This is a genomic window from Streptomyces sp. NPDC050534 (assembly GCF_044457745.1).
Taxonomy (GTDB): Bacteria; Actinomycetota; Actinomycetes; order Streptomycetales; family Streptomycetaceae; genus Streptomyces.
Map to the genome: position 1 here is coordinate 1 of NZ_JBITHF010000009.1, position 56,139 is coordinate 56,139.

At 68.4% G+C, this 56,139-nt stretch carries 50 protein-coding genes and 8 pseudogenes; 22 read left to right on the forward strand and 36 right to left on the reverse strand.

The features are described 5' to 3' along the window. Together ACIBN2_RS27780 and ACIBN2_RS27785 are read left to right on the forward strand one after the other, a co-directional pair. Window positions 1-868: pentapeptide repeat-containing protein (locus tag ACIBN2_RS27780; protein ID WP_399138249.1), on the forward strand; the 868-nt coding region annotated here is incomplete at its 5' end. 836 nt (window positions 869-1,704) lie between these two features. Further along, window positions 1,705-1,953 carry a hypothetical protein gene (locus ACIBN2_RS27785; protein ID WP_399138251.1) on the forward strand — a complete coding sequence of 83 codons (249 nt, stop codon included), beginning with the start codon at window positions 1,705-1,707 and terminating at the stop codon, window positions 1,951-1,953. Between the two features lie 99 nt (window positions 1,954-2,052). On the opposite strand, the gene ACIBN2_RS27790 is transcribed toward ACIBN2_RS27785, so the two are convergent. The 3 genes from ACIBN2_RS27790 to ACIBN2_RS27800 form a co-directional block, all read right to left on the reverse strand. Further along, window positions 2,053-2,229 carry a hypothetical protein gene (locus ACIBN2_RS27790; RefSeq protein WP_399138253.1) on the reverse strand — a complete coding sequence of 59 codons (177 nt, stop codon included), beginning with the start codon at window positions 2,227-2,229 and terminating at the stop codon, window positions 2,053-2,055. Between the two features lie 344 nt (window positions 2,230-2,573). Beyond that, complete coding sequence (locus ACIBN2_RS27795; protein ID WP_399138255.1) at window positions 2,574-3,311, reverse strand: hypothetical protein; 738 nt, start codon at window positions 3,309-3,311, stop codon at window positions 2,574-2,576. A 439-nt stretch (window positions 3,312-3,750) separates the two neighbouring features. Further along, window positions 3,751-3,804, reverse strand: coding sequence for a hypothetical protein (locus ACIBN2_RS27800; RefSeq protein ID WP_399138963.1), 54 nt, complete (start codon window positions 3,802-3,804; stop codon window positions 3,751-3,753). Between the two features lie 273 nt (window positions 3,805-4,077). Here ACIBN2_RS27800 and ACIBN2_RS27805 point away from each other — a divergent pair, with 273 nt between their 5' ends. After that, window positions 4,078-4,218, forward strand: a complete 141-nt coding sequence (locus ACIBN2_RS27805; protein ID WP_399138257.1) for a hypothetical protein — start codon at window positions 4,078-4,080, stop codon at window positions 4,216-4,218. Window positions 4,219-4,377: 159 nt separating this feature from the next. Here the strand turns inward: ACIBN2_RS27805 and ACIBN2_RS27810 are convergent. The 5 genes and pseudogenes from ACIBN2_RS27810 to ACIBN2_RS27830 all read right to left on the reverse strand — a co-directional run bounded on the left by ACIBN2_RS27810 (window position 4,378) and on the right by ACIBN2_RS27830 (window position 11,961). Beyond that, window positions 4,378-4,858, reverse strand: a pseudogene (locus ACIBN2_RS27810) (transposase). A 47-nt stretch (window positions 4,859-4,905) separates the two neighbouring features. Further along, window positions 4,906-5,505 carry a winged helix-turn-helix domain-containing protein gene (locus tag ACIBN2_RS27815; RefSeq protein ID WP_399138259.1) on the reverse strand — a complete coding sequence of 200 codons (600 nt, stop codon included), beginning with the start codon at window positions 5,503-5,505 and terminating at the stop codon, window positions 4,906-4,908. Window positions 5,506-5,614: 109 nt separating this feature from the next. Further along, the gene (locus tag ACIBN2_RS27820) at window positions 5,615-6,112 is read right to left on the reverse strand and encodes a hypothetical protein (RefSeq protein WP_399138261.1); all 498 of its coding nucleotides are present in this window, start codon (window positions 6,110-6,112) and stop codon (window positions 5,615-5,617) included. Window positions 6,113-6,225: 113 nt separating this feature from the next. Next, window positions 6,226-10,452 carry a CHAT domain-containing protein gene (locus ACIBN2_RS27825; RefSeq protein WP_399138263.1) on the reverse strand — a complete coding sequence of 1,409 codons (4,227 nt, stop codon included), beginning with the start codon at window positions 10,450-10,452 and terminating at the stop codon, window positions 6,226-6,228. A 1,107-nt stretch (window positions 10,453-11,559) separates the two neighbouring features. Next, a complete protein-coding gene (locus tag ACIBN2_RS27830) occupies window positions 11,560-11,961 on the reverse strand; it encodes a hypothetical protein (protein ID WP_399138265.1) in 402 nt (133 codons plus the stop codon). Window positions 11,962-12,209: 248 nt separating this feature from the next. Here ACIBN2_RS27830 and ACIBN2_RS27835 point away from each other — a divergent pair. Then, a pseudogene (locus tag ACIBN2_RS27835) lies at window positions 12,210-13,255 on the forward strand (transposase). Window positions 13,256-13,456: 201 nt separating this feature from the next. Here ACIBN2_RS27835 and ACIBN2_RS27840 read toward each other — a convergent pair. From ACIBN2_RS27840 to ACIBN2_RS27850, 3 genes are read right to left on the reverse strand one after another with little or no spacing between them, the layout of a single operon-like run. Further along, entirely contained in the window at window positions 13,457-14,488 is a 1,032-nt protein-coding gene (locus ACIBN2_RS27840) for an NAD(P)/FAD-dependent oxidoreductase (RefSeq protein ID WP_399138267.1), read from the reverse strand. Continuing rightward, window positions 14,473-15,021, reverse strand: a complete 549-nt coding sequence (locus ACIBN2_RS27845; protein WP_399138269.1) for an isoprenylcysteine carboxyl methyltransferase family protein — start codon at window positions 15,019-15,021, stop codon at window positions 14,473-14,475. The genes ACIBN2_RS27840 and ACIBN2_RS27845 overlap by 16 nt, the downstream gene beginning before the upstream one ends. A gap of 7 nt (window positions 15,022-15,028) precedes the next feature. Next, a complete protein-coding gene (locus tag ACIBN2_RS27850; RefSeq protein WP_399138271.1) occupies window positions 15,029-16,105 on the reverse strand; it encodes a type III polyketide synthase in 1,077 nt (358 codons plus the stop codon). A 110-nt stretch (window positions 16,106-16,215) separates the two neighbouring features. Here ACIBN2_RS27850 and ACIBN2_RS27855 point away from each other — a divergent pair, with 110 nt between their 5' ends. Next, entirely contained in the window at window positions 16,216-17,094 is an 879-nt protein-coding gene (locus ACIBN2_RS27855) for a UbiA family prenyltransferase (RefSeq protein WP_399138273.1), read from the forward strand. A gap of 7 nt (window positions 17,095-17,101) precedes the next feature. Here ACIBN2_RS27855 and ACIBN2_RS27860 read toward each other — a convergent pair whose 3' ends face one another. Then, complete coding sequence (locus ACIBN2_RS27860; RefSeq protein WP_399138275.1) at window positions 17,102-17,611, reverse strand: hypothetical protein; 510 nt, start codon at window positions 17,609-17,611, stop codon at window positions 17,102-17,104. A 96-nt stretch (window positions 17,612-17,707) separates the two neighbouring features. Then, on the reverse strand, window positions 17,708-18,379 hold the full coding sequence (locus tag ACIBN2_RS27865) for an anti-sigma factor family protein (protein ID WP_399138277.1): 672 nt from the start codon (window positions 18,377-18,379) through the stop codon (window positions 17,708-17,710). A gap of 520 nt (window positions 18,380-18,899) precedes the next feature. Here ACIBN2_RS27865 and ACIBN2_RS27870 point away from each other — a divergent pair. The 3 genes and pseudogenes from ACIBN2_RS27870 to ACIBN2_RS27880 all read left to right on the forward strand — a co-directional run. After that, window positions 18,900-19,445 carry a TerD family protein gene (locus tag ACIBN2_RS27870; RefSeq protein WP_399138965.1) on the forward strand — a complete coding sequence of 182 codons (546 nt, stop codon included), beginning with the start codon at window positions 18,900-18,902 and terminating at the stop codon, window positions 19,443-19,445. A gap of 258 nt (window positions 19,446-19,703) precedes the next feature. Then, window positions 19,704-20,018: a hypothetical protein gene (locus ACIBN2_RS27875; RefSeq protein WP_399138278.1), complete on the forward strand. Its 315-nt coding sequence runs from the start codon at window positions 19,704-19,706 to the stop codon at window positions 20,016-20,018. Window positions 20,019-20,051: 33 nt separating this feature from the next. Next, window positions 20,052-20,288, forward strand: a pseudogene (locus ACIBN2_RS27880) (DUF6193 family natural product biosynthesis protein); the annotation flags it as partial. Window positions 20,289-20,925: 637 nt separating this feature from the next. On the opposite strand, the gene ACIBN2_RS27885 reads toward ACIBN2_RS27880, so the two are convergent. Both ACIBN2_RS27885 and ACIBN2_RS27890 read right to left on the reverse strand, forming a co-directional pair. Then, window positions 20,926-21,936 (reverse strand): aldo/keto reductase, encoded by a 1,011-nt coding sequence (locus ACIBN2_RS27885; RefSeq protein ID WP_399138280.1) that lies wholly within the window; start codon window positions 21,934-21,936, stop codon window positions 20,926-20,928. A gap of 13 nt (window positions 21,937-21,949) precedes the next feature. Continuing rightward, window positions 21,950-23,437 (reverse strand): hypothetical protein, encoded by a 1,488-nt coding sequence (locus ACIBN2_RS27890; protein ID WP_399138281.1) that lies wholly within the window; start codon window positions 23,435-23,437, stop codon window positions 21,950-21,952. A gap of 72 nt (window positions 23,438-23,509) precedes the next feature. Here ACIBN2_RS27890 and ACIBN2_RS27895 point away from each other — a divergent pair, with 72 nt between their 5' ends. Further along, complete coding sequence (locus ACIBN2_RS27895; RefSeq protein WP_399138283.1) at window positions 23,510-24,256, forward strand: TetR/AcrR family transcriptional regulator; 747 nt, start codon at window positions 23,510-23,512, stop codon at window positions 24,254-24,256. A 295-nt stretch (window positions 24,257-24,551) separates the two neighbouring features. Here ACIBN2_RS27895 and ACIBN2_RS27900 read toward each other — a convergent pair whose 3' ends face one another. The 5 genes and pseudogenes from ACIBN2_RS27900 to ACIBN2_RS27920 form a co-directional block, all read right to left on the reverse strand. Further along, window positions 24,552-25,058, reverse strand: coding sequence for a hypothetical protein (locus ACIBN2_RS27900; RefSeq protein ID WP_399138285.1), 507 nt, complete (start codon window positions 25,056-25,058; stop codon window positions 24,552-24,554). A gap of 53 nt (window positions 25,059-25,111) precedes the next feature. Next, window positions 25,112-25,735 carry an ATP-binding protein gene (locus ACIBN2_RS27905; protein ID WP_399138287.1) on the reverse strand — a complete coding sequence of 208 codons (624 nt, stop codon included), beginning with the start codon at window positions 25,733-25,735 and terminating at the stop codon, window positions 25,112-25,114. Beyond that, window positions 25,732-27,336: pseudogene (gene istA, locus ACIBN2_RS27910) on the reverse strand (IS21 family transposase). Before istA ends, ACIBN2_RS27905 begins: the two are co-directional and overlap by 4 nt. A 235-nt stretch (window positions 27,337-27,571) precedes the next feature. Beyond that, on the reverse strand, window positions 27,572-28,015 hold the full coding sequence (locus tag ACIBN2_RS27915; protein ID WP_399138289.1) for a hypothetical protein: 444 nt from the start codon (window positions 28,013-28,015) through the stop codon (window positions 27,572-27,574). 235 nt (window positions 28,016-28,250) lie between these two features. After that, window positions 28,251-28,471: pseudogene (locus tag ACIBN2_RS27920) on the reverse strand (LysR family transcriptional regulator); the annotation flags it as partial. 136 nt (window positions 28,472-28,607) lie between these two features. Here ACIBN2_RS27920 and ACIBN2_RS27925 point away from each other — a divergent pair. The 7 genes and pseudogenes from ACIBN2_RS27925 to ACIBN2_RS27955 all read left to right on the forward strand — a co-directional run. Next, window positions 28,608-29,426 carry a 3'(2'),5'-bisphosphate nucleotidase CysQ gene (locus ACIBN2_RS27925; protein ID WP_399138291.1) on the forward strand — a complete coding sequence of 273 codons (819 nt, stop codon included), beginning with the start codon at window positions 28,608-28,610 and terminating at the stop codon, window positions 29,424-29,426. Between the two features lie 42 nt (window positions 29,427-29,468). After that, window positions 29,469-30,065: an NADPH-dependent F420 reductase gene (locus ACIBN2_RS27930; RefSeq protein WP_399138293.1), complete on the forward strand. Its 597-nt coding sequence runs from the start codon at window positions 29,469-29,471 to the stop codon at window positions 30,063-30,065. A 247-nt stretch (window positions 30,066-30,312) separates the two neighbouring features. Further along, a complete protein-coding gene (locus tag ACIBN2_RS27935; RefSeq protein ID WP_399138295.1) occupies window positions 30,313-30,711 on the forward strand; it encodes a hypothetical protein in 399 nt (132 codons plus the stop codon). An 83-nt stretch (window positions 30,712-30,794) separates the two neighbouring features. Next, window positions 30,795-31,271 (forward strand): hypothetical protein, encoded by a 477-nt coding sequence (locus ACIBN2_RS27940; protein WP_399138297.1) that lies wholly within the window; start codon window positions 30,795-30,797, stop codon window positions 31,269-31,271. A gap of 539 nt (window positions 31,272-31,810) precedes the next feature. After that, window positions 31,811-33,016 carry a cytochrome P450 gene (locus ACIBN2_RS27945; protein ID WP_399138299.1) on the forward strand — a complete coding sequence of 402 codons (1,206 nt, stop codon included), beginning with the start codon at window positions 31,811-31,813 and terminating at the stop codon, window positions 33,014-33,016. Window positions 33,017-33,199: 183 nt separating this feature from the next. Continuing rightward, window positions 33,200-33,856, forward strand: a complete 657-nt coding sequence (locus tag ACIBN2_RS27950; protein ID WP_399138300.1) for a TetR/AcrR family transcriptional regulator — start codon at window positions 33,200-33,202, stop codon at window positions 33,854-33,856. A 578-nt stretch (window positions 33,857-34,434) separates the two neighbouring features. Then, window positions 34,435-34,527: pseudogene (locus tag ACIBN2_RS27955) on the forward strand (carbonic anhydrase); the annotation flags it as partial. Window positions 34,528-34,632: 105 nt separating this feature from the next. Here ACIBN2_RS27955 and ACIBN2_RS27960 read toward each other — a convergent pair. Both ACIBN2_RS27960 and ACIBN2_RS27965 read right to left on the reverse strand, forming a co-directional pair. Further along, on the reverse strand, window positions 34,633-35,607 hold the full coding sequence (locus ACIBN2_RS27960; protein WP_399138302.1) for an L-threonylcarbamoyladenylate synthase: 975 nt from the start codon (window positions 35,605-35,607) through the stop codon (window positions 34,633-34,635). A 656-nt stretch (window positions 35,608-36,263) separates the two neighbouring features. Then, window positions 36,264-37,271, reverse strand: coding sequence for a sigma-70 family RNA polymerase sigma factor (locus ACIBN2_RS27965; protein ID WP_399138304.1), 1,008 nt, complete (start codon window positions 37,269-37,271; stop codon window positions 36,264-36,266). A gap of 154 nt (window positions 37,272-37,425) precedes the next feature. Between ACIBN2_RS27965 and ACIBN2_RS27970 the strand changes: the two genes are divergently transcribed. Both ACIBN2_RS27970 and ACIBN2_RS27975 read left to right on the forward strand, forming a co-directional pair. Next, window positions 37,426-37,995, forward strand: coding sequence for a dihydrofolate reductase family protein (locus ACIBN2_RS27970; protein ID WP_399138306.1), 570 nt, complete (start codon window positions 37,426-37,428; stop codon window positions 37,993-37,995). A 1,149-nt stretch (window positions 37,996-39,144) separates the two neighbouring features. Further along, window positions 39,145-39,798, forward strand: coding sequence for a hypothetical protein (locus ACIBN2_RS27975; RefSeq protein ID WP_399138307.1), 654 nt, complete (start codon window positions 39,145-39,147; stop codon window positions 39,796-39,798). Between the two features lie 347 nt (window positions 39,799-40,145). On the opposite strand, the gene ACIBN2_RS27980 is transcribed toward ACIBN2_RS27975, so the two are convergent. Beyond that, window positions 40,146-40,679 (reverse strand): hypothetical protein, encoded by a 534-nt coding sequence (locus ACIBN2_RS27980; RefSeq protein WP_399138309.1) that lies wholly within the window; start codon window positions 40,677-40,679, stop codon window positions 40,146-40,148. A 648-nt stretch (window positions 40,680-41,327) separates the two neighbouring features. Between ACIBN2_RS27980 and ACIBN2_RS27985 the strand changes: the two genes are divergently transcribed. Next, window positions 41,328-41,879, forward strand: a complete 552-nt coding sequence (locus tag ACIBN2_RS27985; protein WP_399138310.1) for an ATP-binding protein — start codon at window positions 41,328-41,330, stop codon at window positions 41,877-41,879. A 166-nt stretch (window positions 41,880-42,045) separates the two neighbouring features. Here ACIBN2_RS27985 and ACIBN2_RS27990 read toward each other — a convergent pair whose 3' ends face one another. Continuing rightward, on the reverse strand, window positions 42,046-42,300 hold the full coding sequence (locus ACIBN2_RS27990; protein WP_399138312.1) for a hypothetical protein: 255 nt from the start codon (window positions 42,298-42,300) through the stop codon (window positions 42,046-42,048). A gap of 646 nt (window positions 42,301-42,946) precedes the next feature. On the opposite strand from ACIBN2_RS27990, the gene ACIBN2_RS27995 reads away from it, so the two are divergent. Further along, a complete protein-coding gene (locus ACIBN2_RS27995) occupies window positions 42,947-43,645 on the forward strand; it encodes a GAF and ANTAR domain-containing protein (protein ID WP_399138313.1) in 699 nt (232 codons plus the stop codon). A gap of 346 nt (window positions 43,646-43,991) precedes the next feature. Here ACIBN2_RS27995 and ACIBN2_RS28000 read toward each other — a convergent pair whose 3' ends face one another. The 6 genes and pseudogenes from ACIBN2_RS28000 to ACIBN2_RS28025 all read right to left on the reverse strand — a co-directional run bounded on the left by ACIBN2_RS28000 (window position 43,992) and on the right by ACIBN2_RS28025 (window position 48,493). Continuing rightward, window positions 43,992-44,189, reverse strand: a complete 198-nt coding sequence (locus ACIBN2_RS28000) for a hypothetical protein (RefSeq protein ID WP_399138314.1) — start codon at window positions 44,187-44,189, stop codon at window positions 43,992-43,994. Between the two features lie 859 nt (window positions 44,190-45,048). Beyond that, window positions 45,049-45,918: an ANTAR domain-containing protein gene (locus tag ACIBN2_RS28005; protein WP_399138316.1), complete on the reverse strand. Its 870-nt coding sequence runs from the start codon at window positions 45,916-45,918 to the stop codon at window positions 45,049-45,051. A 346-nt stretch (window positions 45,919-46,264) separates the two neighbouring features. Beyond that, window positions 46,265-46,606, reverse strand: a pseudogene (locus ACIBN2_RS28010) (transposase); the annotation flags it as partial. Between the two features lie 280 nt (window positions 46,607-46,886). Then, complete coding sequence (locus tag ACIBN2_RS28015) at window positions 46,887-47,132, reverse strand: hypothetical protein (protein WP_399138318.1); 246 nt, start codon at window positions 47,130-47,132, stop codon at window positions 46,887-46,889. Window positions 47,133-47,343: 211 nt separating this feature from the next. After that, window positions 47,344-47,484: a hypothetical protein gene (locus tag ACIBN2_RS28020; protein ID WP_399138319.1), complete on the reverse strand. Its 141-nt coding sequence runs from the start codon at window positions 47,482-47,484 to the stop codon at window positions 47,344-47,346. Window positions 47,485-47,911: 427 nt separating this feature from the next. After that, window positions 47,912-48,493, reverse strand: coding sequence for a transposase (locus tag ACIBN2_RS28025; RefSeq protein ID WP_399138321.1), 582 nt, complete (start codon window positions 48,491-48,493; stop codon window positions 47,912-47,914). 421 nt (window positions 48,494-48,914) lie between these two features. On the opposite strand from ACIBN2_RS28025, the gene ACIBN2_RS28030 reads away from it, so the two are divergent. Further along, entirely contained in the window at window positions 48,915-49,097 is a 183-nt protein-coding gene (locus ACIBN2_RS28030) for a hypothetical protein (protein WP_399138322.1), read from the forward strand. 206 nt (window positions 49,098-49,303) lie between these two features. Next, window positions 49,304-51,169, forward strand: coding sequence for an alpha/beta fold hydrolase (locus ACIBN2_RS28035; protein WP_399138324.1), 1,866 nt, complete (start codon window positions 49,304-49,306; stop codon window positions 51,167-51,169). 727 nt (window positions 51,170-51,896) lie between these two features. Here the strand turns inward: ACIBN2_RS28035 and ACIBN2_RS28040 are convergent. The 6 genes and pseudogenes from ACIBN2_RS28040 to ACIBN2_RS28065 all read right to left on the reverse strand — a co-directional run bounded on the left by ACIBN2_RS28040 (window position 51,897) and on the right by ACIBN2_RS28065 (window position 55,268). Continuing rightward, window positions 51,897-52,211 carry a hypothetical protein gene (locus tag ACIBN2_RS28040; RefSeq protein WP_399138326.1) on the reverse strand — a complete coding sequence of 105 codons (315 nt, stop codon included), beginning with the start codon at window positions 52,209-52,211 and terminating at the stop codon, window positions 51,897-51,899. A 108-nt stretch (window positions 52,212-52,319) separates the two neighbouring features. Further along, window positions 52,320-52,778: an SMI1/KNR4 family protein gene (locus ACIBN2_RS28045; RefSeq protein ID WP_399138327.1), complete on the reverse strand. Its 459-nt coding sequence runs from the start codon at window positions 52,776-52,778 to the stop codon at window positions 52,320-52,322. Window positions 52,779-52,877: 99 nt separating this feature from the next. Beyond that, window positions 52,878-53,030 (reverse strand): annotated as a pseudogene (locus ACIBN2_RS28050) (IS3 family transposase); the annotation flags it as partial. Between the two features lie 50 nt (window positions 53,031-53,080). Then, on the reverse strand, window positions 53,081-53,722 hold the full coding sequence (locus ACIBN2_RS28055; protein WP_399138329.1) for an NADPH-dependent F420 reductase: 642 nt from the start codon (window positions 53,720-53,722) through the stop codon (window positions 53,081-53,083). Between the two features lie 286 nt (window positions 53,723-54,008). Continuing rightward, window positions 54,009-54,821, reverse strand: a complete 813-nt coding sequence (locus tag ACIBN2_RS28060) for a hypothetical protein (RefSeq protein ID WP_399138331.1) — start codon at window positions 54,819-54,821, stop codon at window positions 54,009-54,011. Between the two features lie 204 nt (window positions 54,822-55,025). After that, window positions 55,026-55,268, reverse strand: a complete 243-nt coding sequence (locus ACIBN2_RS28065; RefSeq protein WP_399138333.1) for a DUF5302 domain-containing protein — start codon at window positions 55,266-55,268, stop codon at window positions 55,026-55,028. Window positions 55,269-56,139 lie beyond the last annotated feature (871 nt).

Here is a 56,139-nt window from a genome sequence, read left to right on the forward strand (position 1 = left end):
TGGCCGGCGCGCAGCAGGCGGCTGGGGCTGGTGGCGGCCACCCGCAGCGAACGGCGCACCGGTGCGGTGCGGGGGCTGCCGTCCCAGTGGCAGCCCCCTCTGGGCGATCCTCCTCGTGGGACTCGGCGGCGGCCTGCTCGGCGGCACAGGTGCCTACTTCGGCGCGCGGCGCTCCGCACGCTCGCTCCGCCAAAGCGCCGAAGAGGCCCTGAAGCACGAACGGACCCGCCTGCTCAACGAACGCTTTAGCACCGCAGCCGAACTCCTCGGCCACGGTGAAGCAGCCTGTCGCCTCGCCGGCGTCCACGCCATGGCCGGACTCGCCGACGACTGGACCGAACGCCGACAAACCTGCATCGGTGTCCTCTGCGCCTACCTCCGCATGCCTTACCCACCCAAACCCGACGAGACTGCACCATCCGAACAGCACCTCGCCTGGCAAGCCAACCGCGAAATCCGCCACACCGTCATCCGAACCATCCGAGACCACCTCACATCGTCCCTCACCCCGCCCGAAGCATCCTGGAACAAATACCACCTCGACCTCACTGGCACCGTCTTCGATGGCGGGGACTTCACCGGCGCTAAGTTCAGTGGTGGCACCTTGAGCTTCGCCCGCGCGCAGTTCGCGGGTGGCGAGGTGAAATTCCGCGACGCCGAGTTCTCCGGCGGCGAGGTGAAATTCCGCGACGCCGAGTTCTCCGGCGGCGAGGTGAACTTCGACGCGGCCAAGTTCTCCGGCGGCGAGGTGAACTTCCGTGGTGCCCACTGGACAACGCCCCCGACCTTCGACAATGGCGTGTTGGCAGCACCACCGGCCGGTCTCCTCCCACCCCGGCCGCAGGGCGATCCGGACACGACTGCATGACCCCAGCCGCGCGAGCAACCCGCCTCCGAATAACGTTGTGGTCGCCAAGTCAGCCGACCAGAAGCAGCCTCGCCGCCCCCGGTATCGACCCGTTGAACCCCACTGATCTGCCACCCTCCGTCACTCGCATCAGATGCGAGAAAACCGCATCCAATGCGAGTCGCCGGAAGGGCGCAGGCCAGCCCCCTGGACCGGTGCTGTCCACGCGTTGCCAGCCGCTATCGTGAGCACCAGCGCAGTAGCCCAATTCCCCGGTCAGACCGGGTGATTGACGCCCTGGACGGCGACGATGCGCATACCGTCGCGAGTTCGCATCAGATGCAATTGGCGGCGCTTGGAACATCGGAACGAAAACCGGCGCTTGCACTCTCCGTGACGGTCACCACAGATGATGGCCCGTTATCCGTGGGACGACTTCAGACGGGCCCGGTCGGCGATGTTCCTCAACCCCCTCGTCACGTGCCTTCCCACGAAATTGGCCTGGTGTGACGCCAAGTCGACATGCGTACGCGGGACTCTCGCCGAAGCTGGCACAGCGGCAACGGGCTTGGCGGGCTGCGGACTTACACGCGAGTTACCAAAAATTCATGCCGCCAGGGGAGACGACGAAGACAACCGCAGCCCGCTCGCGGAGGAGGTGGCGGCACGCGGCGACGACCAAGAACTGCAGTGTGTATGACCCCATTTCTGCACTCGATTACGCAGAGTAATGAAGCCAATCACGCGACAGCTCACTAGTGTCCGTGACGAACAGCAAGAGGCCCGCTCACCGAGGACTTTACCGGAACGCGGCGAGCGGGCTCCCTCACAGGGCCTGGATTAGGAGGTCCCAACCCATGGTGACCCTGTTGACTCTCATTGTCGTAGCCGCCCTCGCCGGTTGCGCAATCTACCTGGCACAGAAGGACGAGAAACTTGGCACGGCGATCCTGGTCGGCGTCGGCGTCGCGGCGCTGCTGATACAGCTCTTGGGGGTGAACCCAGCCCGCGTCGAGCAGGGCACCCCCGGGCAGGCCCCGGCCACTACCCAGACGAGCCCGCCTCCGCCCGTGAGCCCGTCCGTATCCGTGGCCAGCGGGCGGTGAGCGTGCGGCCGCCGGTCAGCCGCGTGCTGGTCCCTGACGGGCTCCTCGTCGACGTCGGCCGACCGGTGCCGGCCCAGGAACTGTCGAGCCGTATTTCCGTCAGAACAGCGGGAGCGTCTCGACGGCGGCCGCGGTGGTCGCGTCCTCGGGAAGTTCTTCCTGTACGGCGACGGCGGCGGCGGGCACGTGAGCCATGGAGCTGGGGCACAGCACCAGGGCCCGGGGCGTGCGCTTGTGGTCGTGCACGCTGAGCATGCCGATCGTTCTGGTGGGCACGGCCGCCACGGTGTCGTCACACGCGGGGCACTGCACGAGCGGGTATCTCGCCATGCCTCCAGTGTCGTACGGACCACTGACACCCCGTAGGCCGATCACTCGTGGCCCTCTCGGCGGCGGGCCCGCTTCTCGGCGCAGATCGCCCGGGAGAACCCGGAGCTGCTGGCCTACTCGCAGACAGCCTGACCTGCGACGAGCCGCCGCCGTAGGTGTACGCGGCGGCTCAGGGCTGCAACTTGAATCCCTGACTCTGTAAGTGCGGGAGTACCGGGCTCTGGCATCCTGCTGAGGGGCGTACCACTGCCAGTCCGCCCGGATTCGCTCTGCATCCGGGCCCGCATCGCCTACGGCCAGATCGCCCGCTCCGGCTGGGCGGCGGGGACTGCCGCAGTCTGCGTGGGCTCCTGTACGGGAGCGGGCTTGTGCTCCTGCTCGTAGAGGACGCCGGAAACGATGAGCAGCAATTCGACCAGCAAGAAGAAGGCGCCGGCGCGATACCACCAACCACAGAAATCCAGGTGGCGACCGTTCTGATCCTTTGCTGCTGTGTTCATGCCTCTGATCGCGGCTGCCTTGATGTTGAGCGTCCCGTGGCCCTGCGTGCAGCAGTCGAGCATCTCTACTGCCGGGGCCCCGTGCATCCAGTTGACGGGGGTCGGCTGGAGGACGCGCCAGACACAAATCGCCAGGAGCAAGAGATTCCCCATGAGGGCCCACATGCACCAGGATGGCAGGGTCAGGCCCTTGCTCGAATCTGCGCTGAACAGTCCGATGCTGGTGGCGAAGGTGGCGAGTGCTGCTGCGACCGCGAGCAAGGCTGACGCTCGCTTCCGGAGGTCCTCAAGCCGGGCTCGCTGTTCGGTCAGCCGGTCGACCGCCGCCGTGTAGGCCGCATCCACGACCTTGCAGCAGTTGTCGTAGTCGTGGCTTTCTTCCCTGTTTTCCTCGCCGCTCCCCTCGACCGTCACTGTGGAGTTCCCTCCATCGCGCTTGGGCCAAAGAATCCAGAATCGTCGGTTCGGCAGGCGCCGCTCGGGATGGTTGCCGCGCAGCCGGCGTTGGTCAGTTTCCGGCCTAGTCATGCTCGGACCTCCAGCCTGGACAACATGAAGCTAAGGCGGTCCTGGCAGGTCAGCCACTGCGCATTACTCCACTTGCCGGGGCGGTGCATGGTTGTTGCCGGTTCAGCGCGAGCACAAGGTGCGGACTCCGGGTTCGCTCACGGGTGCGGCGCGACCGTAGGAGTTCTGGACTCCGCAAGTACGGACCTTCCGCAGTCCGGTCCCAGGTTCAGCTGGGCCGGTCGGGGCCGGGTCCGAGGAGGCACCTGGTTGCACGCCGGGCCGACTGGCGCCCGGCGTCGACGAGCCGGGGCAGCTAGTCGGCGGCCCGGTCGGCGACGGTGCCCGACCGTGGGACGCCGGTGTCCGGTGGGAGGGGGTGGGACTGAGGTCCGGTGCCCAGCGGGCGGAGGGTGGTGCACAAGGCCTCATCCTGGCAGGTCGGGGCGGGGCGGCTGGCCTATTCGGCGGCCGCGGTGCACGTGCCCTGCCCCCGGTGGTAGAGCGCGCACACGCAGCGGCAGCCGCCGGGCCCGGTGCTGCTCCCAGGTGAACAGACACGTCTTGGTCAGGTAGAGCACGGGGCGCACGGGTTCAGGTTCGCCGACCATGCCGGAGACGGTAGCGGTGCGGCCCGCCGAGGTGTGCGCGTTGGGCGCAGCTCACCCGCGGACTCCGGGATTCTGTGAGTCCGGGATTCCCGTACTCGCCGATGGCGCTGCTGCGGCGGCGCGCGCACGCCGTACGGTGTCGGCATGCCCACCGACGACGCCCTGCCCCCGGTCCGGTGACCTTGCCGGACGAGCAGAAAGTGGACGGCCGCCTGCACGAGCGGCGCCAGTGGCCGCTGGGGGGCTGGATGTACCGGGTGGGCCTGTCGATGTGGGTCAACGACGGGCCGTCGGAGAGCGTCGAGCCGCGCGAGTAGGGGTGCCGTTAACGAACGGTGCACCAAGTGCCATGTAGCTCAGGGTGATGAACTGCGGGCCGATATCGGAACGGTGTCCGAACGCTGCCGGTTCGGCCGCGTGGCTGTCCTTGAGCCGAGACTGCTGCACGGACTGCTAGAGATCTTTAACGGCTGGGGTTACGGGGGTTGAAGGTCGAGTCCGGTCCTGGCCGTGAGGCCCTCGATGAGATCGGGCCGGTACTGCATCCGTTTCAGCCGCGTCTTCACCAGAACGGTGAGCTGGTCGAGGTTGTGTTTGGTGAGGTTGGCCAGCGATCTCTTCACGTGCGACCACACCCCCTCGACCGGGTTGAACTCGGGAGCGTACGGCGGCAACTGGTAGACGGTGAGCCATAATCGGGCGGCGATCAACTGCTGCATGGTGCGGCTGACGTGCGTGTTCAGGTTGTCCCACACCAGCACGATCGGCCCGCCGAGCTGTTGGTGTGCGCCGTCCAGCAGGCGGGCGGTACTCGGTCTCGGTGAAGCCCTTGCGCCGGCCCTTGGCGGGACCGCGGTCCAGGTGGATGCGGTAGATCAGCCGTGACCGCTGGTCGGCTTTGGTGCAGATCAGCGCAGCCATCGAGACGCGTTTGGTGCCTTGGGCGGTGACCTTCACGACCGGGGTGTGACCGCGGCGGCCCCACGAGCGGCCCTTGGGCGGCCTCAGGCCCTGACCTGCCTCGTCTTCGAAGCAGAGCCAGGCGCCCAGGTCCGCCGCCCTCTTTTTATGACGGGCCACTGCTCGTCCTTCCACGCAGTGATCTTCGACTCGTCCCGCCCGGTGGCCTGGCGGGCCGGGACCTGCACGCTCCAGCCGATGCGATGCAGCAGCAGGTCGAGCCCGGCCAGGGTGTACTCGACACCGAACCGGCGGTGCACGATCTCGGCGATCCTCGCCAGCGTCCAGCACTGGTCGCCAAAACCCCATGCGGCCGGACCGGCTTCCAACACCGCCTCCAAAACACGCAGTTGACGGGCGCTGAGCTTGCAGCGGGCGCCGCCCGGCCCCTTGGAGACCAGGGCCTGCCGGCCGCCCGACGCCAGGGCCCGACGCCAGCGGTTCGCCGACATCCGCGTCACCCTGAACCGCCGGGCCACCTCCCGGTCACTGGCTCCCGCCTCGATCAAGTCAGCTGCCGCGAGACGAACTTGCTCACGGCGAACCCGTTCCTCGGCCGTCAGCCCACCGCCATCGGGATACCTCACCCCTCCGGCATAGCGCGGCCCACACCAACCGTCACGACCCGACGTAACCTCCACCATTAAAGATCTCTAGATGCGTGGGTGCAGTCGGGCGGACATGGCTCATGGCGGCTCACCGACGTGCGAGCCGCCATGGCCGTCGTTGTTCGACGTGGCGCCGCGCGCAGGACTACTGGCCACTGCCTCCGGTGTACGTCGCGATCAGCTTGCCGAGCAGCTTGCCCAGAACGCTGTCGCTGAGCGCCTTCTTGTGGACCTTGAACCGCCACTTCCCGGCGGTGGTGCGCTCCAATTCCAGGTCGGTTTGCAGAGCCAGCACCACCAGCGCGCCCACCCCAACCGTCACTGGGTCGAACCGTGACGAGGCGCTGATGCCCTGCCGTGTCATCGCGATCGCCCGCTCCATCACCGGGGCCGCGTCGAGCCTCTCGGCGACCAGATAGCCCAGGGTGTCCCGCGCTAGTGCGCCTGGGGTCACTGCTCCGTCGGCCGCGACGATGCTCGGCCCGGTCGTCCCCTCGACCTCGACGGGTTCCCCGGCGGCCTCGCGGATCTGGGCGTCCAGCTGCCGTGCACGGGCCAGGTCGGGCAGGCGTCGGTCTCGGTCCAGGACCAGGGCGAGCACGGCGATCGCCTGCTCGTCGGTGAGTGAGTCAACCTCGGACACGTGCATCTAGGCCCTCCTATGCGGGAGTTCAGGGGCTGCAACGGGAACTGAATCAAGGGGGAGAAGGCGGGCCGCAACGGCTCAGTCTGCCAGCGCCGACAGCGCTGCATCGATCAGAGGTCACTCTCGTCGGGAGAGTCGCCGTTGTTGACAGTGGCCCAGAGCGTGGGGTCGACCGGGTCGGAGTCGTCCAATGCGGCCAGGGTCCGCGCCAGGATCGCGGTGTCGATTTCGTCCAGGCCCGCGGCCAGCGCGGCCCGGTCGCGGTCCCCGGCCCGTACCCGCCGCATGACGGCGGTCAGATCGGCCCAGTCGCTGGTCTTCGCGCATTCGTCCAGGGCTTTGTCCAAGAACGCGGCTGCTTGCTGGTGTTGGGCGCCCTCGGCGCCGCCCGGTGCGCCGTTCTTGTTTCTGGGACTGTCGACGGTGGCGACCAAAGCGGATATGACCGGCTCCCAGGCCCGCAGATGCCGAGGCACGTTGAGGACCTGCTCGGCTGGTATGGCGCGAGCCAAGGCCAGCACCTCGTCCATCGCGGCCTGCTCATCCTGTGCGCGACGGGGAAGCTGAGCCGCCAGGGCGGCCAGGTAGACCCCGTCTATCTGGTCCACGATCGCGCAGACCTGCCCGAACGTGGCGGGCGGTGGTGGTGCGTCGGACACGCGCAGCAGTCTTGCGATGGCGGAGACCCGTCCGTGTAACAGGCCGGAGTTGGTCTGGTATGCGATGACGGCGGCGGCAAGTCGGTGCGCCCATACGAGTTCGGTCTGATGGGGGTATCCGTTGAGGTAGTTGGCCAAGTTGTGGTGAGTGATTCCGATATGAGCGATATCCCCGGTCGTGTATGTCAGGCGCAGGGCGTCACGTTGCAGGGAGAGTGACGCTTCACCGTGACCCAGGCTGTATTCGATGTCGGCCAAGGCGCCGAGGTCCTTGGCAAGGCCGGAGATGTCGTGGTTGGCCTCGTCGACGTCTCGGCACCACAGCAGCAGAGCACGGGCTTTGTCCAGTTGGCCGAGGGCCCGTAGGGCGCCGTAGTCATTGAATGCGGCTTGGGCCGTTCTATATTCGGTGGCGCCTCGCTCCTTCTTGACGCGCAAGTTTTCGGCGTTGAGGTCCAGGGCCCTTTGCCACTCCTCCAGTTCGCTGGCTGCGGCGCGGCCGACGTCGAGGATAGTCTCGCGGATGTTCCACGGCTCGGCGGTCTCGGCTTGGTCGGGCGGGTCTGGCAGGGTGGCCATGTGGGTCCGAATGCGGTCGACGGCTTCCAGAACATGACGGCTAGCCCCCTGCAGCAGGTGGATCTGCAGCCGCCGGCTCTCAACCGACAGTTGGGTCCATGGCCCATATCCGGCGGCGCGAATGTCTTCGTGCATCTGATCGAGCAGGGTGAGTGCTTCCTCGTACCGGCCCATTTCCCGACACCAGTTGGCCAGTTCACCCGCGATGACCGAAGCGGCTTTGTGGTCGCCGCGTTGGTGGACCTGGTCGAGGAGACGACGCAGCTCGAGTACGGCATCGGTGGGCCGCAGTCGGCCCAGGGCACGGGCGTGGGTGAATCCACACCGGACCTCCAGGTTCGGGCTCGTTCCGGTTGTGGCTTCGACGGCAGCCTGCAGGAACGGCAGCAGCGCGGCCGCGGTATCTGGCGACGTGTCACGGATCAGCACTTCGCCCAGAACGCCGACGAGGGTGGTCCAGTCTCTCTGGCGAGCCAGGTACGGAGCTGCGGCCTTGGCAGCGTGCAGGATCAGCTCCCCCATTCCCTCCCGCTCTCGCTCCAGCCCCCCTGCGAGAGTGGCCAGCCAGAGCTGAGCGGTGTGGGTGTCGATCAGGTTGGTGATGGCGGGTGGGGTGTGGCTGCGGGCGGTTTCGGCGACCCCAGGATGGATCCGATACCGGGCCACCTCGTTCATGCTGGGGTTGGTGTCGACGGCGACCAGAGCTTGCTCCAGCAAAGGCCCCACCGCCACGTCGATGGGCGGGGCCGGGTCGGGATGCCCCAGCTCCGGCCACAAGAGCGGCCACAACTTCTCGACGACGATCGAGGTCCGGTCGTCGTCCTCCAGCCCAGCCAACAGCGTGAATAAGACCCCCGATGCAGCCGGCAGCCGCTGAGCGGTGGCCCGGGTCCAGGTGGCCAACACCTGGTAGTAATCCTGATCACTGCCCTGGGGTTGGCCGGTGTCCAGGAAATCCTGCAGCCGGACGCCGCGGGTCAGCCAGGTGGTATCGATCTCGTCCAGCCGGGCCGCCAACGCCACCGGGTCGGCAGCCTGCCCGTCGGCCAGTTCGATCAGCTTCGGGTGCCCCTGCACCACCGCCAGGACGCGAGCGGCCAAGCTGCGCCCGGACCGCGGGTCGTGACTGCCCCCAGTGGGGGTGTCGATCAGGGGCTTGAGGTTGGGCCACTCGCGGGCCAGAAGTACCGACTCCTGCAACGCCAGCGCGTGCACCGGCTCGGTCCGCATTCCCGCTGGCAGGCTGGCGGGGCAGGTCCGAGAGGTGAGGATTACCCGGGACAGGCCGTTCGGGACCGTGACCGCCTCGATGAGCAGCCGCCACCGCTCGTCCCGCCATTTCCCATCGCTGGTGAGCAGGGACTCCAGGTTGTCCAACACCAGCAGCACTCGGTTCCGTTCGAGGAACTCGGTCAGCGTGGGCAAGAACGCCTTCAGTTGGGGAAGGCTGTCGGCCAGGTGCAGCAGTTGCAGACCGGGGATCTGTGCCTCCAAGTCTGCCGCCAGGGTAGTGAAGGCCGCCGCGATGTCCTGATCCTGCTGTGGGGCCTGGTGCCAGACCAGTACACGGAAGGTGTCCTGATGGGCGTAGGCCAACTCCACCGCACAGGCGGTCTTGCCCGCCCCGGCCATCCCGTGGAACAGCACCCCTGCCACCTTCGAGCGCGGGGCCAGGGCGGTGGAGGCCCGGGTCATCGGCCCGACCCGGCCCACGAACCGGGCAGGCTGGCCTGGGAACCTCGCCAGCTTTTCCCGCTCGGCTTGGAACACCAGCGGCTCGCCCACAGGGGCGACCAACTCCAGGCCCAGCGCCCGATTCCCAAACAGCGCCGGGGTGGCCGCCGACAACGCCGGTACTCCTGCCGTCGGTTGCAGGGGGATCACTCGGGTCGAGGTCAGGGTCAGCCCAAGCGCCCGATCGACCGGCTGGCCCTTGCCCAGAACCAGGTCGTAGAACCGCTCCGCCAGTCCGATCGCGAAGTCGTCCACAACCGGGTAACGCATCGCCAACACCGCGGCATCGACCCGGTCCGCCAACAAAGTGGCCAGCACCGACAACCCCGCGTCGTCAGATTGCCAGGGATTTTCCCAGGAACCATGGATGGGACGACTCGGTGGCGTGGAACCGGTCGGACCATGTCCAGGGACACCCCAACTGCGCCCCGCACCGTCCCCCGAAGGCGTCCCGTCCGAGCCCCGCCCCAGCTCGCCACCCTCAGGGAGCATCAGGCCGAGAAGACGCAGATGATCCTCAGCGGTCAGCGCCGCCGACTCGCACGCCGACAAGGTGATCAGTTTCAGACGGTCACCCGCCGCGCCGATCAGATCGACCAGTTCGTCCGCCTCGATCACATCACGTCGGCCGGTGTCGTCCTCGAGCACTAGCCCTGCGGGCAGGCCGTGCCCGGACATGTGCAGGAGATCCCACCCCTCCGCTTCGAGCAGGGCCTCCTCCAGCCGGTGCCGGGTGGCACCGTACTGCAACACCCGTAACTCCACTGCCCGGTTGTTCACCTCCGCGATGTCGTTCACCAACCGAGCCAGGGCATACCGCTCGCGGCGCAGATTCAACGCCGTGGTGTCCTCCGGCAGGCTGAACGCCGCTAACATCCGCAGCTTCTCCCCCACGGGGCGCTTCATCGTCGGTGGCCGTCCAAGCGGATCAGTCACAAACGTCACCCTCGACTCCGCCAGCGTCCGACCGTGCACCTGGGCGGCCTGCCACGGCCGATACGCCAGCATCTGCGCCGGCCCCGGCGGCACCACCAGGTGCACCGGTCCCGGACGCCGTGCCAGCTCCCGCGCCACACTTCGGCCGAGTGCCCACTCCGTGATCCACTCCCCGACGTCGCTCAGCAGTTCGGCCTCGTGCTCCAACCGCCGGTCGATCGCGGCCCGCCACCGCAGGAACCACTCCAGGTCCGTGAAACCCTCCCACCCCGGCGCGTCCCGCCCGCCCGGCGCATCCAGATCCACCTCGTGATCCGCCAGGAACTCACCCCCCGATCCCGACAGCAGCCACCGCCACCGCGACGGACTCGTCCAGTCCTTGACCTCCAGCCGCAGGGCCTGCCAGCCCTTGGCCCCCGATGGCAGCATGTGCCGCCTCCCCTCACCCTGGCGCGCCCGACATCAGACAGCGGACGGTTCGGTACTTCGTACTGTCTTGAGGCAATCCGTCCGTGGGCAAGGAGCGCTTCCCGGGCGCGCCAAACCAGTGGGCTGCCAGCGAAGTTGGCACAGCCCGTCCAGACATCGCAGTCCAGTCCGCATTTCCAACCAAACCTGCCGAGAACCGAACTTCATGTATACAGGCAAGCGTTAGTCACGGGACAGGTTTTCAAGAGGATCTCGCGGCAGACAGGAGACCCCTCACGTGCTCATGTGCCCCCGCAAGCAACGACCAACAGCGGCGCCACTCAGCACTGGGCTACCGCACCCCGATCGAGTACGAACTACTCTCCGAACAAGACACCATCCACGCTGCCAGTCAGCCACCGCAGCTGGAACCCAAACCGTGGGGCAGGTCAACCTGTCACCCGAACCTGCACCAGACCCACGTCCAAGAGCGCGGCTACGGCGTCCCGCCGAGCGAGGAGAGCCGTCGCGCACGCACTGTATGCCTGCCGACGGGCCCTCTGTTCCTCCGTGTCCGTCTGTGCCCGGCTGGTGATCCTTGCCGAGCCCAGGGTGCCAGCCGCTCCGGCGACCGTGCCAAGAAGCGTGCCGCCGATGCCAGCGAGGCCGAGCAAAGTCGTTGAATCCACTGGGCCATTGTCGGGGGCGACGAAGGCCTCCGGCGGTCCCGCGGAGGCGCTGACCAATCAGTGACCTGCGCGCTGGAGACTGACGGCTCCACCAGACGTGACTGCCAGCCCCTCGTCACCACGGCCATGGCTGCCTGCTCGCTCGGCATCAAGCCTGACAGCTTCCGCACCTGGGCACGTTAGGCAGCGCGTACAAGATGAGCCAGCAGATTTACAGCGGGCTCCGCCCGCACCGTCTCACCAGGGAGTTCCCTCAAAGCGTGGTCAGTGGGGGACATCTGGGGGAAACCGACCGACAGCGCTCAGCCCTTCGTGCTGGAGCACAGCCTCGTACCCCCAGCCCGCCCTGATACTGGACTTGGGGATGTAGGCCGCCACGCTGTACCTCTTCCCCTCCTCGTCGACTCCGTCATCCTGAGGGCCGGACAAGGCTCATCATCTACGCGACGTCGGGCCGTGTCATCAGTGGCGACCGCACATGCAACTCCAGGCTGGGGCCGGTCAAGGGCACGGTGCTCCATGTCGCCACCGCGGTCCTCGCCTCGGCGTCGACGACCAACCGAACGTGGTGCGGGGTGGTGACGACGTGGAGATCAGCGACGAACGTGCTGCCCTGCCAGGCACCGGCCGCGACGACAGGTCGGCCGAGCGGGGAGCTTTCCTGCCAGTCGCCCTGCCCGACCTCGACGTCGAAGAGCGACACGAACCGTACGGTCCATCCGCCGTCGGCGGGATCGATGATCACCGTCGTTCCGTCGGGCAGGGCCGAGCCTTCGGCGGAGGCGTCGAGTGTCCCGCTGGCCGAACGCCCCGGGTCGGCCGAACCTGACACCAGCGCCATTGACAGCCGCCGCAGCCGATCGGCGAGGATCTCGTCGTCGCGGGTGCTTCACGCGTGGTCCAGGCCGGGCAGCAGGCACTCCCACAAGGGGTCGAGGACTTCCTCCTCCTGCGTTACGGCGCCAGTGACCGCGACCACGAGATCGCATGACGGGACGACCACGCACAGCTGTGCCGCCGCGGAGGGCACCCATGCGTGGGTGGCCCGGCCTGCCCAGAACGGGCGTCGGCTGCCCGGTCCGAATCGCCATGGTGATCACTGGGGTCGTTCGCCGGCCCGCTCGCCAGATCCCCGCGTCGGCAGTGAGAGCCGGCTTCCTCGGCCTGGACGTCGGCAAGGGCGAACACCATGCCACCGCCGTCACCCCGACCTGGAAGAAGGTTTCGAAAAGCAGCTGCCCAAACAGCGAGCCCGAACTCCGCGAAGTCTTCGGCAAGTTGAAGGCCAATCACCGCACCGTCCTCGTCATCGTCGGCCAGCCCGCCGCGATCGGCGCCCTGCCGATCGCGGTCGCGAAGGACATGGGCTGCGCGGTGGCCTATCTTCCGCGTCTGACGACGCGGCGGATCGCTGATCTCTATCCCGGCGAGGCCAGATCTCCAACCGGCTGCGCGGCCTGCTCAACCCGGCCGTGCTCACACTGCTCGACCAGTTCGGCTCCCCGGCCCAGATCCGCAAGGCCGGACGCCGCCGGTTGATCTCACTGTTGCGGTCGAAGGCGCCGCGGATGGCCGAGCGTTTGGGCGATGACATCTTCACCGCACTCGACGAGCAGACCGTCGTCGTTCCCGGCACGGACGCCGCCGCTCTGATCGTTCCCAGCCTGGCCAACTGGCTGCAGGCAGTGCTCGACCAGCGCAAATTCCTCGCGGCCAGGATCGAGGAACTGCTGGAGAACCACCCTCTCTCCAAGGTCCTGACGTCCATCCCCGTCATCGGCGTCAGGACCGGAGCCCGCGTCCTCATCGACGTCGGCGACGGCACCGCTTTCCCGTCCGCCGCCCACCTCGCCGCCTACGCCGGTCCCGCCCCGGCGACCAGAAACTCCGGGTCCTCCATCCGCGGCGAACAGCCCTCCCGCCGAGGCAACAAGCAGCTCAAGCGAGCCTTCTTCCTGTCCGCGTTCGCGGCCCTGGCCGACTCAGTCTCGCGGGCCTACGACGACGAGAAGATCGCTCAGGGAAAGCACCACGCCCAAGCCCTCCTCTGCCTCGCGCGACGACGAGCCGACGTGCTCTTCGCGATGCTCCGCGACGGCACCTTCTACGACCCACAACCAAGCCTTACGGGTTGACGAAACCCATAGGAGCACCCCCCAGATGCACACGCGCTGAGTCCAGGTAGCACCACTCGTCCGCCAACGCTGAGGCTCGGCAAGGCCGCTGACCGGCCGGGACTGCGGCGGCGTTCTGGATGCGGGTGCGGACGGGCACGACTTTCTGTCCTCGCCCGCCCCCGACTGGGAGGCGGGCGAGGACATCCGCTAAAGCGGGCTTCATGCCAGGCCGTTGACCAACCCGGCGAACAGGGAGGGCTGGCGCGCGGCGGTGGGGACGATCAGGCGGGTGAGTCGGGGGTGGGCGCGGAGGCGTACCAGTGTGTCGGTGAGGAGTCGGTGGCGGCGTGAGGTCCGGCGCCAGGCGTGTTCATAGTCCTGGGGTTGGTCCTCTCGGATGCAGCGGACGAGCTGGGCGGCACCGGCCAGGGCGACGGAGATGCCTTCGCCGGTGAGTGCGTCGATGTATCCGGCGGCATCGCCCACCAGGAGGACTCGGCCGGCCACCCGGCCGCGGACCCGTTGCCGCAGCGGTCCTGCGCCGCGGACGGCTGAGGAGGTGTGCGTGGCCAGGCGGGCGGCCAGGGAAGGAAAGCCGGCGAGTTGTACGTCGAAGGGTGCCCGCTCGCTGGTGAGGATGGCCACGCCGAGCAGCTCGGGCCCCAGCGGGGTGACGTAGGCCTCGGCTCGCGTGGACCAGTGGACCTCGACGTGGTCGGTCCAGGGCGCGATCGTGAAGTGTCTGCGCAGCCCGTAACGGGGTGGGCGCGGATCGGGCAGGTCCAGGCCGAGATGGCGGCGGACGGGCGAATGCAGGCCGTCGGCGGCTGCGAGGTATCGGGCCGTCAGCCCGGCTGCGCCGACGCTGCCGGCGTCCTGACGGACCGTGACTGCGTCGACCTTGACCGGGTGCACGGGGACGCCCAGCTCCGCCACCCGCCGGGCCAGTGCCGCGTGCAGGTCCGTACGCCGCACGCCCAGGCCGGGTCCGTGGCGGAAGCCCGCCTCGGCGTGGTGCCGGGCGTCGGCGGCGGCGTCGAGGTAGCGGATGCCGCGCAGAGGTTGCCCGGGCGGGGCGATGCCCAGTTCGGCGAGGGCTCGCACCGCGCCCGGCATCAGGCCTTCGCCGCAGGCCTTGTCGACCGGCGTCGGCCGGGGCTCGGCCACGGCCACGTCGAGTCCGGCGCGGGCGGCGTGGATCGCGGTGGCGAGTCCGGCCGGCCCGCCGCCGACGATCAGCAGGTCGAGCATGGCGGGGTCGCGGGGGCCGGAGGTGGGGCGGACCGAGCCAGTGCCGTGTTCTCGCAGCGGAGCCGGACGGTCAGGAGGGGCAGGTTGAGCAGAGTGAAGCCGGTCGCGGTCAGCCATGCTCCGTGGACCAGCGGCAGGGCGAGTCCCTCCACGACCACGGCAAGGTAGTTGGGGTGGCGCAGCAGCCGGTAGGGACCGGCGCTGACCAGCGGCAGGCCGGGTACGACGATGACGCGGGTGTTCCATCGCGGTCCGAGGGTGTTGATGCACCACCAGCGCAGCGCCTGTGCCCCGAGCGTGAGGGCCAGCATCGGCCAACCGAGCAGCGGCTGGAAGGGCCGCGGGGCGAGCTGGGTCTCGGCGAGGCAGCCGACCAGCAGTGCGGTGTGCAGGGCGACCATCGCCGGGTAGTGACCGTCCCCGTACGCCACGCCGCCGTGCGCGCGGCTCCAGGAGGCGTTGCGGCGCGCGACGACGAGCTCGGCGACCCGCTCGGCGGCCACCAGCAGGATCAGCACGGTGTAGCTGGTCATCTGTCACCTACCACCGCAGGAGTACGAGTTCGGAACTGAAGCCCGGCCCGAGCGCCAGCAGCAGGCCGGGGCTGCCGACCGGGGGCGGGCGCAGGGCGAGGGTGTCGCGCAGGATGTGCAGCACGGAGGCGGAGGAGAGGTTGCCGACCTCGGCGAGGGAGCGCCAGGTCAATTCCAGCGAGTCGGGCCCGAGGCCGAGTGTGTCCTGGAGCGCCTCCAGGACCTTGGGGCCGCCGGGGTGACAGACCCAGCCGGTGATGTCGTCCGGCTTGAGGTCGTATGTGGCCAGGAACGAGCGCACCTCTTCGCCCAGGTGGAGCCGGACCAGTTCCGGCAGTTCGGCGCCGAGAACGATCGTGAAGCCGCTGTCGCCGATGTCCCAGCCGAGGGCGTCCTCGGTGCCCGGGTACAGGCGGCTGCGGGTGGCCACCACCTGAGGTCCGGCGTACTCCTGGAGGCGGGGATGGTCCCGGCCGACGGCGACCAGCGCGGCGGCACCGTCGCCGAAGAGGGCACCGGCCACCATGTTCTGCGCGGAGGTGTCACCGCGCTGCAGGGTGAGGGAGCACAGCTCGATGGAGAGCAACACCGCGACCTGGTCCGGGTGGCCCTGCAGATAGTCGTGGACCCTGGCCAGCCCGGCGGCGCCGGCCGCGCAGCCCAGGCCGAAGACCGGCACGCGCTTGACGTCCGGGCGAAGCCCCATGCGCCCGGCCAGCCGGGCCTCCAGGGACGGAGCCGCGATCCCGGTGACCGAGGTCGCGAAGACGAGGTCCACTTCGTGCGGGGCGAGCCCGGCGTCGTCCAGGGCGGCTCGCAGTGCCTCCTCGCCGAGCCGCAGGCCTTCCTCGATGAACAGGTCGTTGGCCTGGCCGAAGCCGTCCAGCAGGGCGTACCGCTCCAGCGGCAGGGTGAGGTGGCGGGTGTGGACACAGGCTGTGGCGTGCAGCCGGTCCAGCACGCCACGGTCCCGCTCGGGGGCGGTAGCTCCGGGAAGGCGCATCACTGCGAGCGCATCGGTGATCTCGCGCTGGTGGTAGCGGTGAGCCGGCAGCGCTCCGTGGACGGCGGCGATACGCGTCATCCGGCAAGAATACGGACGATCATCAAATAATCCTTACAAGGCGCATATCACCGGCATTTCGTGAGCGTGGGAGCAGACGGAGCGGTCCGGCCGCGCCTAGCATTCGGGGCGTGCACAGCGTCGAAACCTCGGCAACCCCGGCCACCGCGGTGCCTCGCCACTGGAGAACCGGGCGCGCGATCGGCCTCCTGCAGGCTGCGCACCCCGCGCCCTCGGCGGCCGTGACCGCGGTGGTCACCGCGCTGGCCGCCGCATCCGGGCGGGGCGGCGCCGGTACGGTGCTGATCGCGGCGGCGGTGCTGACCGGGCAGCTGTCGGTGGGCTGGAGCAACGACCTGATCGACGTCGACCGGGACGTGGCCGCCACGCGCCACGACAAGCCCCTGGCGACCGGAGCGGTCTCGGCGCGGGCGGTGACGATCGCGGCGGGCTGCGCCCTCGTGGCCTGTGTGCCGCTCTCTCTCGCGAACGGGTGGCAGGCAGGCGGCACACATCTGATCGGTGTGGCTGCGGCCTGGGGCTACAACCTAGGCGTCAAGAGCACCGTCTGGTCGTGGCTGCCGTACGCGGTCGCCTTCGGGCTGCTGCCCGCGTTCGTCACCCTCTCCCTGCCGGGTGGCCCATGGCCGCACTGGTGGGCGTCGGCCGGCGCCGCGCTGCTGGGAGTGGGCGCCCACGCCGCGAACGTCCTGCCGGACATCGACGACGACCTCGCGGTGAACATCCGCGGCCTGCCCCAACGCGCCGGCCTCCGCGGCGCGCGGACGCTGGCAGCATCGGCGCTCGCTGCCGGCTCGGCCGTGCTGGTCCTGGGCCCGGCGGGACCCGTCGGCATGCCCGAACGAGCCGGGCTCGCCGCGACCTGCGCGCTCTCGCTCACCGTCGCCCTCTGGCCGGCCGGGCGGAGCCGGACCCCCTTCCTCCTGTGTCTGGGCCTGGCCGCCTCCGATGTCGCCCTCCTGCTCCTGAGCGGCGCGCACCTCGCGTGACGAGGCATCATTTCGATCGCGCACCGATGAGCGCCGGGACCGCCCCACTTCCACGGGAGTTCGTGCGCAGGCGGCGGGCCAGGAGTAGCCCCGCGGCGGCGGTGAGCATCGCTGCCGCCTCGGCGACGGCGGACGCGGTCTTCTCCGGATACCAGGTGGGTTCGTACATGTTGGGCAGCGGCCCGACCGAGCCGACGTCGACGTACCGGTAGAGCAGCACGGCGGCGAGGCCGGCCGCAGCCACCAGCAGCGCGTAAACCCACACGAGGGGCCTGGTGCCGAAGATGACCACCAACAGGGCCGCCAGGGCCGCGGCACCGGCCTCGATGCGGAACAGATCGCCCTGGCTGATCGTCTTGGTGACCGGGTCGTAGGTCGCGGCGAGGTCGGCGTGCACGTAGGCGTCCACCGCCAGACCGGCGGCGGTGAGCAGGCGAAGCACCCACAGGCTGGCGCTCAGGGCGAGTATCCGCCGTGTCTGGGACGGTACGCGTGGTGCGGGTCCCTTGGCTTTCATGGGGCGCCTCCTTGAGTCCGTCGCCCTTCTTCAGGTGGTACGTATCAGGACACTTCTCAGTTCATCCGTAATGCTGACTCTTTGAGTAGATCTTGCTCACCGGGGCCGGAGCTCGACGAGGAGTCGGCCAGAGCTGGTGACGACGTCCATGCGGGCGATGTCGCGCACACCGAGCGAGGACGATCCCGGGACACTGACCGCGGCGGCGTAGCCGGACGTCCAGCTGGCCGCCGTCTCGGTGTGGCCGTCACGGGCGTGTACCACCAGTCGACAGACGGCCGGGGGCAGTCCTGACAGGCGAAGCCGGATCGACGCACCCGTCGCGCCCGGGGCGAGCGCAGCGGAGGCGGTCACGTGTGTGGCCGGGTCGGTGGCGGAGACCGTGACCGCCGACGGGACTGCAGGCGGTTGACTGCTCTGCATGCTCAGAGATACGCCGACACCCGTGACGGCGGCCGCGGCTGCGAGCACGCCGGCGATCAGGGCCCGGCGGCCCCTTGCGCGCCGTACGACGCGGGACACTGCCTGAGCCGTGTCGACCGACTCGGGCGCCGCGCCCGGGGCGGTCGGTGTCGGACCGGCCTGCGCCATCTGCAGCGGCTCCTCGAAGGGCACATCCTGCAGCAGCCCGACCAGCGGCGCGAGCTCCATCAGTTCGGCGCGGCACTCCGCGCAGCGGACCATGTGCCGCTCCATGGCCGAGCACTCCGCCGGCTCGAGCACCCCCAGCAGGTAGGCACCGAGAGCAAGGCTCTCGCGACACGCCATCGCATCGTCACCCCACCTCCGTCCCCCCTGCCGACTGAACAGGCGCCTACATACGGAAGGTCGCTATAACCCGATATACGCGCATCGAGCACCCCACGTTCATCCGCCGCACCGAGGGTCGCCTTCACGCTCGACTTGAAGGTGGTGCCGTACACGACGGAGCGGTGACCCCGAAAGCCGGAATCACCGCTCCCTCCGGCTGCCGGAGTCAGTCGCAGTCGCGCACCCGGACCATAGGGCTTCCAAGACCTTGCCGCCGCGCGGGGCCGGCTGCTGCTGCTCGTGATCGCTCATGCCTCCGGAGACCACGGATTCACCTGTGGACAGAGCTTGCCGGCCGCCGTACCGTGCCGGGGCCTTTGGGGACGGATGGCGGAAAGATTGATCACAGAGGGGGCGGCGTGTACGCGACGTTGTCCGGTCGAGCATGGTTGGGCGCCACGCGAGACCGCTAAGGAGGCATCAAAAGCCTGTCAGGAACACATACTTGACCTTGCGGGAAGATCTCGCGGACGTCCTGATGGGGAGCGACAAGGTGAGCGGTAGGGGCCAGGGGCTGGGCAAGGTCGAGGTCAAGCTCAAGTGGGATCCGAGTCCCTTCGGGGAATCGGCCCGGCATCTCGACATCATTGCCGCGACCTACTCGGTGGACGATCCCTACGGGAGGCCGGTGTACGTCGTGCACACCGAGAGCCGGTCGCCGGACGGCACGATCAACATGAGCCGACACAGTGAGACCGGCATGGGCTTTGGATTCGTCGAGGTGATGAGCCTGGAGTTCGACCGGCTGTCGTCCGCCTACGGACGAGTGGTGGTGGGCGTGGCCATCCACCAGAACGGCGGCCATCGTACGTTCGGCGACATCGCCAACGCCGGAGTTCTCGTCGTCGAAGGCTACCGGCAGCTGCTGACAGACGACTTCTCTCAGGTCGCCGATTCGACGGCCGCGACGATCGGTGAGTTCACCCGAGGCGCATCCGGAGCATGGGAACTGCGCGAGTTGGTCAAAGGGTTCGACAGCGACCCCGTCCACTTCACCGCCGAGATGGGCAGCATCCGGCATTGATCTCAGCCCGCTGGCCCTTCTGCTCGCTCCGCGCGATCCGTTTCCCCCTGCCGTCCCGGTAGATCGCAGTGGCTGCGGACCAGCAGCGGCACCCAGGTCCAGATCGCCGCCATCCGACACCGCAGCCGGCAAGCCTCGGTCTACAACCTCACCATCGACGGTCTGCACACCTATTACGTGGTAGCGGCCGAGCAGACCTCGTACACAATGCGGAACCCGGCTGCGGGCCCCACCTCGTTCCAGGACTGAGGAACATCCGTGGCGGCCAACAATGCCCTTCTGGACGAGTTCGCTCGTGGTGCAGGCGCGATCACGTTCCAGGACCCCATGTCCAAGGTCCCCGTCGGAGGTGTCATGACCGAGCCCATGGTCAAAGACATGATCGACCTCGTTGTCAGCCGCGGCGGCCGTATGACTTTCAACATGCACGGCATCGCAAAGGTCGATGAAATGCTGACCGTCGGAGACAGTTACGTCGCCACCCGTGTGACGGCGATGGAGCAGCGTTATTGCTGCGGAAACGAGGCCGCCCGGGCCATCACAACCTTCGTGAACGGAGCAGCGTTGTGCTGACCGACCGACTCCAACGATTCAGAAGCAGCGTGGGCGCGCATGCTGCAGGAGTTCGAACCACCGCACTCCGACTCGGATCCCTACACGCCGACGATGTGGATCCTGCTGCAGGCAGCTCACCAGCACCCGCTGCTGCGCAGACTGTATCCGGAACTCTCGGCCACCATGCTCACCTTCTCCCAACGGACGACTTCGACCTGCGTGAGGGCTTGGCGCACCCGCGGGAAATGTCCGGAGAATCGGCACACTCCGCGGGAGTCCCCTTGCTAGGGCAGGAAGAGGGGAAGGTGCACCTGGTGGCCCCCTCCCCCGTTCCCGAGCACCTCTCCTCGCTGCAGCACGGGTATGCGAGCATCTGCAGGGTGTTGGACGAGCGTAATGAGGAGTTGGCGGGTGCGGGTGTTTTCGGGGCCCTGGGGTGAGCTTCGTGTGTTCGCGAACGAGGCACTTCCGTTGGCTGCGCGTCACATCTCCGAGGTCCCCGCGCGGTTCGGCGCCAGGTTCAGACCGGCACTACTGTGTGTCCCCCTGGGGCGGGCGAGGCCGGATGTTCCTTACGTAGCGGTGTGGCCCAACGAAGGCACCCTGCCTGACCTTTCTGAGGACGCCGTGGCAGCATCGGACGATCTTGCGGGCGTGGTGCTCGCCGGACTCGCGGACCACAGGTGCTTTGCGTGTGACGCCGACTTCGAGGTGATCCACCCCGAGCTGGCGATCCCGGTCCTGGGACGCAATCTTTCTCGGCACCGCATCGTGAGCGGGTGCCCGGCCTGTGGCAGCGACTTTGGAAAGTCCCGGATCGACGGCCTCGCCCTCCTGCCTTTGCCCTGGCGAACGCCAGCTGTTGCGTTCGCCCCGCCGATGGGCTCACACCGCGTAAGTGCCGACGATCAGGGGTTGCCACCCGTCAGGAAGGGCGAGGCGCCAGTGCTCGCTGCTCGGCGGGCCCGGTCACTGGGTGAGGTCGGTAGCCGGCTTCCAGTCGTGCAATGTGTTCCACGGTGAGCGTGATGTCGACTGCGGCGACGGCGTCCTGGAGGTGGTTGAGCTTGGTGGCACCGATCAGCGGCGCGCTGACGCCGGGCTTGTTCAGCAGCCAGGCAATGGCCAGTTGCGCCGGAGGCACGCCGAGTTCGTGAGCAAGGGTGTGCAGGGTGTCGACGATGTCAAGGTCGGCTTCGGTGTAGAGCTGCTCGACGAGGGGGTCGGTACTGCTGCGGGTGGTGGGGTGCGTTTCGGCGCGGGTCCGGCCTGTGACGAGCAGGCCTCGGGCCAGGGGGCTGTAGGGCAGGAGGCCGACGCCTTGGTCGCGGCAGAAGGGGATCATCTCGCGTTCTTCTTCGCGGTAGAGCAGGTTGTAGTGGTTCTGCATGGAGATGAACTGGCTGCTTCGGTTGAGGGCGGCGATGTGCTGGGCTTTGGCGAACTGCCAGGCGTACATGCTCGATGCGCCGATGTAGCGCACTTTCCCGGCCCGGATGACCGCGTCGAGGGCGGCCATCGTCTCCTCGATGGGGGTGTCGTAGTCCCACCGGTGGATCTGATAGAGGTCGATGTGGTCGGTGCCCAGCCGTCGCAGGGACGCATCGACGGAGGCGAGGATGTGTTTGCGCGACAGCCCGCGGTCGGAGGGCTTGTCGCTCATCGGGTAGTAGACCTTGGTGGCCAGGACGTAATCGTCGCGATCGTCGAAGCATTCGGCCAGCAGCCGTCCGGTGACCTCCTCACTGGCGCCGCGATCGTAGATGTCTGCGGTGTCGAAGAGGGTCACTCCGCAGGTGACGGCGTGCTGGACGATGGGTCGGGCCTGGTCGGCGGTCAGATGCCAGGCGCGGCGGGAGAGATTGCCGTAGCTCATCATGCCCAGCCCGATCCGGGAGACGGTCAGGCCGGATGTTCCCAGGCGGGCGTACTGCATGCCGTGCCTCCTCTCAGCTGTGCGGGCTGGTGGACACAAACAGCGGGGTGACCGAGAGCGTCAGGTGTGCCATGGTGCCATCGCACTCGATTCGTTGGCGTGCGCCGTAGGCGTCGACGGCGTGGGCGGTGGGGTGGGGCCACGGCCAGTGCACAGGAGTTGGGGGCTGGTCCTCGCCGGTGAAGACGTCCCCGCCCGTCCACAGCACGTGCACCGGGTCGTGTCCCTCGCGCTGCACCTCGAAGGCGAACACCGGCTGTCCGTCGTGGCCATGGCCGGCATCGAGACGGTGGACCGCGGTGGCGCCGTGGAGATGGTCGGCGAGCAACGCGAAGGTGTGTGCGGCCGGCCGGTGACGGGTCAGCTGCCGGCCTTCGTAGTCCATGAGCGCGAGCTTGCCGAAGAGGAAGCCCATGAGGTTGAAACGGTCGCTGTAGTTGGGGATTTCCGGTGCGAGGTTCCAGCACGCGGTTCTGGTCAGTCCCTCAGCGAGGGCGAGGATGTTACGCGTGACGATCTGGCGCTGGTTGATGCGGTCCCGCTTGGCCGCCAGTTCGGGCGGACAGTCCTCCAGGAACATCTGAAGCTGCGGCGGAAGCTGGGGCGCCTGAGCGTAGAGGGCGCGCATCGTCCGGCGGTCCGGCGGCTCGGCGGCTTCCTCCTCACCCGCCGCGGCGGAGTGTGTATCGGCGCTGTCGGCGGTGAAGGCCGCCATCATCGTCTGCTCCAGCGCCTGCTGGGCTTCGGGGAACTCGAAGAGGGTCGGCCCGTTGTACTCGCCGGCCACCACGGGCCGCTCGTAGTCGTGGCGGCGCATCATCGCGCGTACCTGTGCCACCTGGTCCGGAATCGCGTGCGGGGCGCCGTAGAGGTGGACGGAGAACAGGTCGAAGGCGTCCTGTCCGTGGGCGAGGACATGGTCGAAGAACTCCCGGGCGGCGCTGCCGTCTTCGCTTGCCAGGACGTCGTAACCGCAACCGCCCAGTACCACCGCGGCCGCCGGGTCGCCGGCGCGCACGGCCTGGTGGAAGACGGTCAGCTGCTCGACATACTCCGCGGCGGTGCCCGCCCACAGCAGGCCGGTGTTGCTGGGCTCGTTGTTGCACTGCCAGTACTCCACGCGTCCTTGGCAGCGGTCCACCAGTTGCCTTACGAACCGCCCGTACTGGTCGACGTTCTTGGCCGGGGAGGAGGGCAGGAAGCCGGTGGGCTGCCGGGTGGCCCATGGGGAGCTGGAGCAGACCGTCACCCAGGTCTCGGCAGCTGGGTCGAGCTGGTCGAGGAGCGCGTCGACGACCGTCCAGTCGAAGCGGCCCGGTTCCGGCTCGACCTGTCCCCAGTAGACGTAGACACGCACCAGGGCGCCGCCTAGCTTGCGGCTCTCGGGCACGAAGCTGTCGGGCTCGCCGAACATGCCGTAGGTGATGCCACGGACGATGCCCAGCCGGATCCCGGCCGGGCTCTTTGGTGTGCCCGTCTTGTGGCTCGCCTGCAGGTTCATCGCTTTCCTCATTGCTCCCACCCACCTTACGTATATGTCATATACTCTAGCTGGAGACTATATACTCAAGGAGTGAAGGAGACTCCGGACAGCCCGCTGCCACCCCTGATCTGGACTCAGCCCGCCCCCCGGCGCCGCAACAGCCCCCTGGAGAGGGACGACATCGTGCGTGCCGCCATCGCGCTCGCCGACGAGGGCGGCACGGACGCGCTCACCATGGCTGCCGTAGCGCGGCGACTCGGCTCCTACACACCCATGGCCCTCTACCGCTACGTACTCAGCAAGGACGGCCTGGTCGATCTCATGCTCGACCGCGTCACCGGTGAGATCCCGCTGCCAAAAGAGCCCGGCGCCGACTGGTGCGCCGACCTGCGCCAGGTGGCGCTCGACAGCTGGAGCATGGTCAAACGCCACCTGTGGTACGCACAGTTGGCCCCCACACGCCCCCCGCTGGGCCCGCACATGATGCGCCGCACCGAGTACCTGCTCCAGGTCCTCATCCGCCAGGGCGCCACCGTCGCAGACGCCATGACCTACGTGGCGCTCCTGGACCGGCACATCTTCGGCAGCGCGCAGCAGGAGGCTGAAGAACTAGCAATGCGGCGCCGCTACGGACTGCACACACCCGAGCAGCTGACCGAAGCGATCACAGCGGCACGCGACCTGGCCGCACAGAGCGGACGCCACCCAGCGCTGACCGCGTGGATGAATACCCCCTCCGGGGCCACCATGGACGAGCAATTCACCCTGAGCCTCGGCTTCATCATCGACGGCATCCGCAGCCGCCTCGCCGGTCAGGACCGAACCACCACCGCATGATGATCAACGCCGCTGGCGACTCAGCGTGCCGCACCGGACCTACCCCGGGCGCGCCGCGACTCCCCCGTGCGCAGCCCCGCATTGCGGCCGGAGGAAAACGCCACCGCTGACACCTGAACTGCATATACTCCGGCAGGTCGTCGGCAGGCCGGGACGCCCACATCCGCCTGGCCAACTCGCGCACCGCCAGACCGACACCGCACGAGGGCAGAGTCCTCGCCACCGGCGAGGCATTCAGCCGCCCTGCCCACCACAAGGTCGGCACAAAACCGCGCCGAACTGGCTGAAGACAAGGTTAGGCGCGCAGCAGTGAGGCGTGGATGCGGGCGATGCCCCGCAGCACCTCGTCACGGTTCTTGGCCTGCTGCATCCATGCGGGCAGGCGCGCCACCACGGTCATCCTTCGGCCACGGTCGTGCCAGGGAATCCCTTCACGCAGCGGTGCCTGCACGAACCGTCTGATCAGGTCCAGGTGTTCCAGGTTGTAGGCCCACACCCACCCGTGCCGGGTCTCGGTCTGCAGCCAGAGATGCACATCGAAGTACGGGTCTGTAGCTGGCGCGTACCGGTCCCGATGCAAGGCCACACCGCCGCGGCTCCAGTCCTTCGCCATTCCGCAGCTCCGACAAACGAGACGCCTCGGTGCGAAGAGGCCCTGGTCGTGTACCCCGGACGGGTCTGGTGCTGCACCGACGTGCGCGACCTTCCCGCAGCCGGGACAGCGCACGAGAACCGAGGTGAGGAAGTCGTATTTCGTGCTCCGGGGATCCCGGAACCGGTGGTGCGTGGAGATCGAACTCATTGGACCAGTATGCGAGCCACGCACCCAAGGCTCCTACGGGTTAAGTCTCAAGCTCAGCCGACCAAAGTGCCCTGGTGAAAGTACATCCGCCAGCCTGTTTCCGTCAGACGCCACAGAGAGCTTCGCCGTACCTGGCGACCCTGGTTATCGGCGAAGTACGTCAGGTGAACGACACCAGGAGCAACCACGACGCGGATGAGTTCGCGGATGCGCTTGTCCCAGGTGCGGTCTGCGTGGCCGCCGGCGAGCTCGGTCAGAATCCGGCTGGTCTTGGCGAAGCGGGCGTTGGCGCCCTGGCGGACGGCCTGGTGGCCGAGGGCCTGGGCGACGTGTGTCTTCCCGACGCCGACGGGGCCGAACAGAATGACGGACTCGCCGGAGTGGAGCCAGCGCAGGGCCGCGAGGTCACGGATCTGGGCTGCGGGCAGCTTCGGTGAGGCGTTGAAGTCGAAGCCCTCCAATGTGGCCTGTTGCTCGAACTTCGCTCTGCGCAGGCGCCGTTCGAGGGCGACGGACTCGCGGCGGGTGATCTCGTCCCGGCAGAGGACCTGGAGGAAGTCGAGGTGTCCGAGTTCGCCTTTCTGAGCCTGGGTGAGGCGGGCGTCGAGCGTTTCGAGCATCCCGGACAGCCGCAGGGTCTTGAGCGAGTCGCGCAGGGTGGTGGTCGTCACGCTCATCGCAGGGCCTCCTCGGCGTCACCGCGGTCCTGGTCGTCGTGGACATCACTGGGCGACTGGGTGGAGACGGTGGCGGCGAACAGCCCCTCGGGGCCGTGCAGGAAGGCCGCGGCGCCGGCGTCGCCGGCTCAGGCTCCGGATCGGTCTCGGTCCCGGTCCCGGTCCCGGCGACCAGGATCCCCTTGACGGTGCGGTAGGTCGGGTCGCCGACCGTGATCGCCTTTCTGCATGCGGCTTCCAGCCGGGAGTCGCCGTACTTCTTCCGCAGTCCGCGGACTCCCTGGGCCGCGCGCAGCCGGTAGAGAGCGTTGACTTCCAGCAGCTGGTCGATGACCTCCCGGCAGGCATCGCCGACCTGCGAGGCTTGGCCGCGGCACCAGATCGGCGTTCTCATCTGGAAGGCGATCTTCTCGGGCGGGTAGTCGTTCTTGTCGGCGCGTTTGCCCTGTTCCAGGGCGGCGTGGGTCTTGACCAGCGTGTCCTCGTTGAAGATCTGGACCATGGTGGTGGTGGAGCGGACTTCAACCCGGCGGCCGATGAGTTTCCAGGGAACCGAGTAGAGAGTGCGGCCGACCTTGGCGTGAATGTCCGGCCCCACCAAGGCAGTTGACCATCTCGCCAGCACGAACGGCGCCTCGGGCAGCGGGAGGAGGGCCTTGGCCTCCACCGCCTCGAACACCGGCAGCGGCTTCGCGCCGCCCAGCGGCCGGCACTGCCGCTGGCCTGCGACGTTCGTTGCCCAGAGCAGGGCCTCGGCCTGCATGTGTTCGAGCGAGGTGAACTGACGCCCGCTCCAGAACGAGTCGCGGACATAGGGCATGGGCCGCTCCACTCTGGGCTTGTCCTTCGACTTCGATGCGCGGGCCGGGTCCACCAACGTCCCGTAGTAGGAGGCGAGTTCGGCGTACGACTTGTTGATCTGCGGGTCGTAGAGGTCCGGCTTGTCCACCCCGGTCTTCAGGTTGTCCGGGACCAGGCGCCGTGGGACACCGCCGAAGAAGCGGAAGGCTTCGGCATGCGCGAGGGTCCAGGCGCGCTGGTCCATGTGGACCACCGGGCGGACGAACATGTGCCGCGAGGCGGGAAGCACCATCACGAACGCCCAGATCCGGTGGCGTTTACCGGTAGTTGGGTTGTTCCACTGTCCCAGGAAGCCGTAGTCGATCTGGGCTTCCGAGCCCGGCTCGACGTCGTCCCGACACCGTGACCTTCGAGCGGACCGCCTCGTCGGGCAGGTTCTCGTGGACCCAGCGGCGGAACGTCGAGAAGGACACCTTCAACTTGCCCTCGTCCCGCAGCCGTTGATGGATCGTGGTGACCGTCGTGGTGTCCAGCAGGGACTTGACATAGTCGCGGTGCGGTTCGATCTCTGCCCACCTGACCTGGTTCAGCTTCCGGCTGGCCAGCTCCGGGAACCAGCTCTTGAGCAGCTTGGCTCAGTCCGCCTCGCTCATGCGCGGCCCGCCCGGGGTGATCCCGGCCCCCTCGGCCGGCGCCAGGTACTTCCTGACCGTCTTGCGGTCCACCCCCAGCGAGGCGGACACCTGGCTCCTCGAGCGGCCCGCGTCCCAGTGCACGTAGATCTCGACGACGTCGACCACGGTGAACGTTCTCCTTGCCATCCGGTGTGTCCGTCGACCTCTCGGTTCGCAGGTCGAGGGACCGCGACGTCTCCGAGAGGGCCAGGACCCTCAACCCGGCACCGGCATGCCCATGGGGAACCCGACGGATTCGCAAGGAAGACCTAATAGTTCATCAAACAACCTGAAACAGGGAATATTGGAAACGGTCCAAGTGGCCCTGGGACCGGCAACAGCAGTTGAGCATCGTGAGCCGTCAGGCAGACGGCAGGGCCGCCTGCGGCCTGCTCGCTGCCCCGGCAACCGTGCGATGCAAGGGGACCGCGAACGCAACGACGAACAGGCAGAAGAGAGTGATGGGCAACAGCCAGAGGAGCTGTGCAGGGTCATCCCGCAGCCAGTGCCGGTTGCCCCACCAGTTCGCGCTGACGTCCATCACCATCACGGCATTTGCCAGCCAGATTCCTTCCCGCCGCACAAGCCCCACCAGCACGGCGGCCAGCGGATCGAGAATCACCAAGCTGACGAAGAACACCTGTAGAGGGACCTGAGGCCACGACGCATAGGCGTGGATGCCGCCACGGACCAGATCTGCGATGTGAGAACCCGTGCCCTCAGTGAGGCCGATCAAGTACACCGCGAGAACCCATCTCGCCCACAACGGCTGTGCGCCCCACCGTTTTCGCAGCTCAAACCCCACCGTGTCAGCCTAGACGAGCGCCCGGGCCTCTGCGGAAGAGACGGCAGCGTCGGCGTGATCAGGGGTTCCCAAGACGGTTTCTCACGCCCGTTCGAGCCCGGTCAGCAGCACCATCGATGGTCAGCACCCCGGTGGGGAGCTGTGACCACGAGGGTGGGGAATTACCTGACGCTGATCATGCAGATCGTGGGGAATTTTCTGACCGCTGACACCAAATACACGTGCCAGCGCACGACATCAGCTCGTGCACCTGTTCCCGGACGGCGATCGCGTACAGCGTCGGGGTCATCGTGCGGCCGGTGCGCACCAGGATCTGATCCCCGGTCGTGCGCCGGATCCGGCCCAGGCTGCGACTCATCGCGGGGGCGGTGACGTGCAGGCGTGCGGCCCCCCGGACACACTTCCCTCCTCCAGCAGCGCGTCGAGCGCGGCCAACAGATTCAAATCCAATTGCATGTGAGTAATCCTAGCCGTGCTTTACATGCATTTGAAGTTAATCATGGGGCTGTATACCTTCGAAACCAGAGCGCCGAACAGAGCGCACAGTTCGGCCCGACGGCCTCATCACCTGCTACTCACAAGGGAGTTCACCATGCCCGAAACGCTTCAGACCACAGACGTCGCCGCCTCCGATGCCGACCTGCTCGACCAGACCGCGATCGCCGTGCGCGCGGCCGGCTCCGCGCTGCGCGAGCGCTTCGGCGAGGTGGTCCGCTACCACAGCCGCGACGAACTGATGCGCGCGCTCGCCGTCAACGACGACACCGCCCTCGACATCCTGCGCCCCCGCCTCACGCCCCTGCGCCCGGACGCCGGGTGGGTGGAGGACGAGCTGGACGGCGGGGCCCTGCCTCCCGGCGAATGGTGGGTCGTGGACCCGGCCGAAGGCAACGTCAACCACCTGCACGCCCTGCCGGAGTGGGCGGTGACCGCCACCCTCGTGCGTGAGAACCAGCCGGTGCTCACCGCGGTCCACCTGCCGTTGACCGGCGAGACCTATACCGCACTCACCGGCGCGGGAGCCCACCTCGACGGCCGACCGCTGCACATCTCCCGGACTGCGGACCTCGGCCTGAGCATCGTGGCCACCAGCCAGGCCCGGCCCGACGAGGACGAGAAGGTCGTGCGGCGCGTCGGCACCTCGATCACCGCGATGCTCTTCGACGCGCTCGTCGTGCGCACCGCCGTGCCCGCGACCCTGCACCTGACCAACGTGGCCGCTGGCCGCATCGACGCCTTCTGGCAGTTCGCCGGCGCCCGCGCGGACCTGCTGCCCGGGGCGCTGCTCGTCACCGAGGCCGGCGGACAGATCTCCGACGCCCAGGGCCGCCCCTGGACCCCGCAGAGCGAGAGCTTCCTGGCCGCCGCGCCCGGCGTCCACGCCCAGGCCGTCGCCACGCTCTCACGCTGACCCGCGCACCACAACCTGCCCGTTCGGAAGGACCACATCATCATGACCACGATCGCAGTTCTCGGAAACGGCCGCGTCGGCGGCAACCTGGCCACAGCCCTCACCCGGGCCGGGCATGAGGTGACCGTGGCGGACCGCGCGCCGGGCACCGCCGGCGACGCCGCCCGGACAGCCCGGATCGTCATCAACGCCACCCCGGGAGCAGGCTCGCTGGAGCGGCTAGCCGCCCTGCGCGAGGAACTGAACGGCAAGATCCTCGTCGACGTCTCCAACGCCACCGCCGACGGACCGGACGGACTGCCCGCCGACCTGATCTACCCCGGCTCAAGCCTCGCCGAGCAACTCCAGGAAGCGCTCCCCGAAACCCGCGTCGTCAAGACCCTCAACACCATGCTCTTCCCGGTGATGACCGCGCCGGCCACGCTCACCCAGACACCAACCGCGTTCCTCTCCGGCGACGACCCGCAGGCCAAGCAGACCGTCCGTGAACTGCTCAGCGACCTCGGCTGGCAACCGGAGTGGATCACCGACCTCGGCGGGATCCACACGGCCCGCGCCACGGAGGCCACGATACTGTTCGTACCGCACGTGATCCGGTCCAGCGGATTCGCGCCCTTCGCGATCTCGATCGCCCGCTGATCCGCACACAATGCACCGCCCCCGGCGGGCCCACATCCACAACAGATACGACAGCGCAGCCAGCGCCAGCGATTCAGGGCCGCACAGCGACCCGTGGCCACACTTACCTGGGGCCGTCGGCCCCGCAGCGAGGAATCGGCCCATCGCATGGCGGACGCGCTTGCGGAACTGGTCGCGAATCGGCCCGCCGACACCCGCGGCGGGCAGACCCCACCGGCCTCACACTCGCCGGTCCAAGTGCGCGTGCGTGCGCACCGCCACGTCCTCCACCCCGAAGGGGCAAAAGCCCGCCGTAGCCGGCACGGCGAAGAGCAGCGGCACGAAGGCCGAGACGAAGCCTGCGAAGAAGGTCGTCACCTTCAAGGTGTGGGGTACCGCCCCCGCCGGCGCGCTCGGTGGCCTGGACATCAACTACGGGTCCGACTCCGACACCCGTAAAGGCACCTTCAAGAACGGCAAGTTCGAGGCCACCCTGCCTCTCAACAAGGACGCGCTCTACTACAACGTGAACGCGCAGCTGCAGGGTTCTGGGGACATCAACTGCTCTGTCACCGTCGACGGCCACACTAAGAAGGGCCACGCTGCGGGCGGTTACAACATCTGTGATGCTCAGCTGAGTTCAGGCCTGCTCGGCGGCTGGGACTGACGCGACACCGCTCCGTGGCCCGCCCGCCCCCGCCGGCGGGGCCACGCGCCGCTTCTCACCGCGCATATCCCAGGCAGAAACCGTTGCGGCGCACCGCCCTTGTCCTCACAGCCCTGATAGCCCTCGGCGCTGTCACCGGTTGCTCCAGCGACAGAAGGGCCGCCGCCACGCCGGCCCCCGCCACAACCACCACCACAAACAGCAGTGAGCCGGAGCACACGATCGACGACTGCGAGGCTCTCCTCGAGGAGAACTACAACGCCGACAACGTCCACGACGCGTCCGACGAGCCAGCGCGCCAAGGCCTCAGCGAGAGCGAGTACACCGACGCTGTCGGCGAAGTGCTCGCTGGACACAAGGACGAGATCCTGGACGACGCCGCCGACCAGGTCCTCTACGACGAAGCATGGGACTCGCTCGACGCAGACACCCAGCAGAGCATCTGCGACACCATGGACGAAGAAGGCACCGAGCCCGTAGCAGGTCTCCTCGACGTCACCGTCACGCCCCCCGGTCGACACCGCCGAGATGGCGCGTACCTGTACAACAACAAGTGCTGAGACCCGGAGCCCGTGGCACCACCAACGGCCGCCGAACAGCCGTAGCACCGGCCGTTCAGGCTCTGGCTGGGGTCGGCCCATGTCCCCGCACCCGTCGTCCAGCGTCCCGCAGGCGCGCGCATCGCTCGCGGCACGCCTGCTGGAGATCCGTCTGGACGCCGGGATCACCAAGCGTGAACCGGCCGCACGCACCTGTTGACACGAGTCCAAGAGCAGGAGCATCGAGACCGCCCGCACGCCGCCGTCCCACGCGGATATCCGGGCATCCCCGCTGATCCCTCTGCGCCTGGTCCCGTGCCCTGACGGCGGCGGAACAGCAAGGTCCGAAGCGTGGAGGAAAGCAGAGACGGCCTGGAATAGGCCGAGATGCAGTGCCCGGACTGGACGAACGCCGGACGCTCCTCTATGCGGAGCCCCACGCGTGCCATGTGCGCCTTTGCCTCGCTCTCGAAGAAGGAAACGAGGACCACTCCCCGATTCGTGCTACGGTCGCGACTTCAAAACGGGGGATGGTCCCCACTTCTTTCCAGGAGCCGCCGATGCACACGCAGCGCCCTACCGTCCAACTCGCCGAGCTCACCGACGACTTCACCGCCGACCCCTACTCCGCCTTCACCTCGCTGCGCTCCCACGGCTCCGTCCACCACGTGCGTTTCCCCACCGGGGACGAGTCATGGCTGGTGGTCGGGCACGAGGAAGTGCGTGTCGCGTTCGCCGACTCCAGGCTGCGCAATGACGTACGGCACTCTGCCGACTTCGAGGACGACGGGCTGTACTCCGTGGGCCGCAGCATGCTCCAGGTCGACCCGCCCGATCACACCCGGCTGCGGACGCTGGTGGCCCGCGAGTTCACCGCCCGCCGCGTCCAGGCGCTGCGGCCCCGCGTTGAGGAGGCGGCCGGTGTGCTTCTGGACGCCGTGGCCGCCGACGGCCGTGCCGACCTTGTGGCCGCATACGCCTATCCGTTGCCGCTCACCATCATCTGCGAGCTGCTCGGCGTGCCGGACGTGGACCGGGATGCCTTCCGGGCGTGGTCCACGAAGGTCGTCGCCCTCGACGACGCGGTGCAGTCAGCCCGCGCCAGCCAGGAGATGGCCGCGTACCTCGCGGGGCTGGCGGAGGAGAAGCGGCGGTTTCGGGACGCCGCGGACAGCGATCTGCTGCACGCCCTGGTCCGCACCCACGACGGAGACGGCGGCGACCGGCTCAGCCCGGAGGAACTGCTCGGAATGGCCTTCCTGCTGCTCGTCGCAGGGCACGAGACCACCGTCAACCTCATCGCCAACGCCGTCCACCTGCTGCTCGGCCACCCCGGGAAGCTCGCCGCCCTCCGTACCGACCCCGAGTTGCTCAAGGGCGCCGTGGAGGAGACGCTCCGCTTCGAGTCGCCCGCACCAGCGGGCACCTACCGCTACGCCGCTGAACCGATCACTCTCGGCGGCGCCCGGATCCCGGCGGGCGCACGTGTCGTGCTCTCTATCGCCGCCGCGAACCGCGACCCCGCGCGCTTCCCTGCCCCCGACCGGTTCGACATCCGCCGTGATCCGACCGCGACCCGTGCTCACCTCGCCTTCGGGTACGGCCTGCACCACTGCCTGGGCGCCCCGCTGGCACGGCTGGAGGCGACCCTGGCCCTGCGTATCCTGCTGGACCGTTTCCCCTGCCTGGCCTTCGACGGTGACGGCACACCGCGATGGCGCCCCAGTCTCATGCGGAGCCTGCGAGAGCTGCCGGTGCGCTGGTAGACACGGCCCCCGCCGCCGAGTGCGAACGCCGATCTGTACACCGAGCATCGCTTTCGGCGCTGGTGGGCCTCATGCCCACAGGGACTGCGCAGAGGGAGGATTCCTGCTTGCTCGATCGTCGGTAGCATCCGTACCAGGGAGCGCTCTGCGATACGGGGGTGAGACCATCAGGAAGGAGACACGATGGGCGGCCAAGCGCCGACGGGGCGCCGCGACGCGCTGCGCAACCGGAAGCTGCTGACACAGACGGCCCGTGAGGTATTCGCCGAACAGGGATTGGACGCTCCGCTCGACGTCATCGCTCGGCGCGCGGGTATCGGCAACGCGACCCTCTATCGCCACTTTCCGACCCGCGCCGCGCTCGTGGACGAGGTCTTCCGGGATGCTCTCACGGAGACCATGGCCGCCGGCACACAAGCACGCACTGCCGAGGACGCCTGGACAGGGCTGACGCGATACCTGCACACCGTGTTCGCCACGCTTGCCGCAGACCGCGGCACCAACGACCTCATGACCACGAGCCTGGAAAGCGTGACCTCTCTGGACGCCATCCACGCCCATAACCGCGAGACCATCGCGGACCTGCTCCGCCGCGGTCAGGAGCAGGGCACCGTCCGTCCGAATCTCACCACCGAGGACGTCCTCGTCGCCCTGGCGGCGCTGGGCCGAGTCGTGCCTGCACTGAGCACCGTCGCCCCCGACGCATGGACCCGCCCGCTTGCCTTGCTTCTCGACGGTTTCCGCGCCAATCCGGCCGCGTCCGCCCTGCCCGTGCCGCCCCTGACCTCCGCCCAGCTCGGCACCGTGCTCCACGTGCTCGGCCCGCACCGGCGGCGTTGAAAGAGCCGCGCGGTAGATCGTCCCCCTCACCTCCCGGAAGCGGCTTGCCCCGTACGACGACAGCGGCGCGTTCGGCATCACCAGCCAGCCCCCACGGCCGACTCGGCACTCCTTGCACCGGCCACTCGAGGCGATGGCACGGGTCGCCCGGAGCAGGCATGGCACCCTCAGCGGCAATCACGTCGGCACGGCGGCCGCACCCAGCGAGGCAGCCGCCGTTCCTGCAGATGAGCCACGCGCGTGCTGGAACGCCCCCTCATGAGTCATTCTCCTGAAGAGGTCACACTGTGGCCGATCCCCATCCGGGGCGGCCACGGGACAACTCACGCTGTCGCGCGCCCTCCAACAAGATGGTGCTAATGAACCCTCATGCCCGCATAGCCACCGCCAACTTGGACGCCCGAGCCAATGAGTTCAGTGCATCACACCACGCCGCCTTTCAATTCTGGTTCCTGCCATTCCAGAAGGCCGTCGACTGGCTGTGACGTTGTTCAGCGGCCCCGGCATGTCGGCTCCAAACGGCCCCGGTTGGTGAAGGGCTGGTCCACGACGATGGCCCGGCCGCCGCCAAGGACAGTGTGGCTGGGAGTCTGTCCTACCGCCTGGCCGACGGCAGCGCGCAGCTCGTCGCGGCCCGCGGCCTTGACGCGGCGACCGCCACAGCCCCCTGATGTCCCAGTCGTGGCTGCTCAACGTGATGCCCCGCGTGCCAAAGGGGTGAGAGCCCGGCCGGAATCCGTCACCAATCCCTGCTTCCGGGAACAGTGCACACGGCCCTAGGAGGGCCGAGGCCCTGCGGCGCGGCGCAGCCGGTTGGCGATCGCCAGTCCTAGCCCCTCCTCCATCGGCAGAGACGCGACGATGAGGTCGCAGCCCCGCTGGTCGAACTCGCGCAGGATCCCGAACAGCCCGTGCGCGTAGGCGGCCACCGAAGGAGGGACCGCCACCACAGCGTGCGCCTTCACCGCAGCGCCGGCGATGGAGGTGGGAAGAAGGACACCCACCTGGTGCCCCAACTCCTGCGCCTGTTCCGCTTCGATGACGACCTTCTCCGGTTCGACGAGGACGACCCGAGCGCGCGGCGCGTAGTGCGACGGGTGCTGGCCCGGCACCCGGACACGGCTCGCGGAGGACACCGCGATCGAGTACCCCAGCACCGCTTCGAGGTCTTCACGCGTCACCCCGCCCGGCCGCAGGATGCTCGGGATCTCACCCGTGGCGTCGACGATGGTCGACTCGACGCCGACCGTGCAGGCGCCACCGTCCAGCACGAACTCGACGGCATCACCAAGCTCCGCCCGGACGTGGTCCGCTGTGGTGGGGCTGACCGAGCCGAAGCGGTTGGCGGACGGAGCTGTGACACCGCCGCCGAAGGCCGACAGCAGCGCGTGGGCGACGGGGTGGTCAGGCACGCGCATGGCCACCGTCTGAAGGCCGCCGGTTGCTTCGAGGGGCACCCGTCGGCCGCGCCGCAGGACCAGCGTGAGCGGCCCGGGCCAGAAGTGCTCGGCCAGTAGACGCGCCGTCGTGGGCACCTCCTCGACCCAGTCATCCAGCTGTTTCGCGTCACCGATGTGGACGATCAGCGGGTGGGAGGGCGGGCGCCCCTTGACCTGGAAGATGCGCGCGACCGCAGCAGGGTCCTCTGCGTTGGCGCCCAGACCGTAGACGGTCTCGGTCGGCAGAGCCACCAGACCCCCGGCGCGCAGCACCTCGGCCGCCTTCTCAATGTCACTGGTCGTTACCGTCACCTTCGCAATCCTAGGCACCCGCTGCAGCCGCAGAGGTGCAGCCGCTGCCTTCATCGCCGTCCAGGAGGCAGAACGGCACGTCTACCGCCGCTGGCAACAGTTAAAGGCGTCCTCCCCCCCCCCCCACCGAATCACCACGCGACAGGCCGTCATGGGCGCCCGCGCCCGCAGCCGCTGTCACCGCCGTCGCATCCCCTACGTCCAGCGCAGGCGAGCCGCTCCGGGCCGACCGCGGCGGCTTCGAGTGCATGGCCACGACGTCCGAGGCCGCCTTCCTGCCGGTTCGCTGCACGGGACACGGCACGGATCGCCGTCGGGAGATACGAAACAGGACTCAGGCCAGCCCCGATCGTGGGGAAGAGCATCATCGGCGTTGACGCGGCCGTGCCGTTCCACCACGACGGCTCGCGCCTCGTGCCCGCCAGGCGGGCGGCGCAGCCACTTGGGCGAGCCGCTTGGCCAGCAGTTCGGAGGAGGCGGGGTTCTGTCCGGTGTAGAGATTGCGGTCGACTCTCGCCTACAAGTACTACTACCACCCGTGAGCTGAGCAGGACCGGTTGGTGTGTGGCCATGTTCGGGTCAGGGTGGCGTCGTTCAGGCAAAGCGTCTGTCTTGATGCCGGTTCAGGCCCCTGACGCGGCTGGCTGAGTGGGCAGCTATCGGCTCCGGAGTGACCGTGGAAGCGCGAACCAGGGCAGCACGCTGTTGTCGAATCGGGTCATGGCGCTGATGCGGTGGTCGGCGAGGGTGAGGACGTAGAGGCCGGTCCCGTGGCTGATGCCGTTGGGTGCGCGCAGATACGCTCCGAACGCCGGCTGACCGTTGGCTCGCGTCGGTACCAGGTCGAACCTCCGGCCAGCACGGAAGATGCTGGCGCAGAAGCGGGCGGCGAGGTCTTTGCCCTCGTACTCGAAGGGCACTGGCGGCATCGAGACGAAGACGTCGTCGGTGAGAAGATCCACCAGCGCGTCGAGATCGGCGGACTCCCACGCGCGGACGAACTTCGCCACTAGCGCGTCCTCGGAGGCTGAGCCGGGGGCGGGAGGTTGGCGGTGGGCGGCTGGCGGCTGGCGGCGTTGCAGGGCGGCGCGGGCTCGTTTGAGGGCGCTGTTGACCGAGTCGACGGTCGAGTCGAGCATGTCGGCCACCTCGCTGGCGTGGAATCCGAGGACGTCACGCAGGACGAGAACGGCGAGTTGGCGAGGCGGCAGCACCTGCAGAGCGGTGACGAACGCCAGGGAGACCGATTCGGTCTGCTCGTAGCGGGCTTCCGGCCCGAGCGGCGCGTCGATCACGGCTGTGAGCAGGGTGTCGGGATACGGCTGCAGCCAGATGACGTCGCCGAGCCGGGTCGGCTCGGGCGGTTCGACATGGGGCACGTTCCACTCCTTGGCCTGGCGCCGGCTCGCCGAGCGACGCGCGTTGAGGCACCGGTTGGTGGCGATCCGGTACAGCCAGGTGCGCATCGAGGCGCGCTGCTCGAACCCCTCGATGCCTTGCCAGGCGGCCAGCAGCGTGTCCTGCAGGGCATCCTCGGCGTCCTGCAACGATCCGAGCATCCGGTAGCAGTGCACCTGCAACTCCGCACGGTACGGCTGGACCAATGCGCGGAACGCGTCACCGTCGCCGGCCCGCGCCTTCGACATCAGATCGCCGGTCGGCATCCTCGTGTCACCCTCTCCCTCACCACACGGCACTTCTCTCGGGTATGGACACCGGCTGACCGGCGAACTGGGCGGCCGACGCGCGCCCAGTTCTGCCGATGCCGCGGTGTCTACATCAGTGGTAGCCCGACCACCCGAACATGGGAGCACCGACATGGGAACGATCGTCGTCTTCGAGAACGTCTCCCTCGACGGAGTCACTCAGGACCCGACCGGCGAGGAGGGCTTCAGCCGTCGCGACTGGCGCGCCGCGCTCGCCCCGACCGACCGCGAGGCATGGGACAAGCTCATCCTCGAGGACGCGCTGGGCGCGCAGGTCCTACTGCTGGGGCGACGCAGCTACGAGTTCTTCGCCGCACGGTACCCATCGCGCACCGGCCAGCTGGCGGACAGGATGAACAGCCTGCCCAAATACGTCGCCTCCACCACGCTCGCAGATCTCCGCTGGAACAACTCGACGGTGCTCGATGGTGACATCGTGGATGTGGTTGCGAGGCTGAAACACACGATCAGCGGCGAGATCCGCGTCTACGCCAGCTCCCAGCTCGTGCACACGCTGATCGAGCACGACCTCGTCGATGAACTGCGGCTGACGATTTTTCCGCTCGTGATGGGCGCGGGTAACCGCCTCTTCGACCAGTCCGGCACCCCAAAACCCCTGCGCCTTGTCGGCTCCCGCACCGTCGGTGACAGCCTTGCCTACCTCACCTACCGGGCAGGGTGACGTCGTTGAAGGTTCTGTCCGGTTTGATCACCTGATGCTGAGGGTGACCAGCGGCGTGCGGAGCCTCGGCCGTGCTTGCGCAGGCCGGCGGCGATGTTGTCGCAGCCGGTCAGGCCGAGAGCGCCCATGGCCAGGTTCCGCAGTGCCGCCATCGCCCGTGGCGCCGGCCGCCGATGGGCGCTGCCAACTCATCCACGCTCCTCCCGCCAGGGCATCAGCGATCCGCGCCAGCGCCTCGCTCTCCTCAGTGTCCGTGTCCGCCGGCCGCAGCGTCCTTCTTGACCATCAGCGGCAGCAACTTCTTGTGGACCGGGCCTGGTAGGTCAGCTGGGCGCAGCGGCGCTCTCACGTTTGTGAGAGTTCCACCCTCGAGGCCCGTCTGATCTGCCGGCTTGCCGTCGACGCGGCCGCGACGATTGCCAGGCGGGTCGCCAGTGCAGCGAAGGTCGGCACCGCGCCCGGGGGTTGCAGAGAATGCCGCCGAGGAGGGCGCCCAAGGAGACGGTGCACCAGCCGATCATTCGGGAGACTCCGTAGACGCGGCCCTGGAGGTGGTCGGGGTCAAGGCGTAACGGTAGGCGGCATTGGTCGTCTGGAAGATCGGGCCCGTCAGGGCGCCGACGTGTAGACCGCGCCCAGCACGAACACGCTCGGGCCAGGGCGAGTGCCACCATCTGCAACCCACCAGACATGGGTAGGATCACGCCGCACGCCGAGCAGATGGTTCGAGCCACGCCGCGCACGACACAGACGAAAACATCGGGGGCGCACGGGATGAGTACGCACGGCAATGGTCAGTGGGGTCCGACGGGCGGACCCGGATACGGCCCCGGTGGACAGCCGGGCCCAGGTCCCGGCCCTCAGCCTTACCCCGGAGGCGGACCCCACCCGTACCCCGGTGGTCCCGGCGTGGGGCCCTACCCGCCGCAGCCCGCCCCCGTGCCGCCGCAGGGATTTCCGGGACATCCGCAGGGCTGGGGCCCGTACCCGTCACCGCCGCACGGCGGTGGCCCGCAGCCGCCGTTCCCGCGACCGCCCCGGCCGCCGCTGACGCGCGGGCAGCGGATCCTCAAGTGCGTCTACAACCCGTTCTACGCCGCCCAGCGGGCCTTCCGCCCCTCGCGCCCGGACGCCGTCGAGGACCTGACGGTGCGCAAGATCCAGATGTGGCGGACCGGGCTCGGTGCCGCTGCCTGGCTCGTGCTGGTCATGTCGTACAAGCCGGTCGACACCGCCAAGGGTGCCGACGCCGTCGCGAGCGACAAGTTCGACCAGAGCTGGACCAGCACACTCTTCCTCGTGTGCGCTTTCCCGTTCGTGATCGCCCTGTTCGCCTTCGCTGCGCAGGGCGCGCTGCGCCGGCTCTACCTGCGGCGATCCCTGAAGCCCTTCGGGGCGGTGGCGGCTCTGATGGGGTCCATGGCAACGTTCCCCCTCGCCGTCGCGCCCGACTCGGCGACCACTGGCTTCCGTGACGCCATCGGGATTCCCGGCATGGTCGTCCTCATCGCCCTTTGCACATGGTCGCTGGGATTCGCCCTGTACGGGATTGCGCTCTGCCTCAACTACGTGTTTCGCACCGCCGACATCCACGAAGTGCTGCCGCCGGTTCTCGCCACTGTGCTGGCGTGGGTGATGGCCGCCCTCGACATGATCAACAACGCGAACGCCGAGGTTCCCGTCCTTGCCCGGATCGTGTTTCTGCTCGGCGCTCCGGTGTCGGTGACGGTGTTGTCGTGCTGGGAGCTGTACCGGCTGCGGAAGTACCACAATCTGTCCGTGCGACAGGCCCTCGGCCGCTAGTGACCTGCGCCAGTAGTTGATCGTCAGTAGTGGTGTGACTTCTGCTGCTGGTGCGTCAGCTCCCCGTCGGGGCCCGAGGTTGGAACCGCTGCTCTTGTCGGATGACGAGCGGGCGGTGCTGGAAAGATGGACGCGGCGCACCGCGCACACCCGGACACGACGTTGGCGGGGGGATCCGAACGGTGATCGTCTGAGGCCGGTGACAGATCAGCCAGGGCACCCGAAGACGTCGACGGCGCACACCGCCACAAGCAGGGTCACGCCGCATACCCATCTTGGATGCGGTCAGCGACGTCCTGGGCACCGAGCATCCCCGCGCCGCACGGGCACGACGCATGACGCCGCGGTCAGGCGGCTGTTTTCGGTGTTGGGAGAAGCCAGCGTGCGAGCAGGCGACGTCCCGGTGTCTGGGAGGTGTCTGTTCCGATAGGCAGCGCGTCAGCGAGGGCGGGATGGCTGAGGCGGAAGGCACCGCCGACGGGCACAAGGATCCCGATGCATACCGCAGCGATGAGGACCTGCAGGAAGCCGCGGTGGCTGTAGTCGACAGCCCGACCTATCAGGACGTGCGGATCTCCTGCCAGTGGGTCCTGGAATTGGTCGCGGATTGCCTGATCTCCCCGGTGCAAGTGGCCCCAGGTTGCGGTGATCTCCTGCTCGTACACTTCCTTCTGCGTGATCCAGGCCAGCGGTGAGATGGGATGGGAGCGGTGGAGATAGTGCCGGATTCCGACGCTGGGTGCGAGGCCGAGTAGCACGCCTTCGATGAAGGTGACCGTGCCGAGTGCGGGCGACAACGTCAAGGCCCCGGTGAGGAGCGCCGCTGCGGCGGACCAGGGCAGGACAAGCCGCCATGCCCAGCGCGCGTCGTCGGCGAGCATCGTGGGAGCGGAGTCGCAGTGGATGTCGTCGACCGGGCGTGTCGTGGCGTATTGGACAGCGAGGCCGACCATCTCCCAGGAACCGCGCCCCACTGGTGCGAGCGATCACGCTCACGATGATCCTCAGCTCGTTCACCGTGGCGGTGGCACCGCATTCTTCCGAAATGCGCACCGCCCGGCAAGGCCGGACGGCCGCCCTCTCCAGGTGCGACGGGCTGCAATTGAGCGATCAAGGAGCCTGGGGCTGGGACAGCGCAAGCCGGTGGCCGTTTCGTCGCCGTCCGGGCCGCGGCGCGCCGCCGCCTGGAACACAGGCAGAGCGAGCACATCAGGATGTCGATCATGATCAGCATCAGGCCTGTCTGCTCGCCGAGGCCGGCACCAGCGCGGAGATTGCCGACCGGCTCCTTGGCATTCCCCGCCGGCCCGCACTCTCACCAGGGGTTCGCTTGGGACCGCAGGCGAGAGCCGATGCGCATGGTGAGTGCTGACGGCTGTCCGTCCGGCCACGGACGGATGCACCCCCGCCCGGCGTGCTGTGCATACGCCACTCAGGCAAGGTGCCGGGGCATGTGCGCCTGGCGGTCGGGTAGGCGCAGACCGACATGCCGCCCCGTGAGCGGCGACAACAACGAAAGAGCTCCACCAATGGTCATCCCGCTTAGGAAGCAGGCGGTGGATGAGCAGGGCAGGGACCGCTGTGCCGCGGTGCGTTACACCGCGGTCTGGGCCCCTGGTGCCGTACGTCCCAGGGACGTACGGCGGGACCTGCGCGCCGTCCTGATACATGCCGCGCGCCACGATCGCGCGCGCCTCCCGGCGTCGTTGATGTTGGACGCCGAACTCGTCGTCAGCGAACTGGTCACCAACGCCGTGCGGCATGCTCCCGGCCTCGGCGCGATGTCCCTGCAGGTAACCCTCACGCATCTGGCGATCACCATGTACGACACATCGTCCGCCCTGCCACGGCCCCAGCCCCCTGACCGCCACCGCGTCGGGGGACACGGCCTTCACCTTGTTCACCAAATCAGTGACAAGGTCGTCGTGACGTCCGGCCCAGCGGGGAAGCAGATCACTGCCTACCTGCCGCTGCTCCCCGAACACCCCACCCACGACGCCAACGCACCAGTCCTGCCGCTCCCACCCGCTGGCTTCCCCACCCGCCCGGCGAAGACGTCAGGACGCACAGGACTGCACTGATGAGCAGTGTGTGAGTCGAGCACCCTGTTGGTCGAAGTTCCGGAGTGCTGGCCTTTTCACGAGGCGTCTTTTCTGTGTGGTGGGACGAACCGGCCAGTCCTTCCCACCACACAGCTACGAGTACGGGAGGTCGTCACCGATCGGCCGTCAGCCGTGGCCGGGCCGGTCAGGATGCAGCGGCTACCGCGTCAAGGCTGCGGGCCACCACCAGTTCGGCGCTGCCCGCTGCGAAGCGGTAGCACATGCCCCCTTCGACGGCCTGGTCGGCAGCATCGTGCTGCTCCGTCGTCCCGGCGGTCTGGGCCGCCAGCACACTGGGCGTCACCCGCTCGACGACGTAGCGGACGTATCCGCACAGCAATGCCGTCCCCCCGTGCGGCGCATGCCGCGCCGACCAGGCCGCACACGTCGTGACCGACATCACCACCAGCGAACAGCCCAGCACCTCCCACGCCGTTCGCCACCGGAGTTGACGCGGCCGCAGCGTTCACCGCGACGGCTCGTTAACGGCGTGACAGGACGCATGCACGTGTCCAGCCGCCGGTATCTGCCCTGTGCCCGGCGGCGGGCCGGACCGCGCCTTCCCTCCGGTGGATTGGGCGGTGAGAGCGGCCCCCAAGGACCCGAGCCATGGACCCCCGGGCCCCTTCTCCCCCGCGGACACATGGGAGCGGGATGCGTCTGAGGAACTCCCGCGTCGCTCCGACGTCGGTCGCAGGCCGGTGGTGAGAACGCGAGCCTGTCCCCCTGGAGGGTGCCGCACCACATCACCTGCGGCCAGCGGTGAGTTCAGTGACGAAACGCGCCCTGGCAGCACGGAGGCATGACGGATCACAGACGGCGGGAACCGGAGCACCCGGGAAATTCTCTGTACCGACTATCGCCTCACCCCCACCCGGCCATGAGGTCACGCGGGCGACAACGACCGGTCAACAGGAATGAATGCGGAGCCGGCAGTCCGCCCCAGGTCCCGCCCTCATGCGTCACTCACCCCCGGCACCTTGGTAGGCCAGGAGCCGGGGACCGGCGCGGGGTACGGTAGCGGCATCCCGCGATGGAGGCAGGTAATGGCTGTGGAGTGGCGTGAATACGCCGAACAGATGGCGGTGCTCGCGCGCAAACTGCTGGAGCAGGACTCGGTGCAGGCGACGCTCGACGAGATCGCCGCGGCGGCCGTCGACCTGATCCAGGGCTGCGAAGCGGCCGGAATCCTGGCGGTACGCAAGGGCCGCGCCGTCACCCTCGCCGCCCACGGCGACATGGTCTCCGAATCCGACCGGCTCCAGGGCGAACTGGGGGAAGGCCCCTGCTTCGACCTCGCCCGCCGCAAGGACGGCGCACGCTCCTACCGCATCGCCGACATGACCCGCCCCCAGGAAAACTGGGAGCGCTTCGCCGCGGGCGCCCGCAAGCTGGGCATCGGCAGCATGGCCGGGGTCCTGCTCTACACCGACAACGACGACTTCGGCGCCCTGAACCTGTACGCGAGCCGCCCCGGCGCCTTCGGTGAGGAGATCGAGACCGCCGGCTGGCTGCTCGCCTCGCACGCCGCCGTCGCCCTGGCCGACGCCCGCACCATCGACCAGCTCCAGCACGGCATGGAGACCCGGCACGCCATCGGCCAGGCCATGGGCATCCTCATGGAACGCCACGGCTTGAGCGAGGACGACGCCTTCGACGTCATGCGCCGCATCTCCCAGCACCACAACATCAAACTGCGCGACGTCGCCCGGCGCGTCCGCCCCGAACCCACCGACCCAGCCTGAACACCCCTCCTGCCCGCGCTCGAGAACGCACAGCCGGCGGGAGCGCCAGGCCAAGCGCGATGCACCTGCGGGCCTTGGGGACGCCGTCATCAGCGCGTCCCCCTGGTCACCCGACCTCCGCGACACACCACGAACAGATCGCCCCGACACCGCCGGACGGGGGCGGGGCATGGACTGTTGACGCCGCGAACACGGGAGCACACCGCTCGCACCGCAGGGGCCTGGCAGAGGAATGACCGCGCTCGTCAGCCGCGCGGGGCCTCAGGGCGATGCTCGGCAAGGCCCGTCTCGCCGTGCGTGACCATCCCGGACGGTGACACACCGCGTCCCAGCACCGTAGTCCACCTCAGGGGTGCCAGATGCCCTGCCAAGCCGGATGCAGTTCGAGGGGCAGCGCGAGGGCCTTCATGACCTGAAACGCGACGATGGACTCCCGCGGCCAGCACACTCCCGCTTCCGGCTCTCGCCTGATGCGCTGCCGGCAGCGCTGCACGATCCGCCGGTAGATGGCGATTCGGCTGCGGATCTGTCGGGGAACAGGCATGCGCAGGGGCCAACGGGCCCGTTCTGCCGAGCCGGGCAGTCCAGCTCGTGCAAGAGGACGCTGTCGCGTTCCTTTTCCTCCCAGCGTTCCTTGAGGAACCTGGCCAGGTCGGCGACGGCATGCATGACCTTGCGCCTGCCCTGTCTCAAGCAGCCGCCGACGAGAGTGCGCCAGCGGACGAGACGGTAGCCGGTGACCATCTGCTCTGGCATCCGGCCCTGAGCGGGATGGGGAAACGTTTTCCGGGCAACTCCTGACGTTACTCGCGGGGACATCCGGCACGCTGAAGCGTGTCCGACGACGCGGGCGGCGGCCAGAGGCGCTCCGGCACCCACCCCGGCGCGGTGCGAACCGGGCCGCAAGAGCCGCGGTCCCTGATCCTTGGAGCCTCCTCCCGTCCGAGATCGTCAACAAGCCTTGGCCGTCAACACAGTCACATCCGAAAGGAGTTGGACGTTACGAGCGTCCACAACAGCGTCGCAGTGATGCTGTTGTGGATGGCTGCGTCCGCTTCCGCCAGGTTCTCGTGCGGTACTTCGGGTCACCGGACCGCGTGCAGGGCCAGACGCCTGGAAGGCGGGGCGGCGGTCGCAGTGTCCCGCCCGGCCCAGGCAACGACGGAGGACGGCGATCCCTGCGACAGTGGCTCAGGCGCCTTCATCTTCCGTTGATCACCGACCCGCCGGGTGCCGTACGGATGGTGCCGGTGCCCAAGCGGCTCCGGGCACCGCAGATGCGGGCACCCGGCCGAACAGTAGCGGCCGGGTATCGGTGGCCGGCGGCGGCCCTGGGGGATGGGCATCCGTTTTGTCGGGAGTGCTTCACGACCGTGTCCAGGCTCCTGCTCAAGCCCCGAAGCTCACTCGGCATCAGTGTCGCCCTTGGCTGACACGGCTGCGTGAATGGACTCCAGCGCGTCGAGCACGACCGCGTTGCGGTACCAGCTCAGCCAGGCGCCGACTTGCGTACCGAGCGCCTGCAGTGCGAACAGCACCTCCGCGTCGAACTCACCGATGACGCTGGCGTGGTGGGAGGAGACCACGCCCATGACGGCTCCGTGAAGCCCTACCAGAGGAACACTGTGACAGGCGCGGCTTCCCGCCCCGAGGATCACAGCCCGCGCCGTGTCGTTGAACAGGTCCGAGACCGCGATGTCGTGGACGGTGACCTGCCGGATCTGATCCGCCGCGTGCGAGCAGGACGTGGCCTTGCCTCCCATCTCCACGAAGGCGAAGTACTCGGTGAACTGCGGGCCGAGCCCGAAGTGCTGCTCCAGGCGCAGGAAGCCGTTCTCGGCAAGCTGCACGTTCGCCATCGTGGTCTGGGTGACCTGCATGACGCGGTGCATCGCCGCCTTCAGCACCCCGCTTTGCCCCACCACTCTCGATCTCCGTGTCCCAAGGTCAGGCAGGGGTGGCGCAGGCACGCGCGGGCGGGGCGGCACCCACCGCGCGGCGCCGATGTCGGGAGGAGGCAGGTGCACCGCCACGTCGGCGAGCGTGTGCAACTTGATGTTGAACTGCTGGGACGCCCTGCGAAGGAGCCCGAACGCCTCCTTCGGTGAGCCAAGACCGTACCGGCTCATCAGCAAGCCCTCTGCACGGGCCACGCTCTCCCTGGCCAGGCGTTTGTTGCGTTCCTCGACAACAGACGAGTCTGTGTCCGCCGGAAAAGACGGCAAGGGGGCTGGGGACGACGCCTCGACGTCGTCCAAAGGCACATCGGCCACAGGGCGGGGTCCTTCACCTGGGAAAGCACGACACAACCGCGCGGAAGTGAGGGCACACGGGACCACCGAGGGCCCACACTCCGCGGGCGTGCCTGCTTCCCAAGCACGGAGACACCCTACAGGTCATTTCATTTGGCTAATCCCGCAGCAGCAGGTGAAGAGGCTGCACGGGCAGCAGACGGCAGGAAGTGATCACTCCCACGCCTTCAGGCGCGGGCCCTAGGACGTCAACCGATGGGCGAGGGGAGCGTGCGGTTGCGGATCTGGTCGCCGGGCAGGGTTGGATCATCGCGATGGATGACGCGAGCAACACTCCGCAGGGCCCGGTCCCAGCACGTCAACGCCCCCCTTTGGCCGCGCGGGCACTGACGGAGCCGATGGCATAACGCGACCATCCCGCTTCGCCCAGCTCACCGAGCTTGTCGAGCATCGCAGCCCACACACCGGCCTGCGACCACTCGGTGAAACGCCGGAACGCCGTCACACCAGACGGCCCGAAGACAGACGGCAGTTGATTCCAGGTGCAGTGAGACGCTGCCACGAACATGATGGCCGCCAGCACTTCCCGGTCACCGTAGGCGCGACGGCGCCCTCCGCCCTGCGGACGCTCCGGCGCTGCCGGGACGACCTGCTGGAACAATTCCCACAGGTCCTCCGGCACCAACCGCTCGACAAGCTCGCTCGCCATACACGCAGCATCCCCTGGAGGCAGGCCAAACGAAATAGTACGTGGCGAGTACAGCAAGGCCGCTGCCGAACCGGCCGCCACCCAGCCGCCGACACACGGTGCGTTCACAGCGGCTTCAACCGAGCCTCGCCGAACAGCAGGCCCAAGGCCACCTCGTGAAGATCACGATTTGATCGGTTCCTCGCGCAGCAGGTCAGGTCTTGCGTCAGCAAGGGCGAAGGGCCCGCTTGAGGCCCTCCAAGAGGACGGGCTCGATCCGGTGGACGCGAAGGCGGTCATCCTACTCGAGAACCCTCGTGTTGTTGTCCAGGCCGGTCCGGCGCCGGACCGCGCGCACGCTGGTCGGCACCCCGTCGATCTTCCCCTTTGGGATCGGCGTGACGGGGTGAGCGATGAAGTGCTCGCGGAAGTCGTCGTAAGTGGCAGTGCCGCCCACCACGACCAGCCAGCGCAGCACCGCCAAGGCGCCGGGCCGGACGGCCGCGATGGTGTCGAACAGCAGCCGGCCCGCCCAGCCCTCCCACAACTCCGCGCCACTGAGGGATTCCCGGCCCGGCCGCCGCTCGTGCGCGGGGGCGTCGGGCCAAACTGACTGCCACGGCGGCGGGGTTGAGCCCGTAGGCGGCCTGCACGGTCGCGATCGCCTGAGGTCACGGAGGGAGCGGAGGAGGGCAGCAAAGAGCGATATTGAACTCACGCCAGTGACCTGCGCTGCCGTCGCCGAGCCGGGCCAACTATCACTGCCGCTCGCAACCATGAGGCATAGAATCAAGCTGCGCGCGCTCGATGCGTTGCGGGGAGATGTAGCCGGAATCGACGACATGCTCGGAAGGCAGCAACTGCCGTTCGGCGAGCTCGTCGTGGATGGTGTCGGTCATCTCGATGTCCTGGACGGTGGAGATGGTGGTGGCGACATGGACCACCAGTTCGGGGCGGTCTTCGGCGCAGGTTTCCGTGAGATGGGTCCGGTAGCCGCTCCAGGTAGTGTCCCGTTTGACGCAGTAGTGCGCGTCGGTGTCGTAGGGAGAGTCGAACCGCAGCGCGGCGGGCGGCAGCGCGTGGCCATCCGCCAGCGCAGTAAGCCGTCCGCATCCCAGTAGGAGTGTTGGACCCAGACCTGACGCAGGATCTCGACCTGTGGCAGCAGCCGCAGGTGGGGCGGGGCGCCAGCGGCCCAGGCCGCGGTGAGGATCTTCTGGCCGTCTTGGCCGCACTCCTCGGCCCGTGTGGCCACGGCCGCCTTCCCACCCGGCAGTTTGCCGATCTCCACTCTGCGTGCGTACCGCCTGGCCCACTCCGGCCCGATCAGCGTCGCCAGCCAGGCGGGGGCGGCCTCGGCCAGCTTCTCCAGGGCGGCGCGCAGCGTCCCTCCGGCCAACTCCAGGCGGCTGAGGGTCGCACCGCGGCCAGCACATCGGTGGCGTCCGTGCGTTGCCGTCCCCCGGCCTTGAGCAGGCCGGCCTGCCTCGGCCGATCCAGCATCAGCTGCATCAACCGGTCGGCGGCGCCGTCCTGTTCGGCCAGCCGGGCCCCACTCTCACCTGGCACTGAATGATCGAACCCCGGATCCTCCAACTCAAGCCCCAGGGCGTACTTCCAGTCGATCCGGGTGCGGACCGCGTCCGCCGCTGCCCGGTCGGACAGGTTCTCCGCGAACTGCAGCACCGACACCAGCGCGAGCTGCCCCGGCGACAATCCCGGCCTGCCGTCATCCGGGTACGGACCGGCGAACTCCTCGTCCTCGAACAGGACATCCAGCCGGTCCCGGATAAGCATGGCCGGGGTGCCCTTGGGACACGCCGCCCGCGCCGTTTGCACCGTCCGCGCCGGGATCCGCTGGTGACTCTCCGGCCGCAGCGACACCGCGACCACCTCCACCGACGACACCCCCGCACACTCCCAGCCAAGCACCCCACACAGCCAGCCGTCAGCGGCTTACCAACATCACCAACAGAGTCACGGCATTGCACCTAGAGTGGCGAACTCCGTTCCCGTCCGGGTTGGAATGGGCGTACGCGTTGACAGGGAGAGTGCCGGGGCGGGCTCTCAGCCTCGTACGGGACGCGCTCGAGGAGGCAGCTCCGCTCGGCCTGCCGGTGCCCGTGTGGGTGCTCGAGGTGGCCGCCGACCTCGGGGACGAGGACGCCGCCGCCCAACTGATCGAGCACGGTGCCCAGTTGCGGGCCGCTGGGAAGAGCCTGCCCGCGGGCGTCACCGAACGCGGCCCGCGTGTCTCGCAAGACACAGTGAGTGTGACCCCGGTGACCTGGCTACCCGGCGAGACGCCCGGGCGGTCTTCGCCACACAGATGGACGTCGTCGCCCGGCGGCTGGGAGAAACGGACGACCTCGACGCGTTCGCTGCGCAGTTCCGGTCGTCTGTCATAGCCCACGGACACCTGCTGAACTACGAGGAGGCCCGTGCACTGCGCGGGCATCTGACCGCCCGATCACAGGCGTTGCGCACGGCGCTCGCGACGACATCACCCTGAGCACGCCCGCCCCCTCCACGATCTCCTCCCCCAATCACGGCCCCCGGCCATGTCGCCGCCGGTGGGCGCGTGTGTGACCCCATTGGGCCTGCCGGAGTGCGGGGCACGGGGGGTCTTCGCAGCATGGCGTCTGAGCCCCCAACCAGACGGTGACGAATTCGATCGGTGCCGGCGGGCTGTCACCGGCACCGATGCGGAAGGACGACATGCCCATACGCAACCGCAGCACGGCTGCCGCAGCTGCCATGTTCCTGGCCGGCCTGACGGTGCTGAGCGCGCCTCCGGCCCACGGCACGTCCGGCATGGCCGTCACCCGCCACAAGCCCCCGGCGAGGGCGGGCGGCACCCCGTTCATCAGCCGCCCACAGCCCGGCCTGTCGCCGGGGCGGACGGCCGGTGAGTCGCTGCCTGCACGCTCGACGGCCGGCACGCACACCGTCGCCTCCGGGAACACGTTGTGGGACATCGCCCGGCAGGCCCTCGGCAACGCACTGCGGTGGGACAGCGTCTACTCGCTCAATCAGCAGAGCATCGAGGATGAGGCCCGGCGGCACGGGTACGCCTCCAGTGACCGGGGCCACTGGATCTTTCCGGGCACCGTGCTCACCCTGCCTCAGACACCGGCGGCACAGACGCAGCCGTCGTCGCGCTTCGAGCCTGCCCCCTGCCCGACCACTTACGGAGAGCTGAAGGACACCCGCTGCGGCTTCCTCGTCGTACCGGAAAACCGGGCCCATCCCTCTGCGCGGACCCTTCGCCTGGCCGTTGCGCTCGTCCGCTCGGCATCACCGAGGCCGCACCCCGATCCGATCGTGTTCTTCACCGGCGGGCCCGGCGCGGACGCCCTCGGGAACATATCGGAACTCACCGAGGCCGGACTGAACCGCGACCGTAATTTGGTCGTCCTGTCCCAGCGCGGAACGTATTCGTCCCAGCGGCCGCTGACCTGTCCCGAGATCGACCGGTTCTACGGGGAGCGCGTCAGCCTCCTCTACGACGCGCCCTCCACCGGAGACCAATACGTTCAGGCGGCGGCCCGGTGCCGCGAGCGCCTGACAGCCCAGGGAGTCGATCCGGCTGCCTACAACACCAGCGAGAACGCCGCCGACGTGGCGGATCTGCGCAGGGCCCTGGGAATCCGGGAGTGGAACGTCCTGTCGCACTCCTACGGGACACAGCTGGCGCTGACTTATATGCGCATGTTCCCCGAAGGGGTCCGTTCCGTGGCCGTCGACGGCGTCGTACCGCCGTCCGTGGCAACGGCCGGGTGGACGTGGAGCAGCATGAGGGCGTCGTTCGACAACATCGTGAGCGCCTGCGCGACCCAGCCCGCATGCCGGCAGCGCCACCCGGACATCGGTGCCACCTTCCTGCGCATGGTGCGTCAATTGGAGGCTCATCCGGTCACCACACACGTGACGGTGCCGCAGGTCGGGACGGTGAAGGTGGTCCTCGACGGCGGGGCGCTGCTGAACTGGATGGTTCGCGCCAGTCACGCCCCCGACACCTTCCCCGTGGGCGTGGACGAGTTGGCCCACGGCCGGCCCGAGCGCATCGCCGAGCAGTGGGCGGCCGCCTGGCTCCCCGGCTCGCAGGGGATGTTCGCCCACGGGTTCTCGCTGAGCGTGTGGTGCAGCGAATGGGTTCCGTTCGAGACCCCCGCCGAACAGCTCGCCAAGGGGCGGCGAGCCTTTCCCGAGCTCCCCCGCTCGGTCTTGGCCCAGGCGCCGCAGCTGCCGTTCCTCCGTCAGGCATGTCAGGCCTGGGACGTTCCGAAGGCACCCGACTCCGTTCGTGCGGTCACTCGGAGCAGCATCCCCACCCTTGCCATGTCCGGAAGCTTCGACGCCCAGACGGGTGCTCAGTGGGGGCGCTACGTGGCCCGGACGCTTTCCCGCTCCACGGTGGTCACCCTGGCCGGTGTCGCCCACGGGACGTTCGACACTCCGTGCGGGGCAAAGGTGATCACCTCCTTCTTCGACGACCCCGAGGGCCCGGACACCCGGTGCGTGAGCTCCGTGAAACCGGCGCCGTTCGTCACCGACGGTGGGGGAACCGGAACCCGTGAATGACGATCTGCTGTCGGCCGGCTCCGACACCGTGCGCTCTACGCCGTCTGGACTTCCCGGCCCCGCGCGGTGGTCTCGCCGTGGCCTTCTGAGCGCTGCGGCAGCGGTGGGCTGCGCGAGCGTCTCGCCGGGGACGGCAGCGACGGCGGGCGCGTCCCCGAGATCCGCTGTGGGCCGGCTCCAGACGCAGCAGGTCGGCGCGCGCGTCGGCGAGGTCGAAGGCCCGGCTGAGGCCCTCTACGAGGGCCGGTTCGATCCGGTAGACACGCACCCGGTCGTCCAGCTCGAGCACGTCGGTCCGGTTGTCCGGGCCGACCCGGCGCCGGATGCGCCCATACGAACAGCTCCCCGTCCAGCACGGCCGCGTCCGGCAGCTTCGCTGGCGCGGCCACGATCTTCGTGGTCACGGCGCCGGACAGGCGCAGTAGGTCGAAGGCGACGAATCCGGGAAGGCCGGCGCCATTTCGGTGCCGCGGCGCGAGCGCAGCATGACGCGGCCGGCGTCGATGGAGCACGTGCAGGAACGATGCTGACCGCCCCCACAACCACGCCGGGATGGGCTGCCGAGCCGAAGTGGGACGGCTTCCGCACCCAGTCGGGGGCGCGGGACCGGCCGCTATCCGGTGCGGGCCGTAGAGCCGCACAGGCGTGGCCAGGCTGTGCGCTGCGGCAACGCAGAATCGCGCCCTCCAGGCCCGCACTCACCTTGCGACGCTGGAGCCGTGGCCTGCTAGAGCGGAGGCAGCTTCTGGCGGCGTGTTCTGTAGAGGTTTCTTGGCTGCCGAGGCAGGTAACCCTGGCGGTACCCTCTGCTCACTGACCCGCCGAAGACAAACAAGGCCATTCCGAGAAGGAAGGCCCCGGGCATGAGGCTCGGAAGCCAGATCAGCCCGACGCCAAATACGACCACACCAAGGGGCTCGGTCAAGACCCACAACGGTCCTCCGGAAAACAACGCGTCCCAGGTCGCCAACGCCACACCCACAGCGAAGGCGCCGATCATCAGGACCGGAATGCCATCTGCCGTCAGTTGCAGTGCTTCCATCAGCCCCGCCCCCCGAAAGATGCGGCCCCAACCCGCATCGATACGACAGAAGGCTACAGCAGCGCCCCTGCTAACAGCGGCTAACAGAACGGGCGTCGAGGACTGCGTCTACAGGTGGCCCGGCTTGCCGTCGGCGACGACCCGTGCCAGGGATCGCTCCAGCAGTTCCAGGAACTGCCGCAGGGCATCGGCCACCTTCTCGAGTTCCGGTTCGTCCAGCGACGCCGTCCGCGTCCGGTAGACCGTCCCATCAGAGCCAGCGACATAGGACAGGCCGCCGCCATTCGAGCCAATGACCGGGCCACCGGCCCTCTGGTCCACGTCGACAGCGACAACTCCATTCTCCTGGATCCCCAGCAGGACGTCACGTGCCGGGTCGAGGAAGTAGCCGTTGCCGACGTCTGCCCAAGTGGCGTCGCCGATGCTGTCGCAGAAGGTGACCAAGTCAGCTGGAACGAGGCTCACTTGGGCGAGCGTGCGAGCCACGGCTTGATCGTCGCGGTTGGCCGGTCGCGCCACGTTGGCGCCCGGGGGAAAGCCATGCCGACGCTCGAACTCGCCTGTCATTGCCGTCAGGGTCCCCAGACTCTGTCGGTCCAGGTGGCCAGCCAAGCGGCCGAAAGCGAAGGGGCACGGGTCTGGTGCAGGTTCGGGTGACAGGTTCGGTCACGCGGCCTGGAGGGCCGGTGTGGTCATGACGGTCTCGAATTCGACGGGTGTGAGGCGGCCGAGTGCGGCTTGTCTGCGGCGCCGGGGGTAGGTCCCCTCGATCCAGGTCACGATCGCGATCCGCAGTTCCTCGCAGGTGGCCCACGCCCGGGCAGCACGAGGGAACTGCGGTTCCACGACCAGTGGCCCCGCACCACCTGTCACGGCAGGATCGCGATGGAACTCGACCAGTTCAGGCCAAGGCGGTCTTGCGAGGCCATGTGAAGGAACTGGAAGCCTTCCAGTTCGCGTGCCCGGCGCAGTGGTCCGACGTCCAAGGGGCGCAGCCCCGCGGAGGTGACGAGAGCGGAGACGGTCTCCTTCGCCGTGTCCTCGTCTCCGGCGATGAAGACGTCCAGTGCCCGGCCGGCCACCTCTCCGATGGCGAGCGGCCCGGCGAACGTGGTGTTGAAGGCTTTGACCACTCGGGCCTCCGGAGCGGCGGCGGCGATTTGCTCGGCAGCAGAGGTGCCAGGAGGCACGGTGAGTGAGTCGAAGGTGGTGAAGTCGACTGGATTGGAGATGTCTACGACGACCTTTCCCGCCAGGGCATCGGCCCAGGCGGCGGCAACGTCGCATCCGGCCGGGTAGGGCAGGGCAAGCACCACGATGTCGGAATCAGCCACAGCTTCGGCGTCGACCGCTGTGACATCCGCTCCAGAGACCGCCTGGCTCAAGGCGGTGGCGAGCTCGTCCGCCGTGGCTCGCTTGTGATCGTACAGGCGAAGGGTGTGCCCGCCCGCCAGCGCCCGGGTACCGATGCCGCGGCCCATGCTCCCGGCACCGATGATGGTAACAATCATGCGTAGCTCCGTACCTTGTGGTGAGCCGAGTGGACCTTGCGCGTTTCATGCAGTCTCATGTGCCCTTCCACCGTCACACCCTCTGACGGCCTCTGCCACCGAAATGCCAGGGCAACAACGACACCTGCGAACGCATCTCGCGCATGCTGACGGCGTGGTCGGTCTGGTCGCCCTGACCGGCGCACTGAAGGGCAAGAAGACTGCCTCGCTTCTAAGGTCCCGCTACCGCCTGTGCCACACGCGGCCGACTTCGACGTTATCCCTTGAATCGGGTCGCAGTGGGGGATCAGAAGCGGACGGCGGGGTGGCTGGGCGCACGGGTCGTGTTCGTTAGCGGACGGGCCGCTGCCGTGGGGTGACTGGGCCTTGGACAGGTCTCGACTGCGTGCACACAACCCGTCTTCACCGATGCTGACGGTTCCGCGCGCGCCAACTTGACGCGCCGAACTCGTTGGCGAGGCGACGCGGCGACGAGGCCCAGGCGGCCATTGAGCTCGACAAGATCGTCAATATGGCTCTGGTACACCGCCTCGCCGAGAATGGCCGTCGCGTCATTGATCAAGCCGACCGGGGACGGAGCCAGGGCGTACTTGGCCGCTTTGAGACATCCCTTTGTGAACGCGCTGCTGTTGCGTGTCGCCTGCTGAGTCAGGGTGAACGCCTGGCTGATGGGGTCGGCTGCGGGAAAACTCACGACGGTGTGTACGTCGAAGGCGGCGGTGGCGAGTTGTTCTCCGAAGCCACGCGAGAGTGTGGAGACGTGCCGGGAACGGAAGGTGGATCGCACGTCATCGATCGCAAGATCGCACGCGGTGAGTTTTGCCGCCAGTTTCAGCATGAGACCGAGGCGTTCTCGGGCGTTTTCCGACAAAGCCCGCCGCGGCCGGTGGTCCCGCTCTTCACCGGTGACGGCGGCCCTCAGGTCCGCCAGGCACTCGTCAGCCTCCCGTGCCCGCCGCTCAAGGTCCTCACGCGGTCCGTCGACGCAGTGCCGTGCTGCTTTGGCTGCCTGCCGCAAATGATGTGCTGCCCTGATCACTTCGCGACGGGACGCCACGGCCGCCCGAATGGTTGGTGCGCCTTCCCCGAATTCCGCCATGGCACCGCCCCGTTCGGTATGGCTGGTTACCTTTTCGTACCCACCCAACCGGCCAGTAACTCCTCGGCGCAGTCTCACCGTTTCCAGGCCCGGCCCTGTCCAGCACGGGCCGCCGCCTACCACACCACGCTGCTTGATCCCTTACGCAGCAAAACCCGTCTAGGGCACGCGGCCTGTGCGTTCCGGGTGCTTCGGGCAGATCAATCAGCCGCCGCTCTTGCGGCGGAACGACCGCCGGCCGGCAACCGGGCCGTTCGCAGCGCGGACCTTTGCCCCCTCCGGATTCGCGGCAGACTCGGCGCCATCCGTCTGGACACCGCGCTTGCGGGCCAGGGCTTCCCGGAACTTGCGCTTGAGGTCATCGTTGCCGACCTCGTCGGGGGTGAGTGCGTCCGACTCTGCGTCGGCCGGCTCCGAATTGTGTGGCGATGCAGACTCCGCGGTCATGACGGCCTCCTGGGTCCGGGACGAGAAGCACAGCCTGTCACACCAGACTCAACCCACCGCCCAGCCGGGCCTCGGCTCGCCACCATCGTCATCGCGACAGCCACAGGGATCCGCTCCGAACGTCGCCGCCGACGCGAACGCCGAGCAGCCCGGCACCGTCCTCGTTCCCGTGCACCGCGATCGCCCTCCGCCCGCTGAACGGAGGGCCGGCCCGTTGCCACCGGGGAAACGGGCGGGCCGAGCGCCCGCGGTGCCACAGCCTTGCACGCCGCGTCTGGGCTGCCCATAACGTGCCCCGTCCGTGCCGAGTCGGACGTCATGAGTCAACGACGTATGTCTTCTCCCCCCCATCATCGGCGGCGCGTCGGCGGGCCCCTCGATGTAGGGGCTGCGCCAGATCACCCGGTGCTCCCGGCGGCTGGGATACCACTGCCTCACGTTGTGCATCCGCACCGGCCACCGGTGGTAGTACACCCGCTTGGCATCCCCTGCAGAATCCGACGGCCGGGCAGAGGGTGCCGTGGGTCGGACAACACGCACATCGGGATCCGCCGGCAGCGACACCCCCGAACGCGTCGCCTCGATGCTGCGGGACAGGCTCGACGGCCCCGTCATCCACGACCACCTCAGCATCGGGCCCACCTGCTACGCCCTCGTCCCCCGCGGACCCCACATCGCCTCGCCGGGCACCAACGACACCCCCCTACTCGGCCCCGGCGTCCCCGCCCTCGAACGCACCACCCCACCCGGCACCTTCTGGATCACCAACGCCCCGCCACCGCAACGACCTGTGCCAACACAACACCGTCCAGCGCCTGATCAACGACGGTCGCCGTGAACTTCGCGCAGCCGACAGGCCAACCGGAACGAC

Excerpts from the sequence above, each read along its gene's own strand:
- ACIBN2_RS27785 (WP_399138251.1), top strand. The coding sequence starts at position 1,705 with ATGGTGACCCTGTTGACTCTCATTGTCGTAGCCGCCCTCGCCGGTTGC.
- ACIBN2_RS27795 (WP_399138255.1), bottom strand. The coding sequence starts at position 3,311 with ATGACTAGGCCGGAAACTGACCAACGCCGGCTGCGCGGCAACCATCCC.
- ACIBN2_RS27815 (WP_399138259.1), bottom strand. The coding sequence starts at position 5,505 with ATGGTGGAGGTTACGTCGGGTCGTGACGGTTGGTGTGGGCCGCGCTAT.
- ACIBN2_RS27825 (WP_399138263.1), bottom strand. The coding sequence starts at position 10,452 with ATGCTGCCATCGGGGGCCAAGGGCTGGCAGGCCCTGCGGCTGGAGGTC.
- ACIBN2_RS27830 (WP_399138265.1), bottom strand. The coding sequence starts at position 11,961 with ATGGCGCTGGTGTCAGGTTCGGCCGACCCGGGGCGTTCGGCCAGCGGG.
- ACIBN2_RS27840 (WP_399138267.1), bottom strand. The coding sequence starts at position 14,488 with ATGCTCGACCTGCTGATCGTCGGCGGCGGGCCGGCCGGACTCGCCACC.
- ACIBN2_RS27845 (WP_399138269.1), bottom strand. The coding sequence starts at position 15,021 with ATGACCAGCTACACCGTGCTGATCCTGCTGGTGGCCGCCGAGCGGGTC.
- ACIBN2_RS27850 (WP_399138271.1), bottom strand. The coding sequence starts at position 16,105 with ATGACGCGTATCGCCGCCGTCCACGGAGCGCTGCCGGCTCACCGCTAC.
- ACIBN2_RS27860 (WP_399138275.1), bottom strand. The coding sequence starts at position 17,611 with ATGAAAGCCAAGGGACCCGCACCACGCGTACCGTCCCAGACACGGCGG.
- ACIBN2_RS27865 (WP_399138277.1), bottom strand. The coding sequence starts at position 18,379 with ATGGCGTGTCGCGAGAGCCTTGCTCTCGGTGCCTACCTGCTGGGGGTG.
- ACIBN2_RS27870 (WP_399138965.1), top strand. The coding sequence starts at position 18,900 with ATGGGGAGCGACAAGGTGAGCGGTAGGGGCCAGGGGCTGGGCAAGGTC.
- ACIBN2_RS27885 (WP_399138280.1), bottom strand. The coding sequence starts at position 21,936 with ATGCAGTACGCCCGCCTGGGAACATCCGGCCTGACCGTCTCCCGGATC.
- ACIBN2_RS27890 (WP_399138281.1), bottom strand. The coding sequence starts at position 23,437 with ATGAACCTGCAGGCGAGCCACAAGACGGGCACACCAAAGAGCCCGGCC.
- ACIBN2_RS27900 (WP_399138285.1), bottom strand. The coding sequence starts at position 25,058 with ATGAGTTCGATCTCCACGCACCACCGGTTCCGGGATCCCCGGAGCACG.
- ACIBN2_RS27905 (WP_399138287.1), bottom strand. The coding sequence starts at position 25,735 with ATGAGCGTGACGACCACCACCCTGCGCGACTCGCTCAAGACCCTGCGG.
- ACIBN2_RS27925 (WP_399138291.1), top strand. The coding sequence starts at position 28,608 with ATGCCCGAAACGCTTCAGACCACAGACGTCGCCGCCTCCGATGCCGAC.
- ACIBN2_RS27930 (WP_399138293.1), top strand. The coding sequence starts at position 29,469 with ATGACCACGATCGCAGTTCTCGGAAACGGCCGCGTCGGCGGCAACCTG.
- ACIBN2_RS27945 (WP_399138299.1), top strand. The coding sequence starts at position 31,811 with ATGCACACGCAGCGCCCTACCGTCCAACTCGCCGAGCTCACCGACGAC.
- ACIBN2_RS27950 (WP_399138300.1), top strand. The coding sequence starts at position 33,200 with ATGGGCGGCCAAGCGCCGACGGGGCGCCGCGACGCGCTGCGCAACCGG.
- ACIBN2_RS27965 (WP_399138304.1), bottom strand. The coding sequence starts at position 37,271 with ATGCCGACCGGCGATCTGATGTCGAAGGCGCGGGCCGGCGACGGTGAC.
- ACIBN2_RS27970 (WP_399138306.1), top strand. The coding sequence starts at position 37,426 with ATGGGAACGATCGTCGTCTTCGAGAACGTCTCCCTCGACGGAGTCACT.
- ACIBN2_RS27980 (WP_399138309.1), bottom strand. The coding sequence starts at position 40,679 with ATGCTCGCCGACGACGCGCGCTGGGCATGGCGGCTTGTCCTGCCCTGG.
- ACIBN2_RS27985 (WP_399138310.1), top strand. The coding sequence starts at position 41,328 with ATGGTCATCCCGCTTAGGAAGCAGGCGGTGGATGAGCAGGGCAGGGAC.
- ACIBN2_RS27990 (WP_399138312.1), bottom strand. The coding sequence starts at position 42,300 with ATGTCGGTCACGACGTGTGCGGCCTGGTCGGCGCGGCATGCGCCGCAC.
- ACIBN2_RS27995 (WP_399138313.1), top strand. The coding sequence starts at position 42,947 with ATGGCTGTGGAGTGGCGTGAATACGCCGAACAGATGGCGGTGCTCGCG.
- ACIBN2_RS28000 (WP_399138314.1), bottom strand. The coding sequence starts at position 44,189 with ATGCCTGTTCCCCGACAGATCCGCAGCCGAATCGCCATCTACCGGCGG.
- ACIBN2_RS28020 (WP_399138319.1), bottom strand. The coding sequence starts at position 47,484 with ATGACCGACACCATCCACGACGAGCTCGCCGAACGGCAGTTGCTGCCT.
- ACIBN2_RS28030 (WP_399138322.1), top strand. The coding sequence starts at position 48,915 with ATGGACGTCGTCGCCCGGCGGCTGGGAGAAACGGACGACCTCGACGCG.
- ACIBN2_RS28035 (WP_399138324.1), top strand. The coding sequence starts at position 49,304 with ATGCCCATACGCAACCGCAGCACGGCTGCCGCAGCTGCCATGTTCCTG.
- ACIBN2_RS28040 (WP_399138326.1), bottom strand. The coding sequence starts at position 52,211 with ATGGAAGCACTGCAACTGACGGCAGATGGCATTCCGGTCCTGATGATC.
- ACIBN2_RS28045 (WP_399138327.1), bottom strand. The coding sequence starts at position 52,778 with ATGACAGGCGAGTTCGAGCGTCGGCATGGCTTTCCCCCGGGCGCCAAC.
- ACIBN2_RS28055 (WP_399138329.1), bottom strand. The coding sequence starts at position 53,722 with ATGATTGTTACCATCATCGGTGCCGGGAGCATGGGCCGCGGCATCGGT.
- ACIBN2_RS28060 (WP_399138331.1), bottom strand. The coding sequence starts at position 54,821 with ATGGCGGAATTCGGGGAAGGCGCACCAACCATTCGGGCGGCCGTGGCG.
- ACIBN2_RS28065 (WP_399138333.1), bottom strand. The coding sequence starts at position 55,268 with ATGACCGCGGAGTCTGCATCGCCACACAATTCGGAGCCGGCCGACGCA.